This is a genomic window from Chryseolinea sp. T2 (assembly GCF_037203685.1).
Taxonomy (GTDB): Bacteria; Bacteroidota; Bacteroidia; order Cytophagales; family Cyclobacteriaceae; genus Chryseolinea.
The window spans coordinates 346,030-403,700 of record NZ_JBBCAU010000006.1 but is presented as its reverse complement, the minus strand read 5'-3'; the positions used below and the strand labels follow the sequence as shown (position 1 = coordinate 403,700).

At 46.7% G+C, this 57,671-nt stretch carries 44 protein-coding genes (2 of these 44 only partly in view); 23 read left to right on the top strand and 21 right to left on the bottom strand.

Going from position 1 to position 57,671, the window contains the following annotated elements; translation table 11 throughout:
• Positions 1-1,346 carry the 3' portion of an FtsX-like permease family protein gene (locus tag WBG78_RS20620; protein WP_337328374.1) on the top strand. The gene continues 1,240 nt to the left of window position 1, outside the view, so the window shows 1,346 of its 2,586 coding nt (coding positions 1,241-2,586); the start codon falls outside the window, past its left edge; its stop codon occupies positions 1,344-1,346.
• A gap of 102 nt (positions 1,347-1,448) precedes the next feature.
• Here WBG78_RS20620 and WBG78_RS20615 read toward each other — a convergent pair whose 3' ends face one another.
• Positions 1,449-2,345, bottom strand: coding sequence for a helix-turn-helix domain-containing protein (locus tag WBG78_RS20615; RefSeq protein ID WP_337328373.1), 897 nt, complete (start codon positions 2,343-2,345; stop codon positions 1,449-1,451).
• Between the two features lie 169 nt (positions 2,346-2,514).
• Between WBG78_RS20615 and WBG78_RS20610 the strand changes: the two genes are divergently transcribed.
• From WBG78_RS20610 to WBG78_RS20545, 14 genes are all read left to right on the top strand, one after another.
• The gene (locus tag WBG78_RS20610) at positions 2,515-3,498 is read left to right on the top strand and encodes an aldo/keto reductase (RefSeq protein WP_337328372.1); all 984 of its coding nucleotides are present in this window, start codon (positions 2,515-2,517) and stop codon (positions 3,496-3,498) included.
• 29 nt (positions 3,499-3,527) lie between these two features.
• Positions 3,528-4,601 (top strand): alpha/beta hydrolase, encoded by a 1,074-nt coding sequence (locus tag WBG78_RS20605; RefSeq protein WP_337328371.1) that lies wholly within the window; start codon positions 3,528-3,530, stop codon positions 4,599-4,601.
• A 3-nt stretch (positions 4,602-4,604) separates the two neighbouring features.
• The gene (locus tag WBG78_RS20600; protein WP_337328370.1) at positions 4,605-5,093 is read left to right on the top strand and encodes a cupin domain-containing protein; all 489 of its coding nucleotides are present in this window, start codon (positions 4,605-4,607) and stop codon (positions 5,091-5,093) included.
• A 46-nt stretch (positions 5,094-5,139) separates the two neighbouring features.
• Positions 5,140-6,207 (top strand): alpha/beta hydrolase, encoded by a 1,068-nt coding sequence (locus WBG78_RS20595; protein ID WP_337328369.1) that lies wholly within the window; start codon positions 5,140-5,142, stop codon positions 6,205-6,207.
• Positions 6,208-6,253: 46 nt separating this feature from the next.
• The gene (locus WBG78_RS20590) at positions 6,254-6,730 is read left to right on the top strand and encodes a nuclear transport factor 2 family protein (protein ID WP_337328368.1); all 477 of its coding nucleotides are present in this window, start codon (positions 6,254-6,256) and stop codon (positions 6,728-6,730) included.
• Positions 6,731-6,752: 22 nt separating this feature from the next.
• On the top strand, positions 6,753-8,906 hold the full coding sequence (locus WBG78_RS20585) for a pyrroloquinoline quinone-dependent dehydrogenase (RefSeq protein WP_337328367.1): 2,154 nt from the start codon (positions 6,753-6,755) through the stop codon (positions 8,904-8,906).
• Between the two features lie 38 nt (positions 8,907-8,944).
• Entirely contained in the window at positions 8,945-9,691 is a 747-nt protein-coding gene (locus WBG78_RS20580) for a carboxymuconolactone decarboxylase family protein (protein WP_337328366.1), read from the top strand.
• A 34-nt stretch (positions 9,692-9,725) separates the two neighbouring features.
• Positions 9,726-10,625, top strand: a complete 900-nt coding sequence (locus WBG78_RS20575; protein WP_337328365.1) for an aldo/keto reductase — start codon at positions 9,726-9,728, stop codon at positions 10,623-10,625.
• 42 nt (positions 10,626-10,667) lie between these two features.
• A complete protein-coding gene (locus WBG78_RS20570; protein ID WP_337328364.1) occupies positions 10,668-12,281 on the top strand; it encodes a carboxylesterase/lipase family protein in 1,614 nt (537 codons plus the stop codon).
• A 35-nt stretch (positions 12,282-12,316) separates the two neighbouring features.
• Positions 12,317-12,775 carry a (2Fe-2S)-binding protein gene (locus WBG78_RS20565; RefSeq protein ID WP_337328363.1) on the top strand — a complete coding sequence of 153 codons (459 nt, stop codon included), beginning with the start codon at positions 12,317-12,319 and terminating at the stop codon, positions 12,773-12,775.
• A 39-nt stretch (positions 12,776-12,814) separates the two neighbouring features.
• Positions 12,815-15,088, top strand: coding sequence for a xanthine dehydrogenase family protein molybdopterin-binding subunit (locus WBG78_RS20560; RefSeq protein WP_337328362.1), 2,274 nt, complete (start codon positions 12,815-12,817; stop codon positions 15,086-15,088).
• Between the two features lie 98 nt (positions 15,089-15,186).
• The gene (locus tag WBG78_RS20555; RefSeq protein WP_337328361.1) at positions 15,187-16,611 is read left to right on the top strand and encodes an MBOAT family O-acyltransferase; all 1,425 of its coding nucleotides are present in this window, start codon (positions 15,187-15,189) and stop codon (positions 16,609-16,611) included.
• 5 nt (positions 16,612-16,616) lie between these two features.
• On the top strand, positions 16,617-18,929 hold the full coding sequence (locus WBG78_RS20550) for an alginate O-acetyltransferase AlgX-related protein (protein ID WP_337328360.1): 2,313 nt from the start codon (positions 16,617-16,619) through the stop codon (positions 18,927-18,929).
• 195 nt (positions 18,930-19,124) lie between these two features.
• Complete coding sequence (locus WBG78_RS20545; protein WP_337328359.1) at positions 19,125-21,539, top strand: ABC transporter permease; 2,415 nt, start codon at positions 19,125-19,127, stop codon at positions 21,537-21,539.
• Between the two features lie 46 nt (positions 21,540-21,585).
• Here WBG78_RS20545 and WBG78_RS20540 read toward each other — a convergent pair whose 3' ends face one another.
• From WBG78_RS20540 to WBG78_RS20530, 3 genes are all read right to left on the bottom strand, one after another.
• Positions 21,586-22,899, bottom strand: coding sequence for a sensor histidine kinase (locus WBG78_RS20540; protein WP_337328358.1), 1,314 nt, complete (start codon positions 22,897-22,899; stop codon positions 21,586-21,588).
• Positions 22,900-22,976: 77 nt separating this feature from the next.
• Positions 22,977-23,405, bottom strand: coding sequence for a hypothetical protein (locus WBG78_RS20535; protein ID WP_337328357.1), 429 nt, complete (start codon positions 23,403-23,405; stop codon positions 22,977-22,979).
• A gap of 67 nt (positions 23,406-23,472) precedes the next feature.
• Positions 23,473-24,102, bottom strand: coding sequence for a hypothetical protein (locus WBG78_RS20530; RefSeq protein ID WP_337328356.1), 630 nt, complete (start codon positions 24,100-24,102; stop codon positions 23,473-23,475).
• A gap of 287 nt (positions 24,103-24,389) precedes the next feature.
• On the opposite strand from WBG78_RS20530, the gene WBG78_RS20525 reads away from it, so the two are divergent.
• The gene (locus WBG78_RS20525; protein ID WP_337328355.1) at positions 24,390-24,623 is read left to right on the top strand and encodes a hypothetical protein; all 234 of its coding nucleotides are present in this window, start codon (positions 24,390-24,392) and stop codon (positions 24,621-24,623) included.
• Positions 24,624-24,718: 95 nt separating this feature from the next.
• Here WBG78_RS20525 and WBG78_RS20520 read toward each other — a convergent pair whose 3' ends face one another.
• From WBG78_RS20520 to WBG78_RS20500, 5 genes are all read right to left on the bottom strand, one after another.
• Positions 24,719-25,108: a response regulator gene (locus WBG78_RS20520; RefSeq protein WP_337328354.1), complete on the bottom strand. Its 390-nt coding sequence runs from the start codon at positions 25,106-25,108 to the stop codon at positions 24,719-24,721.
• 223 nt (positions 25,109-25,331) lie between these two features.
• Positions 25,332-29,519, bottom strand: a complete 4,188-nt coding sequence (locus WBG78_RS20515; RefSeq protein WP_337328353.1) for an ATP-binding protein — start codon at positions 29,517-29,519, stop codon at positions 25,332-25,334.
• A 184-nt stretch (positions 29,520-29,703) separates the two neighbouring features.
• Positions 29,704-32,100: an ABC transporter permease gene (locus tag WBG78_RS20510; RefSeq protein WP_337328352.1), complete on the bottom strand. Its 2,397-nt coding sequence runs from the start codon at positions 32,098-32,100 to the stop codon at positions 29,704-29,706.
• A gap of 263 nt (positions 32,101-32,363) precedes the next feature.
• Positions 32,364-33,353: a hypothetical protein gene (locus WBG78_RS20505; protein WP_337328351.1), complete on the bottom strand. Its 990-nt coding sequence runs from the start codon at positions 33,351-33,353 to the stop codon at positions 32,364-32,366.
• A 315-nt stretch (positions 33,354-33,668) separates the two neighbouring features.
• Entirely contained in the window at positions 33,669-34,370 is a 702-nt protein-coding gene (locus WBG78_RS20500) for a VIT1/CCC1 transporter family protein (RefSeq protein ID WP_337328350.1), read from the bottom strand.
• 137 nt (positions 34,371-34,507) lie between these two features.
• Here WBG78_RS20500 and WBG78_RS20495 point away from each other — a divergent pair, with 137 nt between their 5' ends.
• The 4 genes from WBG78_RS20495 (at position 34,508) to WBG78_RS20480 (ending at position 39,885) form a co-directional block, all read left to right on the top strand.
• Positions 34,508-35,821: a serine hydrolase domain-containing protein gene (locus WBG78_RS20495; protein WP_337328349.1), complete on the top strand. Its 1,314-nt coding sequence runs from the start codon at positions 34,508-34,510 to the stop codon at positions 35,819-35,821.
• Positions 35,822-36,259: 438 nt separating this feature from the next.
• Positions 36,260-36,577, top strand: a complete 318-nt coding sequence (locus WBG78_RS20490; RefSeq protein ID WP_337328348.1) for a hypothetical protein — start codon at positions 36,260-36,262, stop codon at positions 36,575-36,577.
• Entirely contained in the window at positions 36,567-37,514 is a 948-nt protein-coding gene (locus tag WBG78_RS20485) for a BamA/TamA family outer membrane protein (RefSeq protein ID WP_337328347.1), read from the top strand. The genes WBG78_RS20490 and WBG78_RS20485 overlap by 11 nt, the downstream gene beginning before the upstream one ends.
• A gap of 4 nt (positions 37,515-37,518) precedes the next feature.
• Positions 37,519-39,885, top strand: coding sequence for an arylsulfatase (locus WBG78_RS20480; RefSeq protein ID WP_337328346.1), 2,367 nt, complete (start codon positions 37,519-37,521; stop codon positions 39,883-39,885).
• A 328-nt stretch (positions 39,886-40,213) separates the two neighbouring features.
• Here the strand turns inward: WBG78_RS20480 and WBG78_RS20475 are convergent, their stop codons facing one another.
• From WBG78_RS20475 to WBG78_RS20465, 3 genes are all read right to left on the bottom strand, one after another.
• Entirely contained in the window at positions 40,214-40,789 is a 576-nt protein-coding gene (locus WBG78_RS20475) for a DNA-3-methyladenine glycosylase I (RefSeq protein ID WP_337328345.1), read from the bottom strand.
• A 4-nt stretch (positions 40,790-40,793) separates the two neighbouring features.
• Positions 40,794-41,714 carry a helix-turn-helix domain-containing protein gene (locus tag WBG78_RS20470; RefSeq protein ID WP_337328344.1) on the bottom strand — a complete coding sequence of 307 codons (921 nt, stop codon included), beginning with the start codon at positions 41,712-41,714 and terminating at the stop codon, positions 40,794-40,796.
• Positions 41,715-41,822: 108 nt separating this feature from the next.
• Complete coding sequence (locus tag WBG78_RS20465; protein ID WP_337328343.1) at positions 41,823-42,284, bottom strand: VOC family protein; 462 nt, start codon at positions 42,282-42,284, stop codon at positions 41,823-41,825.
• A gap of 384 nt (positions 42,285-42,668) precedes the next feature.
• Between WBG78_RS20465 and WBG78_RS20460 the strand changes: the two genes are divergently transcribed.
• Positions 42,669-43,355 (top strand): hypothetical protein, encoded by a 687-nt coding sequence (locus WBG78_RS20460; protein WP_337328342.1) that lies wholly within the window; start codon positions 42,669-42,671, stop codon positions 43,353-43,355.
• A gap of 52 nt (positions 43,356-43,407) precedes the next feature.
• On the opposite strand, the gene WBG78_RS20455 is transcribed toward WBG78_RS20460, so the two are convergent.
• From WBG78_RS20455 to WBG78_RS20425, 7 genes are all read right to left on the bottom strand, one after another.
• On the bottom strand, positions 43,408-45,762 hold the full coding sequence (locus WBG78_RS20455) for an arylsulfatase (protein ID WP_337328341.1): 2,355 nt from the start codon (positions 45,760-45,762) through the stop codon (positions 43,408-43,410).
• A gap of 292 nt (positions 45,763-46,054) precedes the next feature.
• The gene (locus tag WBG78_RS20450; protein WP_337328340.1) at positions 46,055-46,693 is read right to left on the bottom strand and encodes a class I SAM-dependent methyltransferase; all 639 of its coding nucleotides are present in this window, start codon (positions 46,691-46,693) and stop codon (positions 46,055-46,057) included.
• Entirely contained in the window at positions 46,694-47,701 is a 1,008-nt protein-coding gene (locus WBG78_RS20445; RefSeq protein WP_337328339.1) for an NAD(P)-dependent alcohol dehydrogenase, read from the bottom strand.
• 123 nt (positions 47,702-47,824) lie between these two features.
• On the bottom strand, positions 47,825-48,301 hold the full coding sequence (locus tag WBG78_RS20440; protein ID WP_337328338.1) for a DUF4405 domain-containing protein: 477 nt from the start codon (positions 48,299-48,301) through the stop codon (positions 47,825-47,827).
• A gap of 79 nt (positions 48,302-48,380) precedes the next feature.
• The gene (locus WBG78_RS20435) at positions 48,381-48,920 is read right to left on the bottom strand and encodes a Crp/Fnr family transcriptional regulator (protein WP_337328337.1); all 540 of its coding nucleotides are present in this window, start codon (positions 48,918-48,920) and stop codon (positions 48,381-48,383) included.
• A gap of 3 nt (positions 48,921-48,923) precedes the next feature.
• On the bottom strand, positions 48,924-49,547 hold the full coding sequence (locus tag WBG78_RS20430) for a hypothetical protein (protein ID WP_337328336.1): 624 nt from the start codon (positions 49,545-49,547) through the stop codon (positions 48,924-48,926).
• An 18-nt stretch (positions 49,548-49,565) separates the two neighbouring features.
• Complete coding sequence (locus WBG78_RS20425) at positions 49,566-49,955, bottom strand: VOC family protein (RefSeq protein ID WP_337328335.1); 390 nt, start codon at positions 49,953-49,955, stop codon at positions 49,566-49,568.
• Positions 49,956-50,108: 153 nt separating this feature from the next.
• On the opposite strand from WBG78_RS20425, the gene WBG78_RS20420 reads away from it, so the two are divergent.
• A complete protein-coding gene (locus WBG78_RS20420) occupies positions 50,109-51,236 on the top strand; it encodes an acyl-CoA dehydrogenase (protein WP_337328334.1) in 1,128 nt (375 codons plus the stop codon).
• 3 nt (positions 51,237-51,239) lie between these two features.
• Here WBG78_RS20420 and WBG78_RS20415 read toward each other — a convergent pair whose 3' ends face one another.
• Positions 51,240-53,636, bottom strand: coding sequence for an ABC transporter permease (locus WBG78_RS20415; protein ID WP_337328333.1), 2,397 nt, complete (start codon positions 53,634-53,636; stop codon positions 51,240-51,242).
• Positions 53,637-53,964: 328 nt separating this feature from the next.
• Between WBG78_RS20415 and WBG78_RS20410 the strand changes: the two genes are divergently transcribed.
• Complete coding sequence (locus WBG78_RS20410) at positions 53,965-56,325, top strand: ABC transporter permease (RefSeq protein ID WP_337328332.1); 2,361 nt, start codon at positions 53,965-53,967, stop codon at positions 56,323-56,325.
• 97 nt (positions 56,326-56,422) lie between these two features.
• Here WBG78_RS20410 and WBG78_RS20405 read toward each other — a convergent pair whose 3' ends face one another.
• Positions 56,423-57,671, bottom strand: partial view of a M20/M25/M40 family metallo-hydrolase gene (locus tag WBG78_RS20405; protein ID WP_337328331.1) — the 3' portion only. It continues 347 nt past the right edge of the window; 1,249 of the gene's 1,596 nt are visible here — the last part of the coding sequence; its start codon lies beyond the right edge, outside the window; its stop codon occupies positions 56,423-56,425.

Sequence of the window (57,671 nt, the reverse complement as noted above, 5' to 3'; positions counted from 1 at the left end):
TTTCTTTTGCTGTTGGATTGATAATCGTTGTCAGTATTCTCCCTGTTTTCAATAGCATCACGCAAAAGTATATTCAAATTCCTGTAGGCCAACCGTATTTTTGGATATCCATTGTGACGACTGCCGTTCTCATTGGATGTATTTGCGGGAGTTATCCCGCTTTCTATCAGTCTGCGTTTAGTCCGATAAAGGCGCTTCGGGGAGTATTGAGATTCGGAAACAGCGCGCTATGGTTCAGAAGGGGACTTGTAGTCTTTCAATTTGTGCTGTCCATTATGCTTATTACAGGTACGATCGTTGTCTCCAAACAAGTCGGCTATGTACAGAATGTGAACCTCGGTTATGACCGTGAAAATCTAATTTATATACCGCTCGAAGGAGACTTGGGCGCCAAGTATGAAGTATTCAAAGATCTTAGTGAGGACATCAATGGTGTAAAGTCGATCAGTCGTGCAACGGAAAAGCCGACGCGTATAAACAACGGAACCGGAGGTGTCGAGTGGGAGGGGAAGGGACCGGGCTCATTCCTGGAGTTTACACAAGTAGCTGTCGGTTATGATTTCATTGAGACTATGGGGATGGAAATGGACCAAGGCCGGGACTTATCTCCCGAATTCAAGTCCGACAGTGTCGGCTATATTGTTAACCAGGAAGCTCTCAAGTTGATCAATTATGATGATCCTATTGGCAAGCCACTGACTTTATGGGGTACACACGGAAGCATCGTTGGAGTCGTTAAAGACTTTCATTTTAACTCCTTACATACTAACATCGGTCCACTCCTCCTTCGGCTTGGTGAAGAGGGTGCAGGGGGCTGGGCAATCATCAGAGTTGAAGCAGGCAAGACGAAGGAAACACTTGCCGGATTGGAAAAAATCAGCAAGGAACTAAATCCGAAATTTCCATTTACTTATCAATTCTCGGATGAGGAATATCAGAAGTTATATGCCAGTGAACAGGTGGTTAGTAAGCTTTCAAATGCATTTGCGTTCCTTGCCATTGTTATTTCTTGTCTGGGTTTATTGGGGCTAACCATGTTCACTACCGAAAAGCGAACCAAAGAAATCGGCATACGAAAGACTTTGGGTGCTCCTTTGGTTTCGCTGTTTAATTTACTATCGAAGGAGTTGTTTATCCTGATATTCATTGCCATTGTAATAGCCACTCCGTTGGCGTGGTACGTGATGAATGACTGGCTGCAAGCGTACGCCTATAAGATTGAAATCACCATTTGGATATTCATTTACGCGGGAATGCTTGCTGTTTTGATTGCGCTGGTAACCATTGGTTTTCAAACCATGAAGGCGTCGCTTATGAATCCTGTCAGGAGTTTACGATCTGAATGATGATCTGTCGGTCTGGTCTTACAAAATACAGAGTGAGTGTGAGAGCGGGAGCGAACCCGCTTACTCTGTTTTCTCTTCGCACCCGAACTCACCCTTATGGTTTTAGTTAAGTGAACTACGGAATTCGAGTGGCGTCACCCCTGTATGTTGCTTGAATAATCGCGTAAAGTGTTGTGGATATTTGAACCCGAGCTCATAGGCGATTTCACTTACGGACTTCTCGACATCAAAGATCTTCCCTTTGGCCACATCGATCAATTTCAAATGAATGTAGTCATTGGCCGACTTGCCGGTTTCCTTCTTGATCAGATCTCCAAAATAGTTTGCCGATAGGTTGAGTTCGCTTGCGCAGTAAGCCACTGATGGTAATCCAACGGTTTGTGCCTTATCAGATGCAAAGAAGTCATTAAGTAAAGTTTCAAAGCGTTCAAGAATGCCTCTGTTTGCGTTGTCGCGGGTTATGAACTGGCGATCGTAAAAGCGAACGCAGTAGTTGAGAAACAATTCAATGTTAGTGGCGATTAGTTTCTTGCTATGCTTATCTACTCCGTGCTCGAGTTCGTATTTGACCTTCGAGAAACAATCAAGAATGATTTGTCTTTCGCGTTCAGACAAGTGAAGGGCCTCATTTGTAGTATATGAAAAGAACGAGTAGTCGCTCATGTGGCGCCCAAGAGAGGTGCCATGAATAAAGTCGGAATGGAATACCAGTGCAAGGCCTTGTGGCTGATAAAATTCGTCGCCATAGGATCCAATCACCTGTCCTGGTGCAAGGAACACAAGTGTACCTTCTTCGTAATCGTAGTTACTGATGCCATATTTAAGATCGCCGCACCTGATCTCTTTCAGGAATACAACATAAAACCCATAGCTCATTCTCCTCAGTTGCCTGGGTGCTGCTTTCGACAGATCGACGACGCTAACCAGTGGATGTAGCGTCTCATTTCTGTTGAAAGCGTTGTACTGGCCGATCGTCTCAAACTTCAATATCTCGTCCATAGTGCCTTTCGATTTCTATTCAAAATTAGGGGATCCGGGCCTGATTTCGTCGTGCGAAGGCCCGAATCAGTGAAATTGGTAGATAAACCAGTAATCCGTATAAGCCCGTGGCCCTGGAATGGTAACACCTTTGCATAGTAATCAGACCGGAGATGTTCTCCACGATACTATGAAAAAGAGAAAACTGGGAAACAGCGGGTTGGAGGTATCAGCAATAGGGTTGGGTTGCATGGGCTTAAGCTTCGGATACGGTCCGGCGGCAGATAAGCAGGATGCAATCAATCTGATCCGTACTGCATTCGAACTTGGTGTAAACTTCTTTGACTCGGCGGAAGCATACGGGCCATTCCTGAACGAAGAACTTCTTGGCGAGGCGGTCGCTCCTTTCCGTGATGAGGTTGTTCTTGCAACCAAATTTGGTTTTGAAGGTGGCGTTACCAGCAGAGGACTTAATAGTACTCCGGTAAACATCAAAGCTGTGACTGATGCCGCGCTCAGGCGATTAAAAACTGACCGGATTGATCTGCTCTATCAGCATCGGGTTGATCCCAATGTTCCAATGGAAGACGTTGCCGGCACAGTGAAAGACCTTATTGCTCAAGGTAAGGTTAAACACTTTGGACTATCTGAAGCCGGAGTTGAAAGCATCAAAAGAGCACATGCTATACAGCCGGTAGCTGCCTTGCAAAGTGAGTATTCTATGTGGTGGCGCGAACCCGAAAAAGAAATTCTTCCACTGCTCGAAAAGCTTGGGATTGGATTCGTTCCCTTTAGTCCACTTGGAAAAGGATTTCTTACAGGCGCGATAAATGAAAACACAAAGTTTGATCAAACAGACTTTCGCAACATTGTACCCCGATTTAATGAAGAGAATCGAAGAGCGAATCAGGTTGTAGTTGACAAGATCTCAGCGTTCGCAAAGCAGACGGGTGTTACACCCGCGCAGGTTGCTCTTGCCTGGGTACTTGCACAGAAGCCGTGGATTGTTCCGATTCCAGGCACGACAAAAATCAATCGCCTGCAGGAGAATCTGAAAGCTGAGACGCTTACCCTTACTGATCAGGACCTCGCTGAAATTGAAAGTGCATTTTCGGCAATACAGATTCAGGGCGCACGATATCCTAAACATCTGCAGGAACGCGTAGGCCGATAATAAACCCGAATGATGTGAAAGCCGGAAACATGAAAAGAATAGGATTAATCATATCGATCACAATGACGGCAATAACTATTGTCAACGGGCAGGCAGTTCAAAAGGATCGCCCTCGAAATCCATACTCGCTGGTATATGATGGTGCAATTAATGAGAATGTGAAGGGAAAGGTCAACATTCATCCGGTGACCTATAAGCTGAATGGAATTGACATCGCCGCCAACATCTACACTCCGGCAGGTTATGATGTAGGGAAAAAATATCCGGCGGTTGTAGTAGCGCATCCTAATGGTGGTGTGAAAGAACAGACTGCCGGACTCTACGCGCAACGATTGGCGGAAGCAGGTTACGTTACCATCGCTGCCGATGCAGCCTATCAAGGAGCAAGCGGAGGCGAGCCCCGTCATACCGATAAACCAGCATACAGAATTGACGATATTCATGGCATGGCCGACTTCATTACCACCTATGCAGGAGTTGATGCAACCCGGCTCGGTGTATTAGGAATTTGTGGTGGAGGCGGCTACACGCTGAAAGCTGCACAGTCAGACAAAAGGTTTAAGGCCGTCTCAACTTTAAGCATGTTTAACTCAGGTGAGGTTAGACGTAATGGCTTTCAGAATTCCCAATTGACGACCATCCAGGAGCGTTTGCAAAAGGCATCTGATGCGCGTGCCCAGGAAGCTACAAGTGGTAAGATCATGTACGCAGGTGTGGCAAGCATAACGGATGAAGAAATAGCTAAAACAACAACCGATCTGTATCGTGAAGGATATCAGTATTACTATCGGACTCACGCGCATCCCAATTCAACCTTCCTGTATACGATGAGCAGCTTGCTCGACCTGATGACGTGGGATGCGGCAACGAACATGGATCTGATCAATCAACCTCTGTTGATGATAGTGGGGAGTAAGGCCGACACGAAGTATATGACTGATGAAGCTTTTCCCAAAGCAACCAATGCAAAAAGCAAGGAGATGTTTGTCCTCGATGGTGCTACTCATATTCAAAGCTACTGGAAGCCTGAGTATGTGAACAAGGCTGTGGGCAAACTGACAGACTTCTTCAACAAGAATCTCAATACTGAACAACCTGAATAGTATATGAAGAAGCCTCTAATAACGGTTCTGTCTTGTGTGATGATCCTTGTGTGTGTGATGATCAATTCATGCTATGCCCAGGATAAACGGGACAGCAAGCAATTAACAACCAATAGCGTTTTCCCGAAGGGATCAAAGATCAACAATGACAACTTCAAAGGCACCGCATACTTAAAAATGCTAATAGAGGCTGATAGCGTCAACCCAACTTCGATTGGCAACGTGACGTTTGAGCCCGGTGCGAGAACCAAATGGCACCAGCATCCCGGTGGACAAATCCTGTTGGCCATTGATGGAGTAGGTTATTACCAGGAGAAGGGACAGGCAAAGAGGATTCTAAAGCGAGGAGATGTCATTAAGTGTCCGCCCAATGTGCCTCACTGGCATGGCGCCAGTGTAGAGGCTCCTTTCGTCCAGGTTGCTGTTACCAATCGCCATCTGGGCGAAACGGTATGGCTAGGGGAGGTAACGGAGACAGAATATAAGAATTAAGAATTAAGAATTAAGAATTAAGAATGAATCTGAACCCACAGCATCAATGAGATATAAATGCAGCAGTTTTTTAGTCGCAACTTTTATTCTGTCAGTTTTTTGTGTTAATGCGCAAAAGAAGAAGCCACTTGTAATTGAGGATCAGGGGAGCTTTGCCATTGGTGGTTCCATGAAGACTAATCCAGGGACATTTGATCCGATTAAGCGCACTCCTGAGGGACAAACATTTCATGGTGATCATGCTTATGTGTTTTATCAGATTCCTGTAAATGCTAAAAAACTTCCGCTGGTGTTCTGGCATGGTATCGGACAGTTTTCCAAAACATGGGAGACGACGCCAGATGGACGAGAAGGTTACCAAAACATATTCTTAAGAAGAGGCTTTGGTGTTTATATTATTGATCAACCCCGGAGAGGAAGAGCAAGTCGCAGTATGGACTCCGTTAAGATTGTGCCTACTCCCGATGAACAGACATGGTTTGGAACATTTCGAATTGGTGTATGGCCCGACTACTTTCCGGGAGTACAGTTTGCAAAAGATCCTGAGACGCTCAATCAGTATTTCAGACAAATGGCGCCTAACATTGGAGGGTTTGATTATGATGTCAACTCAGATGCTGTCTCGAAGTTGTTTGATAAGATAGGAGAAGGCATACTAGTTACGCACTCACATGCTGGTGGCTTCGGTTGGCTCACAGCAGTCAAGAACAGTAAAATAAAAGCCATTGTTTCGTACGAGCCCGGAAGTGCGTTCATTTTTCCCGAGGGTGAAATGCCGCAACCCGTTGAAAGTTCAGCAGGTCCTGTGACGGCAGTGGGAAGGCCAATGGATGATTTTATGAAGCTGACTAAAATTCCCATCATCATTTACTATGGCGATAATATTCCATCCAAGCCGGATCCAAATCCAGGGACCGATGGATGGCGTGCGCGCCTGGAAATGGCGAGACGCTGGAGGGATGCCGTTAACAAACATGGGGGGGATGTCACCGTAGTGCATCTGCCAGAGGTGGGCTTGAAGGGGAACACTCACTTCCCGTTCTCCGATTTGAATAATATCGAAGTGGCTGATCTTATGTCGAAATGGTTGAAGGATAAGAAGCTGGATAAGTGAAACAAACAATTATAGGGTGATATAAAATTTAATATAACTGAACGCAATGAGAAAAGTTTTATCTGGAATCTGCCTGCTGGTCATGAGCATGCTCTCAGGCTATGCTCAAACTCAAACTCCGACACCTACAAGCTTTACAAAAGAAGAGCAGGAAGTCGTCAACCTATCAAAAGACAAATGGCAATGGATGGCTGATAAGAACGTAGACAAACTTGCAACGCTCTTTGACGACAAAGCGAAGTTTGTACACATGAGCGGCACGTGGAAAAAGGATGAAGAACTTGAGATTATTAAATCCGGAACCATCTGGTATAAGAAGGCCACGATCCATGATACGGCAATGGAAATGAGCGGCAAGACAGCGATCGTTTGGAATCGCATAACGCTTGAATCTGAAGTTCGTGGCAGTGACGCCAAAGTTGAATTTACGGTAACGGAGGTATATCAAAAGGAAGGCAAAAACTGGAAGATGCTGGCCTTAACATTTAGCAGTGTCCGCGACACGCATGTGATCAAACATTGATTTCAGTATTTGAAGAATCAGCATGCGCCAACAAATTTCAAATAGAGCTTTTTTTAACATTGTTGTCACAATTGTATTGACTTCCATTTTCGGATGTAAGCCAAGCGATAAACATGAAAATACTTGGGCCGACTACAAAGCTGACGCGCATAGTTCCAGTTATTCATCCCTTGATCAAATCAACATCTCCAATGTTAGTCAACTTAAGAGTGCATGGACATTTCAAATGCACGATTTGCCGCAGGATCAGGAGCCGGTATCGAGTCAGGGCAATCCTATTATAGTTGACGGGATCATGTATGTGAATTCTGGCAAGCAAACTATATACGCTATTGATGCGGCTACGGGAAAAGAAATTTGGTCATGCAAAACATTGGATGAAGGCCAGCCCAGTGCTGCGAGCAGAGGTGCGACCTACTGGCAAAATGGCGAAGACAAAAGGATACTATATTCTTCCGGTAATTATTTGATGGCTATTGATGCCAAGACCGGCAATATCATTCCTTCATTCGGAACCAATGGAAAGATCAACCTGAATGAAGGTGTGAGAGATGATCCACAAAAGATCTCAGTTTCTCTTTCAACGCCAGGAAGGGTATTCAAAGATCTGATCATTATAGGATTAAGAACTCCGGATTTTTATGGAGCTCCTCCCGGATACATCCGGGCCTACAATTGCAAGACAGGAAAATTAGAGTGGACGTTTCACACTATTCCGCATCCCGGCGAACCCGGTTATGAGACATGGCCGCCCGATGCATACAAATATGCCGGTGGTGTGAATTGTTGGGCGGGTCTGAGTATTGATGAAGCGAGAGGCATGGTGTTCCTGGCGCTTGGCTCGCCGGCATACGATTATTATGGCATCGGCAGAAAAGGAGAAAACCTCTACGGCAATTGTGTACTCGCATTGGATGCGGCGACTGGTCATTATAAATGGCATTTTCAAACAGTCCATCATGACCTTTGGGATTATGACTTACCTGCCCCGCCAAACTTAGTAACGATTAAAAGGGACGGAAAGGATGTTGACGCAGTGGCTCAGGTTACCAAACATGGTTTTGTGTTTGTACTTGATCGCGAAACCGGCAAACCATTGTATCCTATAGAGGAACGAAAAGTTCCTGCATCAAACATGCCGGGCGAAGAGGCCTGGCCTACCCAGCCTTTTCCTTTAAAACCAAAGGCCTTTGTAAAGCAATCCATGACCGAGGATGATCTTAATCATTATTCCGATGCAGACCACAAAGCCATTCTTGAAAAATTCAGATCAGTGAGATATGAAGGTTTATTCACTCCACCTGATTTAAAGGGATCATTATCTCTGCCCGCGACAAGAGGTGGAGCGAACTGGGGCGGTGCGGCCTATGACCCATCGACATCTTATCTGTATATCAGGGGCAACAACCTGCCGGAAATAGTCACGATCGTTGACCTTGATAAACATTTTGCTGCCCGTGATAATTCAGTTTTTGAAGCAGGTAGAGCCTTGTATCTGAAAAATTGTTCGGCATGTCATGGAGCTGAGAAGAAAGGCGTACCACCCACGTTCCCTTCACTATCAGATATCAAAAACAAAATGGGTGAAAAGGAAGCGCTTGAGAAAACGCGGATGGGTGGCGGTCAGATGCCCGCGTTCAAAGGTGTATTGACTGCAGATGAGGAGCAAGCCATTATTGCTTTTTTGTACGACAAGAAAGGTGGTCAGGTAGCAAAGACGGCCGATACACAAAAAGGTGAATCGAAATCTGTGCGATATGGTAACATCACTGGGTACCAAACATGGTCAGATCCAAGTGGAAATCCTGCAATGAAAGGACCGTGGAATACATTAACAGCCTTAAATCTTTTGACAGGAGAATACGAGTGGCAAATCCCAGTAGGGAATGATGAAAAGCTGCAGGAAAAGGGTGGTTCTATTACGGGCTTGCTGGCCAGGTCTGGTCCTATGGTAACGGCCGGTGGATTGGTGTTCATCAGTGGCGCCGCAGACAAAAAACTATGGGCGTTTGATAAGACCAATGGTAAGATCGTTTGGGAAACATCTCTACCCGCTGCCAACAATGCCAATGTCTGCTCCTTCTCTATCGGAGGCAAACAGTTTGTTGCGCTTGGAGTTGGAGGTACAAAAGAAAAGCCATCCGGCTCCATTATGACGTTCGCATTACCGGATTAGGGAGAGAAATGGCATTTGACTCTAAACAACAAACGAACATGAGTGAAGCAAATCGGTATAATGTAATTTTTCTCTCAATGATCATGGCAGTAGTGTTCAATCATGCAGCTGCTCAGAAAAGTACTGAATCGCCACAATTGCTTTCTGAAAAGCAAAAGTCGATCATCCTGATTTCTGCACTCACAGCGAAAGGTGATCTCGTCAAATTGAAGCCGACGCTTAATGCAGGTCTCGATGGTCATCTCACTATTAATGAAAGTAAAGAGGTACTGGTTCACTTGTATGCCTACTGCGGATTTCCCAGAAGCATTCAAGGTCTCAATACTTTGATCGCCGTTCTTGAAGAGAGAAAAGCCAACGGAATCAAGGACAATCCCGGCCGTGAGGCGACACCTGTGAATGATTCAAATAAGTATGAAACCGGCTGGAGAAATCTCGCAAAGCTTGGTGGGAGGCCCACAGATGGGCCCATTGAAAAACCAACAAGCGGTTATGGTGCGTTCAGTCCTGAGATCGACAGATTCCTGAAAGAGCATTTGTTCGCTGATCTCTTTTCAAGAGATGTACTGACGTTCGCCGAACGAGAGCTTACGACGATCTCTGTGCTTGTCAGCCTTGGTAGTGGCGTGGAGCCCATGCTTGCTTCTCACCTAGGGCTAACTATGAAACAAGGAATAACTAGGAGCCAAATTGAAGAGGCATTTACCCTGATTGAGAAATCAGTGAGCAAAGCAGATGCGGAGGCTGCACGTAAAGTATTTTCAGAAATGTTGTCCCGAAACTGAGGACACAAGTAAGTGAGTCCAAAATAAAATGAAGATGAGAACGAAAAGTGAGAGCGCTAATTCATTAGCCGATAGTATATCAACACCGACAGTAAAATTGAACAACGGAGTTGAGATGCCTGTTCTGGGGTTTGGAGTATTTCAGGTTCCTGATCCGAATGAATGTGAACGAAGTGTATTCGATGCGATCGAGACTGGTTATCGTCTGATTGATACAGCTGCGTCCTATATGAACGAAGCAGCAGTCGGCAAAGCAATAAAGCGAATTGGCGTACCACGGGAAGAGCTTTTCATCACGACAAAGATCTGGATTCAGGATGTCAGTTATGATAAAGCGAAACAGGCATTCGACAAGTCTTTGAAGAAACTTCAAGTGGAGTATCTCGATCTGTACCTGATCCATCAACCATTCAATGATGTGCACGGCGCGTGGAGAGCGATGGAAGAGTTGTACAAGGAAGGTCGTGTTCGCGCCATTGGCATCAGCAATTTTCAACCAGACAGGGTGGTTGATTTGATTGCCTTTAATGAAATAACTCCGGCAGTAAATCAGATTGAAACTCATCCCTTTCATCAACAAACAGAAACTCAAAAGTTCTTGCTGGAAAACAACATTCAGATCGAATCCTGGGGGCCGTTTGCTGAAGGGAAGAATGATTTATTTAAGAATGAATTGCTGGCCTCGATCGGAAGAAAGTATAACAAGTCCATTGCGCAAGTGGTGCTGAGATGGTTGACTCAACGTGGTGTGGTGGCCATTCCTAAGTCGGTTAGAAGGGAACGAATGGAGGAAAACTTCAACATCTTCGACTTCCAACTCAGCACAGAAGACATGCAAACTATTCAAACGCTTGATCAAAAGAGCAGTGCGTTCTTCGATCATCGCGACCCCGCGATGGTTAAATGGCTCACCAGCAGAAAGCTCGATTTATAACATATCACATAGAATAACCCAATCTCTAACTGAAATCCTTCAATGAAACGACTATCAATCGTGATTACGCTGCTTCTTCTGGTGACCGGAATTCACGCGCAACAACATAACGCTCCAGAAGTCAAAACATCATCCGGCATTGTTCGTGGAGCGACAGAGGGAGAGGTTTCTTATTTTAAAGGCATTCCCTACGCAGCACCTCCTGTAAGCGAATTTCGCTGGCGTCCGCCGCAGCCGGTAAAACCATGGAAGGATGTTCGTGATGCGAGTAAGTATTGCGCCGATTGTCCGCAACGGCAATGGCCAGGCGCCACTGCGAAAACATCTGAGGACTGTCTCTTTCTCAATTTATGGACACCGGCTTCTTCGGCTAGGAAATCAAAGTTGCCTGTTATGGTCTGGATCCACGGCGGTGCTTTCGTTGCGGGCAGTGGTTCTGATCCTGGTTCTGATGGAACTTCATTCGCTAAACAAAATGTAGTCCTTGTGACTTTCAATTACAGACTTGGCCGTCTCGGTCACTTCGCTTTTCCTGCATTAAGCAAGGAACGTCCGGACGAATACAAAGGAAGCTATGCTTACATGGATCAGATAGCAGCGCTCAAGTGGGTAAAGGAAAACATAGCGGCGTTTGGTGGAGATCCTGACAACGTAACTATTTTCGGGTTCTCTGCGGGTGGGGTTTCGATCCATTCGCTTTTAACTATACCTGCTGCGAAGGGACTGTTTCATAGGGCCATCGGTCATTCAAGTGGTGGCCGTGATGGTGTTCTTACCGGAAGACCGATCAATAAAGATAATGCTGATGCACTCTATCCAATATCAGCAGAAGCAATAGGAGTAAACTTTGCGCGAAAACACAAGATAGAAGGAACAGACACTGGTGCACTATCGAAGCTTCGTTCACTGAGTGTTGAGGAAATTTTAGATGGTGGTCAGGAAAATGACAGTTCAGGCGTTCGGATCTACTCCGGACCAATCCTCGATGGAAAGCTTGTTGTAGAAACAGCGGAAAGCGCATACAAGTCCGGTAGAGAGGCGAAGATTCCTCTTATCATCGGGAATTGCAGTGCTGAAGTTGGTGGAGCATTTGTTAGTGTCGCTACGTCCAAGGAAGCGCTCTTTGCGCAGTTTGGTGAATACGCAGATGAAGCTAAGGCAGCATTCGATCCTGATGGGAGTAAAGAGTTTGCAGAAGTACAAACGAAATTTAATACTGATTGGGTATGGGGTGAGCCCGCTCGTATGACGGCCAGGGCGTTTTTAGCTAAGCGTGAACGAGCTTATATCTTTCAATTCGGATACGTCTCCGTACCTGCGCGTGAACGCTCGCGTTACGGTGCAGGGCACGGAGCGGACATCTCATTTGTGTTCAATACGCTAAATGCGCGATGGGGCGCTCCGGTAGAAGCAACACCCGGGGAAAAGGAATTGGCGAGGATCATGAATACGTATTGGGCCAACTTTGCTAAGACAGGTAATCCAAATGGAAATGGTTTGCCCGTATGGCCGCTTTACGATGTTCAAAGGGAAGAAATACTTGATGTTGATCTGGATGGTAAAGTTGTATCCAGGCCAGATCCGCGAAAGGCAAGATTTAATGTAATTGAAAAAGCGTTTAAGAAACGTGATCAAATCCAGGCGCGTGGAATCTAATCTCCGTAACTTACTAATCCAAAAACCAGAAAGCGATGGCAACTATCAACCTAAACATCAACGGCAAACAGCAGACAGTCGATGTTGATCCGAAAACTCCGCTCCTTTGGGTACTTCGTGAGCATTTGAGCCTTGTCGGTACAAAATATGGATGTGGCATAGCGCAATGTGGCGCCTGCACCGTTCATCTCGAAGGAGCTGCGGTACGATCTTGTTCACTGCCAGTATCCACTGTTGCTAACAAAAAGATCACTACCATCGAGGGACTTTCAGAGAATGGAGAACATCCTGTGCAGAAAGCATGGCTCGAGCATGATGTTGCCCAGTGTGGGTATTGCCAGACGGGACAGATCATGTCGGCCGCAGCTTTATTGAAAGCAAATCCTCATCCTACAGATGCACAAATAGACACTGCTATGTCGGGTAACATTTGCCGGTGCGGCACCTACCTGCGGATAAGAGAGGCCATCAAGACTGCATCTGCACAAAAATAGGACTTACTGAATATCCATTACCCATTATAAAGCAATCAAATGGAAAAAGTTAATACATCACAAACGAGAAGGTCATTTCTGAAGTCGTCACTCCTTGCAGGCGGTGGACTGATGATCAGCTTTAGCGGATTGACACAATATCTTCGTGACAACAAAGCAGGAAGCGCCGAAGCTGCTGCTGAGTGGAATGAAATAACCGGTTATATCAAAATTACCCCGGACAATATCATCAAGATTCTCAATCCTAATCCTGAGTTTGGACAGAATGTAATGACATCACTACCGATGATCATTGCGGAAGAACTCGATGCTGATTGGAAAAAAGTTGTAGTTGAAATGGCGCCACACGACAACGTCAAACTAGGACCACAATTTACGGGAGGAAGTAACTCAGTCAGAATGTATTGGAAGCCTCTTCGGGAGGCTGGTGCAGCGGCACGACAGATGTTGCGCAATGCTGCAGCTCAATCATGGAGTGTACCTGTGGATGAAGTGACTACAAAGGCGGGAATGCTGTATCATGAGAAGAGTGGAAAGTCAGCAACGTATGGAGAGTTTGCATCAAAGGCTGCTGGCAATCCTATTCCAAAGGAAGTTAAGTTAAAGGATGTAAAAAGTTTCAGCGTTGCGCGAATCTCAAAGAAGAATGTAGAAGGCCTGAAGATTGTGACGGGCAAGCCACTTTTTTCTCTTGATCAATCATATGATGGCATGCTCATCGCCATGATGGAACATCCGCCGGCATTCGGTAAGAAGCTAAAGTCTTTTGACGCATCTGAAACGCTGAAGATGCCCGGCATCAAAGATGTGTTTAGTTTGAAGCTGTATGAAGATGGTTATGAACAGGCAGCTTTCGACACACGTACTTTCAATGAATTAGTTGTAATAGTTGGCAACACCACCTGGGAAGTAATGAATGCCCGCAAGAAACTTAAAGCAGTGTGGGAACCCATAGGTGAAACTAAAGAAGTCATTTCAAATTTCCGTGGTGGTAAAACTGAAGTAGTCATTCCTGCCGCGCCGGAAAGTACCAGCTCTCAGCTGGCACAAATGGCAGAGTATTCAAAAAAACCTGCCCAACAACTAAGAAGAGACGGAGATCCCGAAACAGCGTTCGCTAATGCAGCTCATATCCTGGAGCGTACTTATACCGCGCCGTTCCTTGCGCACAACTGCATGGAGCCGATGAATTTCTTTGCTCACGTTACAGATGAGAAAGCATTGATGATTGGTCCTCATCAGGCACCAGGTTGGATAGACCCTACGTTATCGAAAGTCTTAAATCTGCCGCCCGAGAAAATTGAAATCCAAATGACACGTATGGGAGGGGGCTTCGGGCTTAGAGCGTACGGACATTATCTTGTAGAAGCAGCGCTTATCTCGCGAAAAGTAAAGGCTCCTGTGAAGCTTGTTTATAGTCGCGAAGATGATATGACGTATGGGATTTACAGGCCGATGTATACTGCGACTTATCGTGCAGCATTGGATGCTAATAAAAATTTAATCGCATTCCATGTTAAAGGTGGAGGAATACCTGAGCATCCTATTCATCCAAACAGGTTTCCGGCTGGCGCCGTTGATAACTACCTCTCTGAAGGCTGGACGATACCGTCAAACATCACCATTGGTGCATTCAGAGCGCCGCGATCTAATTTCAATGCAGCCGCAGAGCAATCGTTCTTAGATGAACTAGCGGAGCTCATGGGAAAGGATCCAATTGATTTTAGACTGGAATTGTTAAAGCGCGCAAAGGAAAATCCCGTTGGCACGAACAACGAGTATGATGTTGATCGTTATGCGGGCGTTTTGAAATTGGTGAAAGAAAAATCTGGATGGGCTAATGCTGACAGCAAGAAATACCGTCGTGGAGTGGCTGCATACTTCTGTCATAACTCTTACGCAGCACATGTTGTTGATATGGTTATGAGAGATGGTCAACCATATGTTGAAAGGGTATTTAGTGCTGTTGATTGTGGTGTAGTGATTAATCCGGACGCTGCGGTTAACATGGTACAAGGTGCTGTAGTGGATGGAATAGGAAATGCCTTTTATGGAGGTTTAATCCATAAGGATGGCGTTTCGGAGCAGAACAATTTCAATAAGTATCGGATGATCCGCCATCGCGAGGCTCCTAAAAAGATCGAAGTCAGTTTTGTGGAAAACGATATTGATCCAACGGGGCTGGGTGAGCCGCCGTTTCCGCCGGTCTTTGCAGCGGTTGCAAATGCTCTGTATAAATCGACAGGGAAGCGTTACTACGATCAACCTTTTGGCAGGCAAATTCCTGTCACGCAGACGCGAACGCAGATGTAATAGAAAGCGGGTGCAGAAGCGACGCGGGCAGACGTTTTACTTGTGCCAATATGTGTATATTGGCGCGGTTTCGTCTAACTCAAACCGTTAACATCTGCATGCTTTTCAGCTCACTCGTTTTCCTCACGCTCTTTTTGCCCATTGTACTGTTCATCTATTTTCTCCTGGGGCAGCGCTATCGCAACCTTTTTCTTTTCCTGGCCAGTATATTTTTTTATGCATGGGGTGAGCCAAGTCTTACCATTATCATGCTTATCTCGATCATGATCAACTTTGTTGCCGGCCGTGCCGTCGTGCGGGCACGCAAACAATATTCACCTGTCATCACCAAGCTGATACTGGCTGTTGCCGTCACCGTAAACCTGGGCCTGCTGATCTATTACAAGTATTTCAATTTTCTACTGGGCAACCTGCATGAGTTGAGTTTTTTTACTTCGATCGACAATGATTCAGTTTTGCTGCCGGTGGGTATTTCCTTCTATACATTTCATAGCATCTCTTATCTTATGGACTTGTATTGGGGTAATGCAGAAGAATTGAAGAACCCCGTGGACCTTGGCTTATACATTGCCTTGTTTCCCCAACTGATTGCGGGACCCATTGTACGCTATCATGACATTGATCAGCAGATACGTAGCCGTTCCGTTACTTCGCAGTTGTTCGTCGAGGGAATTCACCGGTTCATTCAGGGGCTTGGAAAAAAAGTGCTCATCGCCAACACGATGGCGCTCGTGGCAGACAATACGTTCAGTGTTTCTCCGGAGCAGCTTCCCGTGCTGGTGGCGTGGACAGGTATTATTTGCTATACGTTACAGATCTATTTCGACTTCAGCGGCTATTCCGATATGGCCGTAGGGCTTGGAAAGATGTTCGGTTTTACATTACCTGAAAACTTTAATTTCCCATATATCGCTCAAAGCATTCAGGAGTTCTGGCGACGCTGGCATCTTTCATTGTCCTCCTGGTTTCGCGACTATCTGTACATTCCAATGGGAGGAAGTCGTGGCGGCACCGTATCTACCTACCGGAATCTGATCATCGTGTTCTTTGTTACCGGCTTGTGGCATGGAGCCAGCTGGAACTTCGTTATCTGGGGACTTTATCACGGATTCTTTCTCATACTGGAGCGCATAGGTCTCGGTAAGTTTCTGTTGAGGATCCCTGCCTTCTTCCGCACAACTTATTGTATCCTCATCGTCATGATCGGCTGGGTGTTTTTCAGATCCGACGATCTCACCTATAGCATCGGTTTCCTGCAAACTCTGTTCACCGGTTCCGCCGGAACCGAGCTCGCACCGATGCTCTATTACAATAACTACTTCTGGTTTATGCTTGCGCTGGGAATCGTCTTCTCAACGCCTGTGATGGATTTTATTCAAAAACGCCTGACATTCCTTCAAGGCGTAAGATGGGAAAGGACGATCGATGTCCTGAAACCGGTAGGCTATATCCTGGTTCTCGTATTTTGCTTTATGGAGCTCGCGCAAAACAGCTACAACCCGTTTATTTACTTTAGATTCTAAGCGGTATGAATTTTCGTAAGCATTCTTTCCTTTGGTTAATACTACCCGCCTTTGCCGGAATTTATGCTTTGCTGGGTAAAGTGGACCTGTACAAAAGCAGGCAGCAGACAGAAGTTGTTTTTCGGGCGGAGGTTCTGAAAGACGACGAATTCCGTTTGTACTTTACTCCAAAGGGTGTAATGGATTTTTCAGGACATAACCAGCGGATTAATCGTGTGAAGGGTCAACCCGGTATGCAGGATATTGTATTTGAACTGCCACCGGACAAGGATATTTCTCAACTGCGCATAGACATCGGCTTCAACAACGATCCACGTCAATCGAAAATCACTTTAGAAAAAATCTTATTTCGCAAGGGAGCGCTGACAAAGGAAGTGCCTTTATCGGAATTACAGCCCAACGTTTGGTGCCGGGTAGAAGGAAATGATATCCTGTTATTTTCTGTCAACAATACGTTTGATCCATTCCTGGTATTCGATGAGAATGCAATGAAAAAGTTCGGGAAAGTGTACGACTCAGTTGCCTATCGCTTCTGGTTTGCACTTCTGTTCACAGCCATGTTCGCAGGAGTAATGCTGGTATCTGATAACAAGACGCAGGCTGCGTTATGTGCATCAATCGCTTTCTGTGTTTTTTTGCTGACCTTTTTACTAAGCCAGTATATTCCTTTACGACACGAGACGGTCGTGACGGTCGATCTTCAAATGAAGCACAAAGACGAAATCTATCTTTTCTATGTACCGCACGGTGCTCCGGGATTTACGGGGACTTATATGGAGAAACAGGAGATTACAGGATCCGACAACCTCCAGCGCGTTCGGTTCGCTTTCCCCGACTCACTTGACTTTAATATCCTTCGTGTGGATTTCGGTGACAACAAAGAAAACGATGATGCGCGCCTTACAAAACTCCAGATCACCGGCAAACGCTCGTTGACATTGAATGAACGCGAGATCACGCAGGTGTTCGATCGTTATCAGACCACTTACGATTCTGCCGCAGGTATCTATCATCTTACCGGCGACGATCCCTTTCTGGCTACTACGGATGTATGGGTTCTGGGATCTTCTTATCGCGATAGTTCCTACACCCTTTTGCGCCTTGCCTTTGCGTTGTTTTTTGCTATTTCGATCTATGGCCTCCTGCTGAAGGCGACGCGTCGCCGGGAAGAACAGCACTTTTATTATTACAGGGCGCAAATAGCAGTCTTTGTTGTCGTGCTCATACTTCCCGTCCTTGACACCATTTTTGATTTCAAACTGATCACGGATTCGACAGAAAACAGGATCGTCTCCAAAAAACCGGAGTTGAAATCCAACAACATCATTGAGTATCCGAAGCTCTATGAGAGTTATTACAATGAAAACTTCGGATTACGAAACCTGCTTATCCGATGGGGGGGACATCTGAAGACCAGCCTCTTCACAACCTCCGCCAATCCGGATGAAGTGATGATCGGAAAGAAGAAGTGGATGTACTTCCGTGGAGAAGGCGATAACAATGTAAAAGACATTCGTCGCGAAAACCTGCTGACTCAGCCACAACTGGAAGAGCTGGCTGTTCGCTGGCATCAGCGCAGACTCGACTTGGAAGCAAGAGGAATGAATTATTACCTGGCTTACTGGCCTGAAAAACATAGCATCTATCCGCAATATCTTCCTGACGGTGCTGAAGTTAAAGATCCTTCCGTACCTGCGCGTTTTGAACAGATAACCCGTTACTGCCTGGAACATGAACCCTCTGTCCGTATCGTCGACTCCAGAAAGAAACTCCGGGATGCCAGTGAACATGTTCAGGTATACCTGAAAAATGACACGCATTGGAATGAATATGGTGCATTTCTCTCCTACCAGACCCTGATGCAACGTATAGGTGAAGATGTACCAGACGTTCTTCCTGTATTGGAAGAAAAGGATTTTGATATCCAATGGACCGATAAACCAATAGGAGACCTGTTGGGTATGATGGGGATGCGTAAGAACAGAAGTTTCTACGAGAGCATACCTGAATTCAATCTGAAGAACGGACCCGACTCGATCGAGGTGGTAGATGCACTGGAGTATGGTCACGATGCTATTCGTCATCGTAATTTATCGTGCAAGAATAATCTCAAGGCAGTTGTGTTCCGTGACTCGTATTCACGGGCGATGATCAAGTTCATTGATCATAACTTTTCAGAAGTGCTCTACCTTTGGACAATTTTCGATCAGGGGAATGTCGACAAATTTGGGCCCAACGTAGTGGTAGAGGCTTACGTGGAACGATCGCACTTTTTCGGAATGCCAGAACGTAAGCGGATATTCCCGAAACCAGAATAGCTGATGGCTGACTGTGTATGGATGAAATTCGAGTTCACGGTCTGGATGAAGCAAACGGTGGCAAGGTCAAGTATTTTTGGCACATGTTGATATTTCAGGGAATGTAGCTGCATTCGTTGTGCTGAACTTTAGAAATCTTTTGTAACCTTTCCGCAGGTTCCCGGTAGTCAATAGACATCACAAACAGCTACCGCCATGTTCCGCAACCACTTCAAAGTCGCCCTGAGAAATCTGCTCAGGCACAAAATGTACAGCCTCATCAACATTGGCGGGCTTGCCGTGGGGATGTCGGTGGCGATCATGATCGGTCTGTGGGTGTATGACGAGGTGAGCTACAATCACAGTTACAAGAACTACGATCACATCGCGATGTTTTATCGCACCAATGTAGATCCCGTAGATCACACTAAGGCAAGCTGGTTTGGGACGGCGCAGCCGGTGGCAAAGATCCTGACGGAAAAATACGGTCATCTGTTTAAAAACGTCGCGATCATGTGGTGGGAGACAGACTATGCGCTTCGCGTGGGTGATCGTAATTACAGCAAGACGGGACAATACATCGATAAGTCGGCGATTGATCTGTTTTCTATGAATATGGCCCGCGGTAACGTAAACAGCCTCGACGATCCGAACGCGATCATCATGTCGAAGTCCGCGGCGGAATCCATCTTCGGCAACGAGGACCCTATTGGCCAGACGGTAAGGATCAATGCGTCGCGCGATGCTATCATCACCGGCGTGTATGACAACATGGCGGCCAATTCTTATTTCAGTCACATCCAGTTCTTTGGAAACTTCGAGGGACTGAAGAACAATACGCCGGTGATGAAGGCAAATGAAACCAACTGGGGAAATAATGCGTCGCGCATCATTGTTCAGACGGCCGATAATGTTTCCATCGAACAGGCGAACGCTGTTCTGGCAGATCTTTATCTGAAAGATACGCCCGAAGGAGTGGCGAAATATTCGCGGGAGCATCAGACACAAGTGTGGCTCAATCCAATCAAAAACTGGTATCTGTATTCGGAGTTTAAAGACGGATACCCCAATGGTGGACGGATCACTTTCGTATGGCTGTTTGGAATCGTCGGGGCATTTGTATTGCTGCTCGCCTGCATCAACTTTATGAATCTGAGTACTGCACGAAGTGAAAAACGTGCGCGCGAGGTTGGTGTACGTAAGGCGATCGGATCGATGAGGTCTCAGCTCGTCAATCAGTTTCTCAGTGAGTCGTTTATGATCGTCTTCATTTCCTTTATGGTCTCCATGCTGATCGTGTTGTTGATGCTTCCTGCTTTTAATCAGTTGGCAGACAAGAAGATCTCGATGCCGTTTGCCAACATCTATTTCTGGATGGCGAGTCTTGGGTTCCTTATCATCACTGCCTTCCTCGCAGGACTGTATCCAGCGTTTTATCTGTCGTCGTTTCAACCCGTAAAAGTTCTAAAGGGAACATTCCGCGTGGGCAAGTTTGCTTCCATGCCACGCAAGTTTCTCGTGGTGATCCAGGTCGGTGTGTCGGCAATGCTGATCATCGGAACGATCATCGTATATCAACAAATACAATTCACACAGGCAAGGCCCGTTGGTTATGACCGGCAGAATCTCATCCGGATTGCCATTCACGATGCAGAATTTAACAAGAGTAAACTGGTGATGAAAGATCAGTTACTCTCGAGTGGCATTGCAACAGATTTAGCGTTTGCGAGTAGTCCTGTCACGGCCATTTGGGACAACTGGAGTGGATTTAACTGGCGTGGAAAGAATCCCGACACCGATCCGAATTTTACCGTGACGTGGATTGATGAAGAGTACGGCAAGACGATTCAATGGAAGATTTTGAAGGGCCGGGATTTCTCCCGTGAACATTCGACGGATGTCGATGCCGTTGTGATCAATAGGGCAGCGGCAGATTACATCGGTTTTGAAAATCCTATTGGAGAAACAATCAACGCAGCTGGAAAGGATCGCGAGATTATCGGTGTGGTGGAGGACGTGATCGCCCATAGTCCTTATGAAGCAGTTGGGCCAGGCTTTTACTGGCTTGATAAGGGCACAGAGAACAATAGCCTTGGTCAGATGATTATCCGGCTCGATCCGTCGAAGAGTACTGCTGAATCAATGGCCGGCGTTGAGCAAATCCACGGCAAGCTCGTGACCTCGAGCACGCTCGACTATAATTTTGTGGACGATGAGTATGGAGTAAAATTTCAGGCAGAGCAACGCATCGGCAACCTTGCGTCGGTATTCGCGGTGCTGGCCATCTTTATTTCGTGCCTTGGATTGTTCGGACTTTCGTCATTCATGGCGGAACAGAAAACAAAAGAGATTGGTGTGAGAAAGGTGATCGGTGCTTCGCTTGTCAATATCTGGGTGTTGTTGTCGAAGGAGTTTGTTGTACTCGTGTCGATCTCGCTGCTGGGAGCCATGCCGATAGCGTGGTATTATCTGCAGCAGTGGTTGCTGACCTATCATTACCACACGCAGATCAACTGGTGGGTGTTTGTTATAGCCGGTTCAAGTGTGCTATTAATTACTCTGGTCACGGTGAGCTTTCATGGAGTGAGAGCAGCAGTAGCGAATCCCGTGAAGAGTTTACGAAGCGAATAGGAAAAACAGAGTGAGAGTGGAGTGTGAGAGCGATGAGAAGGACTGGCTATGATCCGACAATAGCAGGAGTGATGGGAATGGAAACAGCAAAAGAAGTACCTTCGCCTTCAATTGAGTCGACGGTAATGGTGCCACCCATTTTCTCCACCACTTCTTTAACAATGTACAGGCCGAGTCCTGAGCCTTGTGATCGGTCGGTTGCCCGGTAGAACATTTCAAACACTTTTGCTTTCCGTTCCTGATGGATACCCTGGCCGTTGTCCGCGACTACGATACAGAGTATATTATTGGCTACGCTTATAACAGTTTTTATCCATTTAGCCTCTCCATCAGCGCGATGGTACTTGATCGCATTCGAAATAAGGTTGTTGAGCACAATCAGGATTCTGCTTCGGTCAAGGACAACCTCGCGGGGATTAATTTCCTGTTGAAAGTCTATGCTTGAAGCCCCTTCCAGGAATTGGAAATTCTGTTGAACCTCGGTCACGAGTTCTTTTAAGTCGACCATTTCCCTATTGCCTTCGGTGCGTGCATTTTTGGAATAATCAATGATATCGCGTATGAAACTGTCCAACCGGTCAGTGCGCTCACCGATCATGGTGAGATACTTTCCGGTCTGTTCGCATTCGTTTTTATCCTGTGTGATTTTTACAAGGCCTTTGATCGACAACAAGGGCGAACGTAAGTCATGTGACGCGCTGTATAGCAGGCGGTCCAGTTCCGAGTTGGTTTTTTCGAGGTTACTGTTTTCTGTTTTGGTCTCGTCCACAATGGCAATGAGATCCTTTTCCGATTCACCGTAAATGCGTTCCATGAAAAGCATACATATCGCCAGGAACAGTGTGCAGGAGAATATATTGATTGCAAAAAAGGTTGTTGCATTCGGCGTTTCAAAATGCCTGATATCAACAAGTCTGAAATCGGAAAGAAACAGCAGTAAGAGAAGAGCGGCAGATAGTGTTGAGAATAACAGGCGAAGCAATGATTGGTGATTTCCAAAAAGAGCCATGGAAATGACTACCAGCGGAACAAAATAAAAATATACCCCGACAGATTTTGGCATCGCACAAGCCAGCATGGTAATAATCAGGTTTAGAAAAGAAAGTGCGAGTACGCGGGCCGTTGTGTGGTAGCCCTGTTGGTGCATCTTGTAACAACCAAATATGAAAATGGCAATAATCAGGTCTATTACAGGGGTCTTTGTTGCGTGGTTGATCACATGTAAAATAAAATGCAACACCACAACGCCAATGGCAAACACCGCTAACCGCTCAAATAGCTTAATTCTTTTGATTTCTAAAGCCGAAACGGCTTGAAAAGGCACAGAAAGCTTCACCTGGTTGACGACTTCTTTACTCAAAGATGGATGCGGGACGCCAATAATTCCATTTCGAGTAATCCCTAAACTACTCCATGTAAGTTTTTGGTGAGATGTGTTTATCTTATGAAAAGAGGTACGTCACGATAGATATTTTCCAGGTACAGCTTTAAGGAACACGGCGGGTAAATCTCCACGAAATCAACATCGCTGGTAGTTGTGGAAACAGTGAAACCATGTTTTGCAAAGATCCTCTGATTGGATGTTTTTCCGGCCCGGGAACGCACGACGTCTTCCGGATTGTTGCCGACGGTCGCCAGGAATTCCTTCCAAATTCTGTTCGCAACACCTTCGTTTGAAGTATAGATGAGTTTTAACTTGCCTTCCTTGAAGAAGAAGAATTGACTGTTGTCGAGCTCAACGCGAACCACACCGGTTAGTTTTTCGTAAGATAAATTTTCCTTGATTTGAGCGTCCCGCACGCTATTCTCCAGTATGAATTGATCAAAGCTTAATTCGAAGCATTTTCGGTAGTCGTTGAGATTCATTGATGAAATATTGGATGTTCTGCGTTAGTGTTACAAAAGAATATTTAGCTGAAGCTTGTGTGCAGTATCAACGTCTTACAAACTCCGTAACCGGTATCGCCTGCAACCCTTCGCTGTACAGTTCCAGTCCGCCAAGGTAGTCTGCTACAAGCCGGTGCATTACAGATGAACCGCGCAGACCTTCCACTGTCATTTCAACTTCTTCGGATGACCTGTCGGCCTGCAGGTCTTCAAGATCGCCAGGGGAGATGACGTCATCGACGCTGAGTTCACGCTCTATTGGAAGCAAGTCGCCGAAGTCGGTTAAAGTACCGTCCTGCGAACCATTTTTGACCCGCATTTTCTTTCCATTCCGGATAACGGCGTAGCTATATGATGTTGACGTGCTGGCATAGGAAAGACTTACAATATCCGACTGCGGAAAAGCTTTTACGAATGCATATTCAGTCGCAGAGCTGTCAATGCGTACAAATTCACGAGCTAACAGGCCGTTCACCATGATAAGCACCTGGTTATAATGCCCGATCCACAGTCTGTCAGTAAAATAGTCATAGGTAATATTCATCAGATTAACATCCTTACGGGCAGGCTCAGTATGAGGGCTGACATACACATCCAGCTGCACCTCCTTCAGCAATAGCTCATAGTTTTGTTCGTGAACGTTGGTGATCAGCACAAGGGCGGGATTGTGGCTCATATATCAAACAATTGCTCCTTAAGGAATGTCAAAATAGTAAGCTTTTGTGATAACGCGTTAAAGTGCCAGTTGAATTCCGATTTTAGCATAGCGATAGCGTTAGACAGGTGTCATGGGCGCCAGAATGTCGGAATGAGAATGCTTTCTGCGGCATGTGTGAGAATTTCAACAATGTGGATGTCTGAGTGTGGAATTTGCTGCTCATATCCCAGAGGCTGCACGCGCACTCTTGCAGCCCGCACACATTATACCCAGGCACAAGACTTGTTCATTAGACACTTTTAATTATGGATCTGGAGGTTGGCCGCTCATATCTTGTCGAGATTGATGGTGATGATCACCCAAGCATTGCTGTCTTCTTAGGAGATGGGAAGTGGAAGGTGTCGTCCGTCCGGGTGGCCTATCAAACACCAGTTTCCAGGGTGGTTCGTGAGATCAGCGATTCCAATAAGCAACGTGACGTGAGTGAATTGGTTCCTGATTATCCTGATGCCTTGCAGATCGAAGTTAAACCAAAGTGATCGTGCACGACATCATCTAGTATGATATTAGCCGGATTCGTTTATTAACTACGGTGAACTGTACACCATAGCTTGAATTATCGGCCACTATTGGTTCAGATATTAGCGAGGATAGGTGTAAGCATTTCCAAATATCCATTGAATGAAGACGGCTTTTGCAGCGTGTACTGAGCTCCCATGCTTGTCAGTTTCGCTGAGTATTCAGCATTCATTGACGTCGATAACATAGCAATTTGCAAATTCTCTACATTGTATTTGCTGCGAAGGTCCTTCAATAGTTCGAATCCATTATACACAGGCATATTGATATCAATAAAAACAATAGCCGGGATGATATTAAGTTGAATCAGCTGTCCGGCCATCTTGCCATCAGCGCACTGAATACACTTGAAAGAATCGTCGATCTTGAGAATTGCCTCCCTGAAAAATTCAAGGTCATCCGGATCGTCGTCGACGACAAAAATTATTCTCTGCGGTGTTGTCATGCCCAGGACGTAGTTGTCTTGCTTCGCGATTACTAAAGGCAGGCCAAACAGATTTTTTTGGAAAATTAGAGGAATTGTAAAGCATCGGCTGAATTAAATGCTGCAAAATTGGACAATAGGAGGAAAGCACACCACGAAGAAACAGAGTGAGAGTGAAGTGTGAGAGTGGAGGACAGGGTGAGAGTGAAGTGTGAGAGTGGAGTGTGGGAGCGGAGAAATGCAATTATAGGCTGATCACAAATTTTGTACCCTGGCCCTGCTCGGTTTCTATTTTGATTTCACCCTGGTGCGACTTTATGATATCATAAGATAAGCTCAGGCCCAATCCCGTGCCCTGACCGGTTGGCTTGGTAGTGAAAAATGGCTGAAAGACCTTGTCCATTATTTTAGCTGGGATACCATCGCCGTTGTCGGATATGTGAAGCTCGACTCCTGTATCAGAGATCTTCTTTGTTACGATTTTCACCATAGGGGAATAGTCGCCCTGCTGCATTTTCTTCTTTTCTGCTACTGCATAAAATGCATTGTTGATCAGATTCAGAATAACCCTGCCGATGTCTTGTGGAACGAGATTAACCTTGGGGAGTGATGGATCAAAATCTGTTTCGAAGTTTGCATTAAAGGACTTATCCTTCGCTCTCATGCCATGATACGCAAGGCGAAGATATTCATCGCTCAGTGAGTTGAGGTCGGTTAATTCCTTTTGACCGCTGCTGGTCCTTGAATGCTGCAGCATACCCTTCACGATTCCTTCGGCACGCTTGCCATGGTAATTGATCTTCTCCTGGTTTTCACCAATCGACCTGGCAAGATCCCTGACGTCATTAAAGTTGCCCTTCCCAATCTCGTCCACCATTTCATTTATGAGCTCATTGTTCAGCTCAGAAAAGTTGTTGACAAAATTCAATGGGTTCTGTATTTCATGGGCGATACCTGCGGTGAGTTCGCCCAGCGATGCCATCTTTTCTGATTGTACGAGCTGTTGCTGTGCCTGTTTCAATTCTGATAACGTATTCTCAACCTGAACTTTTGCCAGCTGTAGTTTTTTGAAGTCTTCATAACGGGCATATGCCGTTGAAAAAGCTGAAGCAATTGATTGAATGAGGCTGATGTGTTCATCACCGAGTTTGTCAGTATTTCCAACATATAACATTCCCTGTAAGAAAGGCAGGAAATGCAACCAGAATCCCCCAGCGGGCAGACTGTTAAGGTATTGTTCCCTGTTGTCAATTGTTCCCTGCTTTATGAGGATATCCGCCAGGGTGTTAAAGTCATCCTGGCTCCATCTTCCAGCATATGGCGTTTGCATCTCCCAATGGCGAAGCGCTTCACCGATGTTGCCGGGAACGTCGAAGGGAATGTGAAACGCAGTAATTGCTTTTCCCTCCGGCGTGGAGAGAAACGTGTGAACCTGTTTCTCTTTCTGATCCATTATAAAGACACCACAACGAATGAACGGTACACCAAGCGTTGTGAGCTCGTTCCAGATGAGGGGCGTGATCCTGTCGAGGTCTGCAACGTTACGCATAGATGCAATATCGGCGCGAATTCTGTCGAGTGCCGCCTGCTTAATCGCCTCTCGTGCACTGGCTTCGGACTTTTGCAGTTCCGAATATCGCCTGAAAGTGAGGTCAACAATTGCCGCGAATCTTTTCAGGATCTTAACGTCGCTTTCCTGATAAGGAGTTCCTGACCATGCGTATAAGCAGCCGACCGAGAAGGGAATGAAATGTCCGTGCTGATGCTCGTCAGGGCCAAACTGTGGAACCGGTACAGGAAGGCCTTCGAGAAGTTTCTCATAGTATGAAACCAACTCGTTACCACTTAAGTCCGGAAAGAAATCCGTCTTGTCTCTCCAGTGTTCGAAAATCTCGGTGAGTACTGGATGGCTGGATAACAGAACCGATCCAACTACTGATAGGGTGTCATTACCAGCAGACGAAGTTGCCGCGTACAGCAGGGCCCGAAGCATGCTTTGATCAATTAATCCGATGCCACAGCGGATCGGATTAATTCCGAGCTTCCTCAATTCACCAAACACCAGGCCGGCCGTTGTGGCGAGGTCACTGCTGTTGTGCATGGCCATCGCCTTTCCTCTAACACGTTCTAATGCGGCTTCTATCTGTGCTTCCTTAGCCTGGCCTTCCGCCATCTTCAAGTCCAGGAACCTTCTATACGTAAGGTTGAACACCAGAGCAAAGCGCTCCAGCGTTCTCATTGTTTCATCGGTACAGGGTTCATGAGTGCTTACCATCAACCATCCGTGAGTAAAGTATGCGAACTGATGGACACGCCTGTTCTTAATAAATTTACGATCAACCTGAATGCCTACTTCGACGATAACAAACTCAAGCCAGGCATCCAGTTCAGCGCCCTGCAGATCAACGATCAGAGATGGCTTTCCGGCTTTCCATGCCGTGAATGCTTTCGAGATGGTGGTAGGTTCATCCAGACGTGACTTGAAGTTCCTCTTGATCTCAAGACCGGATTGATCCGTAATCCAGAAAGTGATGGCACGTTCATCATCATCGACAATACAAATGGAGATTCGGTCGGGTATTCCGCCCAGTGCAACCAGCTGCTGAAACAATACATGAGCTGCTTCGGCCAGTTCTCCACTCTTATGCATGGCCATCGTACGGGCACGAACACGTTCGAGTGCTGCTTCTATTTTTGCTTCGTGCGCCTGTGATTCCGCCTGCCTTAGATCTGCGAATCTTCTATAGGCAAGTCCAAAGACGTTCGCAAATCTGCGAAGCAGGGATCTTGATGCATCAGGCGGTGGCTCGAGTGTAGCCATGAGTAAAGATCCTCCGTCAAAATCGCTAAATGACCAATATCCACGAAGGTCCATCGGCAATGAATTGTCGCGCGATTCCATGATCCGGTCGATCGTTGCTGATGAGGCCTGTTCTATAAAACGCATCCACTCCGAGGCTTTTTTTCCATCATGCACCAGCATATAATCACCTCGTTTCGCATCGTATTGATCCAATGCCTCTTCAATAATTTCAAGGCCACGCTTGGGAACAAGAATGTCGACTTCAAGTATCTCCCCGTCGCTTGTGGCTGGTCTCACGGCCGCCCATGCGTGAATGTGATCAGGGGATTCATCGTGAAGATGAATGACAAAAGTTTCGAGATCACGTTGGCCAAGGGTATTCAATTGTTTTCTCAGCTCGCGCACAACGTCTTTTAAGTCTGACGATGTGTGCATCGCCATCGCTTTACCGCGCACCCGCTCCAACGCAGATTCAATCAAAGCTTCGCGTGCCTGCGCTTCTGCTTTTTGAAGATCAAGGAAGCGAACGTAGGCCTGCTCGAATACACCAGCAAACCTCTTGAGTATTTCAACATCAGCAGCGGGTGTTATGCGACCCGTCCAGCTGTCGAAACCCAATAAACAGTTTTTTTCTGCTGCAAAGGTTCCAGTCCAGCTTCCGGCATTTTGTTGAAGCTCACCCACGGATGCCGGAATCTTTGACTGGTTATGCTTGCAGACGTACTGGAAGTAATCATTCTTTGCAGCACCGGAATAAGATCTGTTGATGATATGCTCACCGTCGTTAATCGCCTTCCAGAGATCCACCATAATTTCATTGTTTATGATGACCTCGTCGAAGGGCAGATCGATGAGTGTTGCTTCCGCTAATTGAGTTGTGGCAATCCAGAGGTCAATGTTTTTTCGTTCGCGATCAAAAAGAAAAATGAGCGCACCATCGAAGGACAATCCTAATTCCATCAATTTATCGAACAAGACTCCAGCTACCTTTCCCAGGTCGCTTGAGCTGTGCATGGCTAGTGATGCAGAGCGGACTTTCTCCAACGCGGCCTCTACCTCAAGCGCGCGATTCTTATGCGAGAGGTCGTGCGTTTTTTCTTCTACCTGACGCTCGAGCTCCGCTGTTTTATTTTCCCATTCTCCGATGTGCCAGGTGTCGGCGCCGCCTGATTCGTACTCGGGTTTTGATCCGTGCCAATGAATTAGCTTCCACTTATCGTCGACAAACTCATAGATAGTGGTCAGTCTCACGTGCAGATTGTGATGCTCTCCTGCTATCAGAAGATCGATGTCGATTTCTTCAACGATGACTGCTGAATCCGTAGCAGCACTTACTCTGCGGAAGACCGGATGCTGTGTGATCTTCATCTCGATGTCCGCGCCCTGCTCACGTTGCCGTCGTACCAACTCCAGGTAGCCGCCGATGCCAAACATTTTTTCGTCCAGCGTTGTGCCGTATCCCATCACGTCGTCGGCGACCGTCTCATTGACTTTGTCAAGCGACCTTTCTGCGAACATCATTTCCATTGACCGGGTATGGGCCTTCGTCAATAGCGTGTCTTTCGCTTTGGGCGTGAGTTTCTTTTTCTGTTGGGTTTTCCCCTTTGCTGGTGCTTTTGGTTTGGTCATAAGGGGAGGCGCAGTAAAGGCCGAAGGAGCCGCTATACTAAAATAGGGATTTTTTAGTGATCGCGGTCAAGCGGACTGAGGGAAACAGAGTGAGAGTGGAGTGTGAGAGCGAAGAAATACAGAGTGAGAGTGAAGTGTGAGAGCGAACTGTGTTCTTCACTCTCACACTATACTCTCACCCTGATTACTCGTCGCGGAGTGACTTGACGGGATTAGCCGCGGCTGCTCTCAGCACATGGTACCCCACCGTGAGCAACGTGATCGCGAAGGCGATAACTGCTGACATGACGAACGTAAGCCACTCGCCACCCAATTGAATGCGATACGCGAAGTTCTGCAGCCAGCTGTCTGTAAAATACCAGGCAGCGGGAAATGCAAGCACCATGCCGATACCTACCAGCAGGAAGAACTCGCGGGACACCAACACTATGAGACTTGACATTGAAGCACCGATCACTTTTCTGACGCCGATTTCCTTTGTGCGTTGCTGAGTAGTGAATGCTGACAAGCCAAGCAACCCCAGGCAGGCGATCAGTACCGTGAGGCCGGAGAATGCCGTGAAGATCTGGCTTCTCTTCTCGTCGGCTTTGTATTGTGAATTGAAATCCTGGTCCAGGAAGTCGTATTCAAATGCGTTGTTTGGAAATATTTCCTTCCACGCCGTCTCCAAACCAGCCATTGACTTTTTGATATCGCCTGTAGCTGTGCGAACAAATACGTAATTGTAATTTTTACCGAGTATGATCATTAATGGTTCGATGGCGTCATAGAGAGAATTCTGATGATAGTCTTTTATCACGCCGACTACGCGTTTCTCAAATGGTTTGTTAGGATCACCTCCAGGAGCAATGAACTTTTTGCCAATAGGATTCTTCCAGGCCATCCTTTTGACCATCGCTTCATTAACCAATACCCCATACGTTGTGTCTGAAGGAACGTCCCTGGAAAAGTCGCGTCCCTGAACAATCGTCATGCCCATTGCCTGCACGAAATCAAAGTTCGCTCCAAAAAGGTCTATACCGCGGTCTTCCATCGTTCCCTCTTCACTCTCAACCTTAAAGAGATTTTTACCGATACCCTGTCCAGGCGAGGAGTTAGCTGTACCCACGCCGGCGACATCGGGGAGCTGTTTAAATCGTTCAACGATCACATTCTCTTTAGCCCGCACATCCTGTTCCGCCAGCTCGATGCGGACGATTCGTGATTTGTCGAAACCAAGATCTTTATTCCGGATGTATTGCAGCTGATCGTACACGATCAATGTAGAGATCAGCATAAAGATTGATATCGCGAACTGTGTAACGACAAGACCCTTCCTAAAGATAACGGTACCGCCACGCGCCGCCAGCTTACCTTTCAAAACGCTCACAGGGTTGAAGCCCGACAGATAAAATGCGGGGTAACTTCCTCCAATCACACCAACAAATACAACGATGCCGATGAGGCTGAAGAGGACGGTGGGTTGCAAAATATAGCTGAAGGGAAGTTCCTTATTTGCCAACGTGTTAAATCCAGGAAGCAACGCGTAGATGAGTATCATGCTTACGATCAATGCCAGGACCGCGATGACCAGCGACTCCGTGATAAACTGCAGCATAAGCTGAGGCCGGAGCGATCCCATTACCTTACGTATTCCGACTTCCTTAGACCGGTTCGCGGAACGCGCGGTGGCAAGGTTCATATAGTTGATGCAGGCGATGATGAGCATGAAAGCCGCTACTGCACCGAAGATATAGATGTATGAAATGTCACCGCCGCCTTCGGCTTCATCCTGAATTTTCGAATGAAGATGTATGTCGACGATTGGCTGAAGTTCATAACGGATCTTAATGTTGTACTGGTCAAAAATAGGGTTTACCTTTTCTTTGATAACCTTATCGAGACTCTCCTGCATCTTGTTCAGGTTATAGCCTGGAGGCAGCTGGAGATAAGTAAAAACACCAAAGTTTCCCCATGATCCGTTGTAGCCTGGCTGCGAGCGTCTCGAGATCAACCCTTCAAATCTGAAGTGTGAATTCAGGGGCACGTCTTTCATTACGCCTGTGATCTTGTGCTCTTCCTTTTGAATATTCTGCAGCGACTGTCCGAGTGCAGCTTCTGCACTGCCAAAATATTTGATGGCTGTCTTTTCCGTCAGTACCATTGAAAAGGGATTGTCCAACGCTGTGGATGGATCACCGGCAATGAATGGATAGGTGAACATGTCGAACACCGTGGAGTCGGCGAGATAGAAATCCGTTTCGTAAAACTGTTTGTCACCATTCTTATACAGAGTTCTTCCCGTTCCGAAGAAACGCACGGCATTTTCCACTTCAGGATAGTTGTCTCTTATTTCATCGGCCAATGGTATTTGCGCTACCGCCCAGGTGAATGCATTGTCAGGCTCTTTGATGTTTGAGATGACGCGATAGATATTCGCTGCATTTTTGTGATAGCGGTCGTAGCTTATCTCATCGAGTATATACATCAGCAGGAAGAGGCTGCAGGTGATGCCGATCGTTAATCCGAAAATATTGATAGCACTATAAGTGCGATCTTTGATGATATTGCGAAAGGCGATCTTCAGAAGGTTTTTAAGCATAAAGAGAGCGTTGAGGTCAGACGTGTGAAGCTGGAAATGACGTCAGTTGAAGACAACTTACGAACAAAAAACCGGGTCATTCAGTTAATTATTGTTAAAGGACTAAAAACGTTCGCGTGCGGACGGTTTGCCTTGGCTTCGCTCCTTCAGAAGACATGACTCGTCCAGGCGTTGGCTTGACAGTTTGCTTCTGCGATCACGTGGGACGGGGGATGGGAAGCAGAGTGAGAGTGAAGTGTGAGAGTGAAGCACTGAGCGGAAGTTTACTCCTCTTCACTCAGATTCTTGTACTCTGCCGCATCGAGGTTAATTCTCACTTCCTGCAGAATCTCGTCCAGTTCTGTTGAAGACTCTTCCAGAAGGCGATGAATCTCCTTCACGCTTTCGTTTAACTGAGGCATCTCGTGGCCGAGTAAGTTCACAAGCCCCTGAATGCGGGCAAGCGGGCTTCTCACTTTATGTGCGTTGATGTAGGCATGGTGCACGAGCTTTTTGTTCTGATCAATGATCGCCAGTGTTCTTTCCTTAACCAACCCGTTCAGGTTCTCGTTGATCAGTGTGAGTTCCTCCTGTGAAGCACGCAGCTCTTCTTCAGAGGTTCTGAGCTCTTCGTTTGCTTTTTGAAGATCTTTCTGCAACAACGTCTGCGTTTTCAGATTGACGGCGTCCTGAATGGTACGTTTGTATATAGCGTAACTCCAATACGCCGACACAGCACAAACGCAGGCCGCCAGCACACCATGGAAGAAGAATGCTGTCAGATCCATGTAGTCAAGCTGCGTGAAGTATATGCCGTCGTATCCGGAATACTGCAGGTAGGCGAACAAGCCGTGATGAATGATAACAATTACGATCAGTGGCAGCTGTAGTTTCCAGTTCTGGTAGATGATCAGAATCGTTGAGCTGATGAACACCCAAAAGTGCATCTCCGCCATGCCGTGCATCTGGTAAATAAACTGTGCTGCGAAGATGGCCGAAACCCCACTCAGCACATATTGATAGAGATCGGACTCTGGTATCAGCTTTTTGGTTGTATAGTATGAGGCCAGACACAAGCCTCCAACCACAGTTGCGATCAACCAGGTATCATAAAAAAAGGAGATAAACATGCCGAACAAAAACATGACATCAAGCATTCGCTCGTTAACCGTATTGGCGAATGAGAAAATGCCGTGCGTAGTTTCTTTTAGTTCAGACTCAGTGAGTTTTTCATTGCCCAGTACATGTCCCGAATAAAGTCTTGACAAGCTCATAAGTTCATATACATTTCAAATGCACGAAGTGCGCCACACACGTTTGTCGTAAAGACGGGAGGTTTGTGATGGGAAGGGCAACCGTGTATCTATACGTCGCTACGTGCAGATTCCATTAATGGACCTGCAAACGTGCACAAAAAATGGGGCGTTCTACTGCTGATGGTAAATATAACGTATGCCTCCAATATTCAGAAGGGAGGCCCCTTCGCATGTACCATAATCGATGAATCTGCTATTTGCGCGTACTTGCCACATCAGTTAGTTGTCCAGCCAACGGTCAGGGTAACTGCCAGTGTGTTCCTTAATCTGGGTTCAAAGATCAACACCAAAAATGTAACCGACGAATGCTGATAAGCCCATAGCAATTGTACCCCAGATCACAATTCGCACAATGGCTTTGGCAATACCCGATCCGCCTGTCTTTGCAGATATGGCTCCCAGAATCACCAATGAAACTATAGTAAAGCCATAAAGGAAATATTCCATATTGCTGACGGGTGCAAACAGGGTTACGAGGAGGGGCAATAATCCGCCAGCGGTAAAGGCGGCTCCGGAGGCAAAAGCGGCTTGTGTTGGGTTCGCCTGGCTCACTTCATTAATTCCCAATTCATCCCGTATGTGTGTTCCGAGCGCGTCTGCTGCAGTCAATTCTTTAGCGACTATCATAGCAGTTTCTTTTTTCAGGCCCCGTTTTACATAAATCTCAGCCAGTATATTCAACTCAATATCCGGCATCGTGGCCAGTTCATGTTTCTCTCTTTCGATGTCTGCTTGTTCAATGTCAGTTTGGGAACTTACTGAAACGTATTCACCGGCAGCCATTGACAACGCACCAGCGACGAGTCCGGCAATTGTTGCAAGCAGTATGGGGTCCCTGGTGGTGCTTGCAGTCGCTATTCCAATGGCCAGACTTGAAACCGAAATGATTCCGTCGTTAGCGCCTAATACAGCCGCGCGCAACCAGTTACTTCGGTGTATGTAGTGGCTGTCTAAGTAATTATCGATAGTTAACATTTTTTTTACAGTTTAATCGTTATCAGAAGCGCCAATGCTGATCCGGTTGGGAATGGAAGATGGTGAAAAATAGGGAGGAGGAAAAGCTGCTGTGTCTGACAACTACTACTTTTTAAAGTTATCTTGAAGAACCACCGATGAAAAGACTGCTCCCATTACTATTCGTACTTTTTGCGTTCAGTTCTTCTCCTTTATCAACGGCCCGTCTCCCCGGAAAACAATGGCTTCAATATCAAACTCCAGAAGACGCGGGATTCTCATCACAAAAACTTGAGAAAGCGCACAAGCTTGCCAATGAGTACCATTCAGCGAATGTGCTTATCGTTTACAAGGGAGCGATCGTGCAGTCATGGGGTGATGCGAGCCGGCGATTTCGGATGCATTCAGCAAGGAAAGCAACGCAGTCGGCACTGATCGGGATCTATGCTTCAAAAGGGATGATCGATATCAATAAATCTATCGGTGAATACGGTATCGACGAGGTAACGCCACTTACCGACGTCGAGAAGAAAGCCACCGTGAAACAACTGATGACCGGCTACTCTGGCATCTATCTTCCCTCTGTCGCCAGCGGCGGCAACGGGGGACCTAAGCGCGGAGCTTATCAGCCCGGTGAACACTGGTACTACAACAACTGGAACTACAATGCCTTGAATACGGTGTTCGAGCAACAAACGCATGTGAAGCTCACCGATGCATTTGGTGAGCACATCGCCTTGCCCACGGGAATGGAGGATTTTGTTCCGCATGATGCGTGGTACAACTATGAGAAGATATCGCTGCATCCGGTATATCACATGAATATGTCGTCGCGCGACATGGCGCGATTCGGACTGATGTATATGAATGGTGGGCGATGGGGGGATCAGCAAATCGTGCCCGAACAATGGGTTATGGAAAGTCTTACCCGATGCAGCCCAAAGTCGGTCAGCTATGGTATGGGTTACGCGTGGTCAATGCCTCCCGAAAAAGCATTCAACCAAAGGTGCTACACAGCGGAGGGAATGGGCGGGCACATGTTGTTATTGTTGCCCGACAGCGACATGATCATCGTCCATCGCGCAAACACGTATGTTGAACCCTGGGTCGCTGTCGACTGGACAGCGATCAAAAGGATTGTGAAAGAGATTCTCGCTGCGAGAACAGAAGTAAAAACAACCATTGACGAATCCAAACTGATCGCGTACGTACCCGATCGTAAACACTGGCCCGCATTGATTGCCGACGATCCATCGAAAACAAAACGCTTCGAAAAACATTACGATAATGACGGTGATCCGGTAACGATCCTCAGGGAAGAGGATGGACAACTTGTTGTGAAAATCCCGTACCTGGGAGGCTTCAATCTGTATTCAACCAGCGACAGTACTTTTTTCGTTGAAGGGAAAGAGGAGAAAATCTATTTCGAGTATAACAATAAGAGGGAGCCGGTGAAAGCAATATTCCCGTGATCAAACCACCTCACTGCAGAGCCGCTGAGTTGTGAACAAAACATAATTACCGCTGTTCCATGGCGTCAATACTATCGTTGATTCGCTGTGTTTGTAAAAGTGAGTGAAAGGTTGTCCATCATTACGAAATACCCCGTCGGTCGCGATCCAGATATTGTCGTCGTTATCCTGACGATTTGAATACTACTTAAGTCCCGCGTACCACGCACTTCTTAACGGTGTTTCACCGTGAAGTATGTTTTTAATGACGTCTTACTGCACCTTTAGCAGAGTAAAACCAAAGCCTATTTGATCACCAATTTTTCTATAACATCCAATGATATTGTGCATCGTGAGGCCTACTGTACTATCTTCACAACATAATCATTAAAGCCATACTTTGGTCGTAAAGGATTTGGTAAGTTCGGCATCTTAGATCTGTTAAAATTTTCCGCAGCCATGTTGAGGTTGACAAGTATTCTCTTGCTATATCTGGCAGGTATGGCGGTCGTCCAGGCGCAGGACACAGCACGGAATAAGAAGGAGCGTAAAAAGTCAAAAAAAGAGGCACCGGAAAAAGGGACGATCTACTTTTCGCCTGTTCCTGTGATCGGAGCCAACCCAGCTTTTGGCTTCATCTACGGCGCGGGGGCGTCTGTCAGTTGGTTTATGGGTGAACCGGCGACCACGAAAATTTCCAACGGATTGCTCGGTGTGGCCTTTACGACTAAAAGTCAAACGATCATCACCGCCAAATCTACAGTCTATGGGTGCTGACAACGACTACATACTGTTGGGTGACTGGCGGTATTTAAATTCCAGTCAGCCCACGTGGGGGCTAGGCACAGGGCCACAATCAGCACGGCTGGCTGACAATAATTTTGGTTTTGACGATGGTAGCATTGATGGCAACTCTGAAGCGGATATGCTGGAGTTTCAGTTTTTTAGGTTTTATGAAACCTATTTGAGAAAGGTTGGGAATAAGGGATTTTACGCGGGAGTGGGTTTGCATATTGACCTGTTCAACAACTTTAACGACCAGTTGCTAGATCTGGACGCTGATCCTCCGGTGATTACACCCTTCTATGCTTATAATGAAAAATATGGTTTTGATCAGAACAAAAGCACGCTGGTAGGCCTATCGTTGAATGGAGTTCTCGACACCCGAGATAATGTCAACAACCCATACACTGGCCGCTACGCCATGGCCAATTTTAAAATCAATCCAGAGTTCTTGGGGAGCGAGAAGAGTTCTACACAACTATGGCTGGAGTATCGTGATTATTTCAACTTTACGCCTGATCACAGGAACATTCTCGCACTGTGGACCTATGCGAACCTGACTGTAAGTGGAGATCTGCCTTACATGAACGTTCCGGCCATTGGCTGGGATCAATATTCGAAGTCGGGAGAGCCTTACGCACAAGGAAGATTCAGAGGGCAGAACCTGATTTTTGGCGGTGTCGAGTTTCGCAAGCATCTCCTGGCGACTAAAAAGAATCCCAGCTTTTTTGGGGCAGTGGTGTTTGCAAATGCCACGACCGCGAGTGGCAAAGGGAACGGCATTGATCTTTTTGAGTATATAGAGCCAGGCTACGGTCTGGGATTAAGGGTGAACATCAGTCAAAAGGCGCGCACCAACATTGGCATTGACTACGGTTGGGGCAACTATCAGACTACCGGTTTCTTCCTTAGATTAAACGAAAACTTTTAGCCTAATGATTCAATCAATCAGAATTCTCTTCATTGTTACCTGCATGATCTTTGGCCTGTTCAGTTGCAATAAACCTGAAAGGAAAAGTGAGAGTGTTCAGGCTACAGCAGTTGATAAACTACCGTACGATGATGCACCATTTGGAGGAAAGATCGAACGATCCTATAAGGAATCGGAAATGGAATGGCCCCGGTTGCCTTCACCCCCTGCAGGCGCCCCAAATGTGATTGTCATTTTGCTGGATGATGTAGGGTTCGGTATGACCGGAACGTTCGGAGGTTCTGTACCAACGCCTCGTCTCGATGGTCTCGCCCAACAGGGAATTTCATATAACCGTTTTCACACCACTGCAATATGTGGTCCATCACGAGCGGCATTGCTTACCGGACGAAATCATCATGTCTCGGGAAACGGTTTCCTTGCGGAGTGGGCGACGGGATTTCCCAGCTACAATACGATGATGAAGAAGAGCACCGCCACCATAGGCGCAGTATTAAAAGACAATGGTGTGAATACGTCGTGGTTTGGAAAGAATCATAATACACCCGACTGGGAGACATCGCCGGTCGGACCCTTTGATCGTTGGCCAACCGGGATGGGTTTCAATTATTTCTATGGTTTCAATGCTGGTGAGACCAATCAATATTATCCCATATTGTTCGAGAACACGAGACCTGTTGAACCTGCGAAAACGCCAGAGGAAGGTTATCACTTCATGACCGATATGACAGACAGGGCAATCAGCTATTTGGAATTGCAAAAATCTATTGCACCTGATAAACCTGTGTTTATGTATTTTGCTCCAGGAGCTGCGCATGCCCCGCATCAACCCCCAAAGGAATGGAGGGATAAGTTTAAAGGTAAGTTTGATCACGGCTGGGATAAGGAGCGTGAGATTGTTTTTGAGCGGCAGAAGAAGATGGGGATTATTCCAGCGGAAGCGGTATTACCAGCCCGCAATCCAAACGTTCCGCTTTGGGATACGTGCAGCGTGGAGTCTAAAAAGTTTTATGCGTTGCTGTACGAGAACTTTGCCGGGTACCTGGCATTTGCTGATCATGAAGTCGGCCGTCTGCTGGACGCTATAAAGGAACTTCCTGACGCTGATAATACATTAGTGCTGTATATAGTTGGCGACAATGGGGCAAGTTCAGAGGGTGGGCTTGATGGTACCGTGAATGAAATTAAATCGTTGAGTGGAATTCCAAGTACAATGAAGGAGAATTTGGCGCGTGCCAGTGAGATCGGTGGTCCGAAGAGCGAACCACATTTTCCGATCGGTTGGGCATTTGCCGCCAACACGCCGTTCCCCTGGGTAAAACAAGTGGCGTCTCATTTTGGGGGGTCGAGAAATCCGATGGTGGTATCGTGGCCAAAGGTCATTAAACATGATGGTGTTATGCGATCACAATTCCTGCATCTTATTGATGTGGTGCCTACCATTCTTGATGTGATGCAGATCAAGATGCCAGAGTACGTTGATGGTGTAAAGCAGATTCCGTTGCAAGGCAAATCATTCCGTGCCACGTTCACGGATCCAAAGGCCCCCGAAATACGAACCACTCAATACTTTGAAGTATTTGCCAATCGTGCGATATACAACAATGGTTGGGTTGCTGCCCATCAGCACACTCTGCCCTGGCGTCAGGACGTGGCACCGGGTTTTGAAAATGAAAAATGGGAGCTGTACAACATAGATAAAGATTTTTGTGAGGCGACCGATGTCGCCGCACAAAATCCTGAAAAGCTGAAAGAGTTGCAGGCTCTGTGGGAGGAAGAAGCAAAGAAGTACGATGTGTTTCCTCTCGACGACCGTGGTGCGGCTCGCCTCGTTGTTCCCAAGCCGTCGCCGCTGGGTGACAGAACGAAGTTTTCATTTTACGAGGGGGCTACACGCATCCCTGAGACAGCTGCACCCAATACAAAAAATCGTTCGTGGAGTATGGAAGCAATTGTGACCACTGACAAAAAGCACAAAGATGGGGTGATCAATGCGATGGGTGGAATTAGTGCCGGTTATGTATTGTATGTCAGGAACGGCATCCCAACATTTGTGTACAATTACTTTGAAACAGAGGTTACGACTATTAAATCAAGAAAACCTTTACCCGACAAGCAGGCCTCAGTAAAATTAGATTTCAAATACGATGGTGGAGGAGTAGGTAAGGGCGGCACATTTACTTTGTATATCAACAACGAAAAGGTGGGAGAGGGTAAAGTTAGTAAAACGGTCGCGGGCAGGTTTGGCCTTGATACGTTCGGTGTTGGTGAAGATGATGGATCTCCGGTGACGCATAGCTATCGAACGCCGTTTAAGTTCCAGGGATCAATCGAAGAATTGAATATAGAATTGGGATCTATTGGGAAATAGTTTATAGCGAGTTGAGGATGAGCGATTGATGTTTTTGCTATTATCTGTATCTGGGGCAGGCGTTTGCTTACTCCTTCAACATGTTTAGTTTTAGAGAAGTGAACCTGACTGATATTCAGATGCATTGTGCTCTACTCGAATGGCATTGCGATAGAAGCCTGCCGTGAAAAAAATATCCTCACGGTGCTAATCGCAAGTTGTTCAAAGAATCACGCAGCATGTCGGGCATCGTGAAAGCGTTCTACAAAGGGCAGCCCGCGGCTGATATTGTTGTTACTGTTTCAGGTCCCTCAGGCTGGAACAAGAGCTTCAAGACCGACCTACACAACTAACCGCCATTTCTACTCTTGCCCTCACTCTGCTTCCTCCACATGGGTTTCTGTTTGAGAATCGTCTTATGCACGGCGCAGCTTTCGGAGTGAGCGCCGCGCAGGTAGCCAATGCTCATTAAAAACTCATTGACGATTTCTCCTCCGGTAAATCGAAGCGTCTTCTTAAACAACCTGACCCACTCGTCTTTGGTTTTCGGATGATGATGCTCCAGCCATTTTTCGAATGAACCATACTCCTTCTGCAGACGGAGAATTGTTCCTGCATTTTCGATGGCCGCATTTATCTTCAGGCGGTTTCGAATTATGCCCGGGTTTCCAAGAAGCCTTTCACGGTCTGATTCTGTGTACGCAGCAACTTTCTTAATGTTGAAGTTGCTGTAGGCTTTCCTGAATGAGGCTTCTTTCTTCAGGATGGTTTCCCAGCTTAGACCGGCCTGGTTGATCTCCATAATCAAGCGACCGAACAGCTCATTGTCGTCGTGAATTGGGAAACCGTAGTGATTATCATGGTAATTTTTATGAAGGGCCTGACGTTCACCAGACATGCTTTCAATAGCGGAACAATAACTCATAGGACTAATTCAGGGATTGTTTGTACTCGACAGGGGTGAGCTTTGTTTTCTTTTTAAAGAGCTTGTTGAATGACTGTGAATGTTCGAAGCCCAGCTGATAGGCAATTTCAGAAACCGACAACGGTGTGGCCGCCAGATACTCTTTTGCCTTCTCAATAAGTTTCTCATGGATATGCTGTTGAGCATTCTGCCCTGTGAGTGAACGAAGCATATCACTTAGGTAGCGGGGAGAGACGCTGAGTTCGCCAGCAAGGTACTCCACAGTAGGCAGGCCGTTGTTAAGGCTTTCCTGTTTGTCGAAATAGCTATTCAGCAGGTTCTCCATCCTGATCAACAGATCATGGTTCACAGTTTTTCGGGTGATGAATTGTCGTTTGTAATAACGGCTGCTGTAATTGAGTAATACCTCGATATGTGATACTACGACATCATGGCTGAACTCATCAATCGGTGTATTTAATTCATCCCGGATATTTTCAAATACCGATGTGAGCGTTTGTCGTTCCTTGTCTGATATGAACAGTCCTTCGTTTGCAGAATACAAGAAGAAACCATAATTTTTTATTTTCGATGCAAGCCCTGCCTGGCGAATAAAGTCGGGATGAAAGAGCAGCGTATAGCCCGAGTAATCGATTCCGTCTTCAGCGCTGGAGATGATCTGATGGGGCGAGTAGAAACACAATCCGCCCTCACTGAAGTCATAATATCCCTGACCATAGCGGATCTTCCCCGTAAAGTTGAACTTGTAGGATATTTTGTAAAAGTTCAGCAACAACAACTTTGGTATTTCATCATCAGGAAGTTTTATATCGGCATAGTTTATCAGGCTCACCAGCGGATGCAAAGGTCTGGGTAAGCCCAATGCCTTGTGCAGCTCGGAGATGGAATCAAATTTCAGCGGTGTGGTGCGGTTAGTGATTTTCATCTAAAGTGACTTTCCGATGTTACAAATTTATCAAAATGACCGTGCATTAATCTTCAGAAGCCTGTTTTCTAGAACGTCTCCCAATTGTCAGGATCGGTCATGAACTGACTAGTCTTTCAGTGTCTCTGCCAGTTCTATAAGATTTCCATCCAGGTCGGCAAAGAAGGCAAGCCTTTTGCCGATTGCTGGTAAATCGAACGGCTCTCCTACAACCGTTACGTTTCGTTTTTTTAGTTCCGTGAGTGTTTCAACTACGCTGCCTACGTTCAGGCAGAAGTGATGATAGCCCTCGGGATGCAGGCTTTCATTCAGATCGGTAAATTTTGGTCTAGGGGTAGGGTTGTCTCCTGCCAGGAGCTCGATCCAGAAATTGTCGTCATTGGGCGGTGCCAGGTAGGCAAGTTTCAGATCTCCAAAGGGCCACTCGTGTACCACCCTGAAATCGAGCTTTTCTACATACCATTTTTTGCTTGCATCAAAATTGGGAACGCGTAATGCTACGTGCGCCCCTTTGATGCTGTTGAATGTGCTCGAAGTGTTCCTTGGAGGAATGTTGATGATTGTGCTCATATACTTGATGTTTTGATAACACAAAGTTGAGCAGGCAATCAGCGTTGGGTGTGTCTATATTGAGTTAGGTTGTAGCCAAAACGACAGTGATCCTATCGTCGAGATGCTCTTTGGTCTCGACTTCTGCAGGCAAATTCCTTGGTTATCCTATTGGCACTCACTTTCGTATGGCACAAGTATAACCGCGTTTGCTGTTGTATTCGACGCTAAGATAGTCCCGGGTGCTAATCAGGCAGGTAAATTCTTTTTACATTTCATTAACATGCTTTTACGAGTCTTTAAAAAAAAACGCGCCGTCGAACTGTAGTTTGGCTGGTGATTTTCAGAATTGAAATGCTGTTCATCAAGTAAGAAAGTGTATTCATCAAACAAAGAGGTACCAGGATGAAATGCGCAAGTGTGATAGCGCTGACGATGTTGGGTTTAAGCACAAGCTGCGATGGTCAAAATAAAACAGGACTGGCAAAAGCTGACAAACCGGACGCCTACAACATGAACTGGAAGATTGGCGAATACCGACCGCCTAACGTGCACACGGAAACTTCGGCCGGAGGAATTACCATTCAAAACAGCTATCCGAAAGGCGATGCCTACGAGGATTCAAATGGAAAGAAGTATGGAGTTGCCGTGTTTTGGAGCCGTGTAATCAATGAAACTTCCCGCCCTTTGGAATTTAAGATTAATTTTTCTGCTGATACCGTTGGCAATTTATCTTCACCTGATGTCTTTATAAAACTGTTCCTTCCAGCGGATACTATGAGCCTTGATAAAACTTCATTGTATGGCTATGGTATCGATGATCTGAGAACTTTCTTAGATCATGATCTTAATAAGCCAACCGGATTCGAAAGGATTATTGAACCTGGAGGAGAGTGTCCTTTCTACGTGCTGGCAATCCGTGAACAGATTCCTAATGTAGGATCAGAAGGGCGCCGGCCCGGACTTCACCCGCCAAATGGGGGTGTTACCCGGACAGCACTGGTGTTAGAAGGAAAGGATCTCTTTTACAAAGTCAGCATTGGTCCCAACACCGCTCTGATTCCATGCGGACAGATTAATATCAGGAACTAGGTAGGAATCGGGTCTGTCTTGATAATTCCGGACATCTATCAGCTGGAGTTTATTATTTCAGTTCGACCACGACATTTTCAATTTTGCCTGGATATGCGAAAGGCAGTTTGTAAGTGAAGTCAACAGGTGAACCAATATCCATTCCGATATCGAGGCCTTCGCCCAGACTCATCTGGGCGGGGATAGTCTTTTCTAGTCTGCCACCGCCAATTTTCTTTCCGTTGTCCGTGATAGATACGGTACCGCCCTTACCCATTCCGTTGCCATCGTAAACAAAATCAACAACGAGAACATGTTTACCTTTTGCAAGCGCTGTAGTTGAAGCGAACGAAGGACGCTGGACACCAAGGAAGTTATATACGAAATTCACCTTGCTATCGCGGAGGTAAAGGCCGTATCCACCTTCCAGTCCTCCCTGCGTAACGATCATTCCACTTGCTTTGCCGTCGGGGACCTCGATGTGGGCCGTGATCGTCCATGACTTATTGAGCATAGGAGGAGAAGCCTGATCGGGAAGCCCAATCGTGCCGGGATAATACGTCAATGTTTTTCGGCCGCGTGTAAGGCTCGGCCGTCCCATAGCCTCTGAGTTAAATCGCTCAGTGCCTCTCCAATCCAGCGGTAGCACGTTGTATTTGGCAGCTTCGACCCACCAAAGATCCTCCAACTGACGAAGTTTCTCTGGATTTTGCGCAGCCAGGTCTACCGCCTGGGAGAAGTCATCATCAATCTTATATAACTCCCATTTTTGTTTATCGGGATCAAAGCTTGGACGAACAGGATTCCAGGGTTCGAAAGATGGCGCAGAGGCCATCCAGCCGTGGTCATATATGCCGCGGTTGACACCAAGCTCAAAGTACTGTACTTCGTGACGGCCTTTTGCATTGGTGCTGTCTTTCGAAAATGTATACGCAAAGCTTGTTCCTTCGATAGGCTTCTGTTGTACACCATTGAGTGAAACAGGTGGTGTTATTCCGCACACTTCGTAAAGCGTCGGTACGATGTCGATGACATGCATAAACTGACTTCTCAATCCACCCTTGTCTTTTATTTTTGCCGGCCACTCTATGAACATCGGGTTGCGGGTACCCCCGAAGTGACTCGCCACCTGTTTTGTCCATTGAAACGGAGTATTCATGGCATGCGCCCACGCACTAGGAAAGTGATTAAAATGTTTGGGACCACCCAGCTCGTTGATCGCTTTTATGTTGTCCTGCCATTTTTCGGGATAGCCATTGAAGAACATGTTCTCGCTCAATGATCCTTCGAGCCCACCTTCAGCGCTCGACCCATTGTCACCAACGATGTAAATGATCATCGTGTTGTCGGCATCGGGAAGTTGTTTAACGGCATCGATGATGCGGCCCATCTCGTAGTCGCAATGTGCTCCATAAGCGGCAAAGACTTCCATCATATGAGCATACAATCTTTTCTGGTCAGCATTTAAATCATCCCATGCGGGCAAACCTTTGGATCGTACTGTCAATTTTGTATCAGCAGGAACAACTCCCAGTTTCTTCTGGCGCTCTAATGTTTCTTCGCGGTATTTATCCCATCCCTGATCAAATTTTCCTTTGAACTTGTTGATCCATGAAACAGGCGCGTGATGAGGAGCGTGCGTCGCACCGGGTGCTACGTACAGGAAGTATGGTTTATCCGGGGCAATACTTTTTGCTTGTCTCACCCAGGCGATAGCATGGTCGGCAATGTCAGTAGTGAGGTGATAGTTTGGATCTTTCGATGCAGGAACAAGGTCGCGATTCTCAAATAAGATCGGGTTCCAGTGGTTCATGTCTCCCGCATTGAAACCATAGAAATAATCGAATCCCAGTCCATTAGCCCACCGGTCAAAAGGACCGACTTTGCTTGTCTCCCAGGGTGGCGTGTTATGGTTCTTTCCAATCCAGGCAGTGGAGTACCCATTTTGACGGAGCACTTCGCCTACGGTCCCACAGCTTCGGGGTAAAATACAGGTGTATCCTTCGTAGCCAGTTGCTATCTCAGTAATACCGGCAAACGCAGCTGAGTGATGGTTTCGTCCGGTGATTAATGCTGCGCGTGTGGGTGAACACAGCGCGGTGGTGTGAAAGCGATTGAAGCGAAGTCCATTTGCTGCGAGCTTGTCAAGTGTCGGAGAGGGGATCCCGCCTCCGTAGGTGCTGAACTGACCGAAGCCGGCATCATCAATCAGGATGAGTACGATATTGGGTGCTCCCTTGGGAGCCTGCACCATTTGAGGAAATTGTGCCGGATCAGATTCAAGATAGGTCCTTCCAACATTCCCGGGAAAGTGAAAATCGGCGCGGGGTAAGACTTCGGGTGTTCCCTTTTGCTGCGCAGCGAGCCATGTGGTTTGAAGCTGTGCGAATACAATAAATAATAACAAGTGAGAGAGTTGTTTTTTCATAATGAAGCGTTGATAGCTTGTTAATGTTCGCGATGCTCAGGTGTTAATACAAAAGCGCAATCATAGTCTCCACAGTCACATGATTAAGCTGGATCAACTATGATTAAGATCGATTTACAAGGTGGCAATAATTTCAGTAACGTCACAATGTTTAACAGTGATTACCGGTGAAGTCATATCACATCGTCCGCTCCAACTGTGATTGATTAACGGCGTTAGTAACCCTAAACACGAAGTACTAGTAAGTGTACACTAACCACTCGTAACATAGCGTTGCGAAGGGCGAAGACCTTTACCTGCGGCGTGCTGAAATATATCCGCGTTTGCTGTTGTACTCGACAGGTACATATGGCAGTCGCTCTAAAGCGGTGATCACCTCAAACCCACTATTGGCAAGCAACTCAACCATGGTATCCAACTTCCAGAAGTACATGTCGACATCTACGTCGATGTCGCGGGCTTTATCGAAATGAACTACGCCTTCTCCGACATGAAAGGATAATAATAGTTCAGCCCCGCTTTTCAAGACACGACGAACTTCTTTGAGAGCTGTCGTTAGCTGATCGTGATCGAAGTTGACAATCGCATAAAATGCAATCGCCGACGAGAAGCATTCATCCTGGTGGGATAGTTCCAAAAGGTTTCCTGTTTCGAATGCTATGTCTGGGAAATACTTTTTCGCTGTATTAACCATTTCCGGAGAGATGTCGATGCCCACAATGTCAGTCATGCCATTGTCGTGCAGGAATTTGGTAGCGTGCCCGGGACCACATCCAAAGTCAGCGCATTTCCCTTTGCCAAGATTAATAGAAGCAAATTCACGCAAGAGAATGCGATCCAGAGGTTTCGCCGAAAGTTCATCAATCCTCGTGGCGGCATAACTTTCTGCCGTGGCGTTGTATGTCCTGATAATGTGCTCCTGATCTTTCATCTAGTCATCATTTTTCAGCACGAGTCTCATCGGTATCTTCCCAGACTTCAATCTTTCGAAAGCTGTTTCCATTTCCGAGAAAGACAATACTTCCACGATGGCACCAACGGCATGCTTAGCCGAAAAGGAAAGCATGCTGACCATATCCTTTCTGCTCCCGGTATAGTTACCGTAGACGGTGCGTTGTGCGTAGTCATATAACAAGCCGGCATTCAATGAAACGCCCGCCGGTGGCTGTGCAACAAAACAAAACTTTCCCTGAGGCTTGAGCAAGGGGAGGTATCGATTTAAATCGAGATTTGCGTTAATGGTTGATAGTATTAAGTCGAACTTCTTGTTCATAGAGGAAAAGAGGGTCTGGTTGGAGCTATCCAAGAATTTGCCCCCGAGGCTTTCAATCATCTCCCGCTTGCCGGCATTGTGAGAAAACGCCGATACCTCATGTCCCATCTTGTGAAGAAATTGTACGGCAAGATGCCCGAGTCCGCCGATGCCCAACACAGCGGTGGATGAATTCGCTGGAAGATCAGCGCGGACAATTGCTGAATAAACTGTGAGGCCGGAAGAAAGCAACGGCGCTGACAGTGCGGAGTCGAGCCTGGCCGGAAGCTTAAATGCAAAACGATGATCGACGATCATATGGTCCGCGAGACCACCATATTCATCTACTCCGACGACTTTCTGCTGAGGACAAAACTGTTCGTTTCCTCTTTTGCAGTATTCACATTCAAAGCACGCCTTGAGCTGATATCCGATGCCAATACGATCTCCGGCTTTTAGCCCCGATACATTTGCGCCAGCTCGTTCTACATGTCCTATTATCTCATGACCCGGAACCAGCGGATATTTGGAATCACCCCAGGCATTGTTCATCATTTGAACATCTCCCGTTGCAATAGCGCAGTGCGATATTTTGACCAGTACGTCGTTCCTGCCGGGACGTTTTTCATATGTGAATGGCTGCGGACTTTCACCGGGCCCTTTAACAGAATAAGCTTTGATCTTCATGAATGCAGATGGCTGTTATCGATACCAAATTACACTCAACCGTTTTATAATGACAGGTGTAACTGCGCCAATGTCAGGGATGATTGCGACTTTCAGACAGGAGGCAACTTCATAACGAGGGGCCTACTTCATGATTGCATCTATTACATCTTCCGGAGATACATGATTATTTACCCAGATGTCTTCCAGTGTTCTGGCATTGCCGATACGAATCCCTTTCTTTTGTAATGTTGATGTGGCTTCAGAATAGTCGACGCCCAGAACATTGAAAGAGTCCTTAATCGGGGCCTTAATTAGCTTTTCCATGATCACGATATCGATCGGAACATTAACTCGTTCCAGTGTAACGATCGAGATCGAAAGCCCGAGGACAATTATCAGCGCGGGAAAGAACACATTCTTTCCAAAGTGCGTCTTCAAAGCTGGCCAGTTCACCATAACATGGAAACCTGCGCAAGCCACAAATGAAATTCCAAGAAGCTCATGCACTACTTCTGTGTAGCCATCAAAGAAATGAAAGAACATTAAGATTCCCGTGGTGGCAACCACAACAAAGATCAGTGCGATGAGCGGGGTGATATACTTCCTGTTGAGTTTCATATTGTAAATCTTTAGGTTTAACAATACAAAGGTGAACCTCATCAGGATGGTTAACGATAACAATTGTTAAGAAATGAAACTACCGTCTGCTCCTTATTCTGCTTAAAGAAACGGCTGTAATTCCCAAGTAGGAAGCAATGTAGTGTTGTGGAACACGCTGAATGATCTCGGGATGTTGTTTGAGCAGATCTTCGTATCGCTTTTGAGGATTGTCTTTGAGATGCGAGAGAAGTGATTGCTGACATTGAATCAATCGTCTGAAGATATGACCATGAAGCTCCTGTTGCATTTCGGGGGAGCGTTCAACAAGCGATAGAAACTCCTTTTGAGAAACGCTTTGAATGACGCATGGTTCAATGCTTTCGATGGTCAACGGACTTGGTGTCTTTGTCATGAAGCTTTCAATTGAAGACACACCGTCGCCTTCGAAGAAGAACTGTGTGGTGATGTCTCTTCCGTTGTTGCTGACCCATGTTCTCAGGCAGCCCTTTTCGATGATGAAGAGATTCTTTGCCATTTTCCCTTCTTCAAGGAGAATGGTTCTTGCCGGAATGTCCCGTCGTTTAAAGAGATGACGGAGTTTTGTCCAGTCGGTTGATCTATTCCTGGTTCGACTCATTTGTTAACACCAGAATGCCTGTATTAAATAGCCGTTAGCAGCACACTTTTCGAAAAAGGATTGAAAGGACTTGAAGTCATCTTCAAGTGTTTCGTATAATGTTTCATAGGTAAGTTCAAACTCCACAGGCTCTTCGACCTGCTGATCGTCAGCTTCTTTTACAATGGCTATCGTCCTGATGGGTTCCTTCCTGTTCTTTTGTAAGACGTAGTCACAGTATCCGGCAAAGGCCCCATTTATGCTGAGAGGGTTACGAAACGGTTCACCGGTTTTCTTGTCTCTGATTAATATACGCGTATACAGTGGCGACTTGAATATGGTTGCGTAGTTCGCAAATGCTTTAGCGACAGTTGATGCCGGAAAGAAATAGGGGCGAGGTGTCCCTGTATAACACTCGTCATTCACATGTATTAGAAAGTCAAGGTCCTCTTTTGTGACACCCACATCTTTTATTTGATTAAGAAACTCATCAAAGTCATCGGGTTCCCCCAGGTTAACAGCGCGCTCCCAAAGGCCCGAAGGGATGCTTAATGCATCGTTAGTGATTTCTTTGCCGTAATCGATCAGTTCATCTACGTGTTCACTGTTTTTATTTTCGAAGGCCCGAAATCCAAATAGTACACTCATGCCAATGTGTTGTTAAGATCACTTTGTCTTTTCTGCTGTTCCAAAATCATAGAAGACTCTAAAGAGATTTCGGTCCGGATCAGCGATTGTAAACTCATAAAGCCCCCACTGCTTTGACTCCGGAGCTGAAATGATATTGGCCTGCTTTGCCTTCCAGCTACTGTACAATTCATTGACTTCTTCTTTGCTGTCAAGATTTAGCCAGACGAGCACCGGGTTTCCATTTTTATATTGCTGACGAAAGGGGCCATCGGTGAGAAATATTCTGCAATTTCCTTTGGAGATGCCGGCAATGCCACCCTCACTGCCACCCCAGTCGACGTTAAAGCCGAGGACATTCTTGTAATATGTGATGGCTCTTGTGATATCACTTACGGGTATTTCGGGGACGGCGGCAGGGAATTCCATATGGTCATTAGATGTCGACAAAAGATACAAAATCTGTACGTCCGAAGTTCTGCTATATTGAATGGATTGATGCAACTTTACGTCGTGATCTTATGTGTGTGTAATTTTTGATTGTGCCCGCACATCCTGATTGAGCATTAACAAACTCTGACTATGCCTGATTGGATTAACAAAGTCCTTGATAACGACGTCGCCGGGCGACTGACGGCCTTTGCCCATGCAGCAGAGATGAGAGGGGATTTGCATCCGCGGCAACTGGAACTCCTGCATGAACATCGCTGGTTCCGGATGTTTATTCCAAAGTCATTCGGCGGAATTGGCCTGACGCTTCCGGAAGTTGTCCGTTTGGAAGAAGCACTGGCATGGGCTGATGGAAGCACGGCCTGGGTAGCCACTTTATGCGGTGGCGCGGGATGGTTCATTGGATTCGTAGAGACAGCGATAGTAAAAGAATTCTTTACCGGTGATCGCGTTTGCATTGCCGGAAGCGGAAGCGCGACGGGTACCGCGGAGGTTGTAGCAGGCGGATACAGGATCAGCGGCTCGTGGCCGTTTGCATCGGGAGCGCTACACGCTACGGCATTCACTGCGAATTGTAAAGTTCACGAGAATGGGCATCCAAAGTTGGGCGCTGACGGCCGCGAAATAGTGCTGCCGTTTATATTCAAACCAGATGAAGTTGAGGTGAAGAGGACGTGGGGTGCGACCGGGATGATCGCCACGGCAAGTCATTCATTTTCGATTTCCGATATTACGGTACCGGTGGAGCGATGCTTCGAAATATCACCAGCTACGGCAAAGCTAAGCGACCCCGTTTACCAGTATCCGTTCCTTCAGCTTGCCGAGGCAACACTGGCCGCGAACATCAGTGGAATGACCGTAAGATTTCTCGAACTGATAGCTGATAATACATCGTATCCGAAGAACAGCCGTACCTGCAACGAGCTGAGTTCGGCGCATCAATCAACGGTGAATAAACTACGCGTGTTTTTCAGCGCTTCGGTTGATCAAACCTGGAAGCAGTTAATTGATTCCGGCAAGGTCGAGGAGGTCGCGCTTCGGCAGGTGAGTCAATATAGCTACGAACTGGTGCGTGCCTGTCGCGTATCGATCGATGTCCTTTATGCCCTGTGTAGTTTGGATTCCGGTTCACGTGAGGGAGAACTTAATCGTGTGTGGCGAAATATAGATACGGCGCTTAGCCACGCGCTGTTCAGGAAGCGGCTTGTTGCAGAGATGCCTTCACTATCGCTGGCTACGTCGCCGACGCCCAGGGCGTAAAGATCATTCATATCGTATCGCGCGCACCGGATTCGTCATCGCGGCGCGGGCAGTTCTCATCAGCACAATCAGCAGAGTCAACAACAGGACACCCACTACAGGTGCTGCAAACATCCAGGCCTGCAAAGTTATATGGTATGAGAATGCGTCCAGCCATCGGGTGATGAACCAGATGCTCAACGGCATCGCCACTGCACAGGAAAGCAGAAGCACAACAACGTAGTCTTTTGCAATGAGCGTGAGTATGTGAGTTGCACTTCCCCCAAGTACTTTACGGATGCCGATCTCCTTCGTTCGGCGTGCAACGGTCAATGCCACCAATCCGAATACACCGGTCATCACGATGACGATCATCAACGCTGAAGCGAGCGCTGCACCCCTGCGGAGTTTTAGCTCTGTCTTGTATTGTTGCTCTACCCGTTCGTCGGCGAAGATGGCCAGGAATGCATCGTCGGGGAATGCCTCTCTCCAGGTCTTCTCTATCTCCTGAACAGCTGTTGTCAGATTGCCTGGCCGAAGTTTCAATGAAAAGTAACGGAACACCTGGGCGTCGCGAACGTGAAGCAGCACCACGGGCTTCACGGGCTCGTGCAAAGATTCGAAGTTGAAGTCCTTCACAATTCCGACAACTGTAAACTCCTGATCACCGGCCTGGCTGAGTTTTATTTTGTCGCCAACCTTAACCGATAACGCGCGTTGTGTCGACTCGTTGATAACTGCTGATGAGGGAACGTGAGAACCTCCTGATTTATTGAAGTACGAGCCCTCGATTAATGTTAGTCCGTATACACCTGCGTAGTCTTCATCTGTAAAGGAAATGTAGGCATTTACGCCGTCTTCTTTCGCGTGGCCTGAGGCATAGGTGTTGTCTGAACCCATGTTAAACTGGATAGAGGGCGATCCCAATGACAGTGAGGCCGACTCTACCAAAGAATTATGTTTCAGAACTTCCTTTCCAACCAGTACCTTGTTCAATCCTTCTTCGTTCCACATTCGGGGCACGGATGAGATGAGCAGCACCTGAGATCGGTCATATCCAAGATCCTTTGACAAGAAATAATTGAATTGCAACGTCATCACTACTGCGCACGCAAGGATGAACAGCGAGATGACGAACTGTAAACCAATGAGAATTCGGGAAAGACTCACGGTACCCGAAACGGTTTTGAATTTTCCCTTTAGCGAGTCTACTACGTTGGTAGTTGCGAGATGGAACGCCGGGAATATTCCGGCGACAGTACCAACGGTGATTGAAAGTCCGATGATGATCAGCCAGTATGCCGAGGTGAAGTCGCGCACAGAGGGCACGTTGGTTTCCATCATCACACCGAATTCCTTATGCAGCAGTTCATAAAGAAATAGCCCGAGCACCGTGGATAAGAATGAATAGGTGAGAGACTCAGTCATGAACTGCGCAATAACCTGCTTCCGGATTCCGCCGATGGCCTTCCGGACTCCTACTTCCTTGATGCGTCCCAGTGATCCGCCCACAGTTATGTTGGTGAAGTTGGCAATCGCGAGTATGAGGATCAGGACGACTGCCCACGACAGAGAACTTAACAGCTTTTGTACCGAGCCATGGTTCGTGATGAGATAATAATCAGAGAGAGGTTTTAAAGCAATCTTACCCGACTCGTAAACTACGGGAGCACTTTCTTTCAGAATCGCATTCAGTTTTTCATTCACGTCATCGGCCGTCGCACCTTCACGAAGCTTAACATAGGTGATGATGGAAACTTGCCAGTTGGTATCGTCGGCGGCCAGGGAAAAGTCAGAACCGTTCGCTCTTGAAAGGAACACCTGCGCATTCATGTTCATGAGGTCTGTAACGGTGTTTTTCTTCTGCTGATCGGCTATCACTGCTGTGACCTGGTAGTTTTTCAGTCCCTGTCCTTCGCTGGCGATGAGAAGCGTTTCGCCAATAGCGTTGTCGTTGCCAAAGAACTGGGTGGCCACCTGCTGAGTTATGACGATGGAGTTTGGCTGGCTCAGTGGATTTTTGTCATTGCCGGAAATCACCTCCAGGCCAAATGTGCTGATGAGCGTAGAATCACCAACCATGCTTTGAATGCGGAAATGTTTGTCGTCGCGGGATATTGTGATGTTTCGATCCCAGAATCGATAGTAACCTTCGATCAGCTGAGGGTATTGATCGATTGCTTTGGGCATGAGTGGTATAGGCATGAAGAAATCGGGACCATCGTTATCCTGTGCGAGTTCCAGCAGGTAAAGGCGATCGACCGACTTCAGTGTTTGATTCACTTGCATCTCCGACCATGTGAAGCCGCCAATCAGGAGGGCGAACGTAATGCCCGCTGTCAGTCCAATGATGTTGATACTGGCGAAAAGTTTGTGCTTTCGCAGGTTGCGGAACATGAGGGTCAGGTAGTTCAGGAGCATAGAATAATTTGCAATTGATAATTTACAATTGATAATTGGTGGACGGCCCGTGGGGGCCGTCATAAACACTCTTGCTATTTCATAGAGGTTTTCGGTTCGTTGAGAACTCTAAGGAAAGTTACAATTCAGAGTTGAGAACTGAACTACCTGCTGATGCCTTTAACATTCCGTTAACCTGAAATAGAAAAGGGCATCCGGCGTTTTCGGGTGCGTTCAGAACTTACCCAAAGGCCGACGGTTAGAAAACGCGGCCAAATTTTTAAGGATTACTGTAACCAAACGCGAAATTGTGAGTTGCCCTCTGAAATCTATTCAACCGTTTACCGTTATGCTACGACACAACCTGCTGTTCATTCTTCGAAGCTTCAGACGCGACAAAAGCACGTTCATCATCAATCTCATCGGGCTTTCGACTGGTATTGCCTGCGCGTTCCTCATCTACCTTTGGGTGGATGACGAGCTAAGTATGGATAAGTTTCATGCGCGGGATCAGGAGTTGTTTCAGGTGATGGTCAATCGTCAGAATGCGGGCGAAATAATAACTCAGCCGCATGGTCCCGGTATGCTCGCGCAAGCACTGAAGGAAGAACTACCTGAGGTAGAATATGCGCTGTCTTCCACGCAGGCGTTCCGCAAGGAGAAAGACATCCTTTCATTCGACGATACGCACGTCAAGGTAATCGGTGATTACGTTGGCAGCGACTTCTTCAGAATGTTCTCCTTCAATCTTATAGAGGGAAACAAGGACCAGGTGCTATCCGATAACAGCTCGATCGCAATATCGAGGAGTACGGCTATCAAATTATTCGGCACACCCGATCACGTTTTAGGAAGGCAACTTCAATTGAATCACAACAAGGTGTTCCAGGTATCAGGTTTGTTCGAAGATGTCTCTGACAGGTCGACTTATAGATTCGATTACCTGTTGCCTTATGATGCGTTCGCAGCGGAGAATCAATGGATGCTTTCCTGGAACAATAATGCTCCCGGCAATTATGTAGTGCTGCGGAAAGGTACCGACCTGCAGGTCTTCAACGATAAGATCAGGAACTTTGTAAAGGGTAAACAGCGCGATTCGAACGTTACCCTCTTTGCCCGTCCTTTTTCTGATGGTTATTTGTATGACAAGTATCAAAACGGAGTATTGATAGGAGGAAGAATTGAATATATACGGCTCCTTTCTGCGGTAGCAATATTCGTTCTCCTGATTGCTTGTGTGAATTTCATGAACCTCTCGACGGCGAAAGTATCGAAAAGGGTTAAGGAGCTGGGAGTAAAGAAGATCATCGGTGCAGATCGCCTGACTATCGTCTTCCAATCCATCAGCGAGTCCGTTGTGATGGCAACGCTTGCTCTGGGCGCGGCGCTTATCCTGGTAGCGGGCTTGTTACCTCAGTTCAATATAATCACCGGGAAGAACCTTGTATTGAGTTTTAATCTGCGAAGCGCGTTATCTCTTTTAAGTCTTACATTATTCACCGGATTAATTTCCGGAAGTTATCCAGCCTGGTATTTATCCAGGTTTAATAGCGCGGCCGTAGTTAAGGGCAGCAAGTTCAGTAATACCAATGGACTTTGGATCAGAAAGGGATTGGTGGTTTTTCAGTTCTTTGCCTCTGTGATACTCATCGTTTCTGTAATCGTCGTGTATCAGCAGATCTCGTTCATACAGACTAAACATCTGGGCTACGAAAAGGATAATGTTATTACTTTTCAGAGAGAAGGAAGGTCCGTGGCAAATCTTGAGGAATTTCTCTCAGAGCTGAAAGTGGTGCCGGGTGTTATCAATGCGTCAAGTATGATGGAGAATTTCGTGGACGGTAAGACCAGCACCTACGAGGTCGACTGGGCGGGTAAAGACCCGAATGAAAAGATCGATTTTCAGTTCAGAGTTGTTGGCTTCGACCTTATCGAAACATTGAAAATCGATTTGTCGGAAGGGCGTACCTTTTCGAGCACGTTCAATGAGGATTCAACAGTGATTGTAAATGAAACTGCTGTCAAACTGATGGGGATGAAGGATCCGCTGCATCAGTCGGTGAGGTTGTTTGGCAAACAGCGCACGATCATTGGCGTGACAAAAGACTTTCAATTTGCATCGCTATACGAGGAAGTCAAGCCATTGTTCTTCATCGTCGATCGCGGGGCCACGTCTACGATCATGGCCAGGATACAGAGCGGAACTGAAGAACAAACTATTCGTAAGCTGAACGATTTTTATTCCACGGCTAACCCGGGCTATGCGTTCGATTTCAAATTTCTCGATGAAGACTATCAGGCTTTGTATCAGTCGGAGAAGCGAGTTACAATGCTGTCAAGATATTTTGCCGGCCTGGCTATGCTGATATCCTGTCTGGGATTGTCGGGACTGGTAGCGTTCACTGCCGATCAAAGGTTAAGGGAGATCGGTATCAGGAAGATCCTTGGTTCAAGTATTGTAGGTATAATCAAACTGCTTTCCGTAGATTTTACCAGGACGGTGATGGTGGCTATCATCCTTGCACTTCCTGTGAGCTATTTCATATCACGGCATTGGCTGAATGAGTTCAGGTACAGGATATCGCTGGAGTGGTGGTTCTTTGCAGGAACGGGTATGTTCTGTCTGCTTATCACCTGGATGATCATTGCAGTTCAAATGATAAAGGTTGCCAGAGTCAACCCTCTGAAATGTGTAAACACCGAACAGTAAGAGGGTCTAAAATTCATTAACCCGCTCGTTCATCATTGGCGTAAAAAAAGCCCCGCCAAAAAGCGGGGCTTAAAAATTATCAATTATCAATTGTCAATTAATCAAGTCCACCCTTCCTCGTCGCCTTCCTCAATTCCGGCCACTTGCCTGGCTGATTGGTGCGCGTGTTGAAAGGAAGAACGCTTCTCTCCGTTGATGTTTTGTTCGGATCTTCGCATGCCTGGTAAACCAGGATGGCCGCGAGTATTGCGTTGTTACGCACATCATCGAAGACGATCTTATCGTAAGTGTCGAGGTTCGTGTGCCAGGTGTACGTTCCGTATGCCCAGCTCAGTGAACTCAACGAGAAGCCAGGAGCGCCGGCAGCGACGAAGGAGGCAAAGTCGGAGCCACCGCCGCCTGGAGTGCCGGGGAATGTGGTAACGAGATCGGTCTTGTATTCATCGGGAACCTTAGACAGCCAGCGTGTGATGTAATCGTAGGCGTGAAGGTAGCCCTGGCCGGTGATGGTTGTTACCCTACCTGTACCGTTGTCCTGGTTGAAGAGGGCCTGAAGATTTGAAACGATCTCTGGATGGTCTTCAACGAACGCACGCGATCCGTTCAAGCCCTGTTCTTCGCTTCCCCAGTGACCAACGAGGATGGTTCTCTTTGGATTCGGATAGACGAGCTTGAGAATGCGCATCGCTTCCAGCATCACCAGTGTACCCGTACCGTTGTCTGTTGCGCCGGTTCCTCCATCCCATGAATCGAAGTGAGCCGACAGCATTACATATTCATTGGGCTTTACCGTGGATTTGATTTCAGCAAGCGTATTGTAGGTAGGTTGAATGCCCGTCTCCTTGCTATTGGCGGTTACACTGATCTTCGTAGGCTTTCCGGATTCAGTAAGGCGATAAAGCAAACCATAGTCTTCCATCTGTACGTCGATGGTAGGGATCTTCTTCGTTCTGGCACCAAAGATCTTGTCGGCACCAAAGGCTCGCGACCAATAGCTTGTTACGATACCGGCAGCGCCTGCTTTTTCCAACGCTAAGGGTAGGGTCTGAATCGTCTTGCCTGTTTTCTTAATGCGTGCGTTCCATGCTTCCGTTAGCTTATCGCGCTCGGATTTCATTTTGTCTACCGATTCCTTCTTGCCAAACTCTTCCCAGTTGTGATCGGGACGGCCTGTTGGCTGAAGCATGGAGATCATCACGAACTTGCCTTTAACCTGCGGCAGCCATTGTTGAAACGCGACTGAATCGGCAAGGTCAGGAAGAACGACTACATCACCTGTTACCGCTTTACCTTTTGTCGATGGACTCCACGCAAGTTGAGTACCGGCCAGCGACTTCACCCAGGGC

Excerpts from the sequence above, each read along its gene's own strand:
- WBG78_RS20615 (WP_337328373.1), bottom strand. The coding sequence starts at position 2,345 with ATGGACGAGATATTGAAGTTTGAGACGATCGGCCAGTACAACGCTTTC.
- WBG78_RS20610 (WP_337328372.1), top strand. The coding sequence starts at position 2,515 with ATGAAAAAGAGAAAACTGGGAAACAGCGGGTTGGAGGTATCAGCAATA.
- WBG78_RS20605 (WP_337328371.1), top strand. The coding sequence starts at position 3,528 with ATGAAAAGAATAGGATTAATCATATCGATCACAATGACGGCAATAACT.
- WBG78_RS20600 (WP_337328370.1), top strand. The coding sequence starts at position 4,605 with ATGAAGAAGCCTCTAATAACGGTTCTGTCTTGTGTGATGATCCTTGTG.
- WBG78_RS20595 (WP_337328369.1), top strand. The coding sequence starts at position 5,140 with ATGAGATATAAATGCAGCAGTTTTTTAGTCGCAACTTTTATTCTGTCA.
- WBG78_RS20590 (WP_337328368.1), top strand. The coding sequence starts at position 6,254 with ATGAGAAAAGTTTTATCTGGAATCTGCCTGCTGGTCATGAGCATGCTC.
- WBG78_RS20585 (WP_337328367.1), top strand. The coding sequence starts at position 6,753 with ATGCGCCAACAAATTTCAAATAGAGCTTTTTTTAACATTGTTGTCACA.
- WBG78_RS20580 (WP_337328366.1), top strand. The coding sequence starts at position 8,945 with ATGAGTGAAGCAAATCGGTATAATGTAATTTTTCTCTCAATGATCATG.
- WBG78_RS20575 (WP_337328365.1), top strand. The coding sequence starts at position 9,726 with ATGAGAACGAAAAGTGAGAGCGCTAATTCATTAGCCGATAGTATATCA.
- WBG78_RS20570 (WP_337328364.1), top strand. The coding sequence starts at position 10,668 with ATGAAACGACTATCAATCGTGATTACGCTGCTTCTTCTGGTGACCGGA.
- WBG78_RS20565 (WP_337328363.1), top strand. The coding sequence starts at position 12,317 with ATGGCAACTATCAACCTAAACATCAACGGCAAACAGCAGACAGTCGAT.
- WBG78_RS20560 (WP_337328362.1), top strand. The coding sequence starts at position 12,815 with ATGGAAAAAGTTAATACATCACAAACGAGAAGGTCATTTCTGAAGTCG.
- WBG78_RS20555 (WP_337328361.1), top strand. The coding sequence starts at position 15,187 with ATGCTTTTCAGCTCACTCGTTTTCCTCACGCTCTTTTTGCCCATTGTA.
- WBG78_RS20550 (WP_337328360.1), top strand. The coding sequence starts at position 16,617 with ATGAATTTTCGTAAGCATTCTTTCCTTTGGTTAATACTACCCGCCTTT.
- WBG78_RS20545 (WP_337328359.1), top strand. The coding sequence starts at position 19,125 with ATGTTCCGCAACCACTTCAAAGTCGCCCTGAGAAATCTGCTCAGGCAC.
- WBG78_RS20535 (WP_337328357.1), bottom strand. The coding sequence starts at position 23,405 with ATGAATCTCAACGACTACCGAAAATGCTTCGAATTAAGCTTTGATCAA.
- WBG78_RS20530 (WP_337328356.1), bottom strand. The coding sequence starts at position 24,102 with ATGAGCCACAATCCCGCCCTTGTGCTGATCACCAACGTTCACGAACAA.
- WBG78_RS20525 (WP_337328355.1), top strand. The coding sequence starts at position 24,390 with ATGGATCTGGAGGTTGGCCGCTCATATCTTGTCGAGATTGATGGTGAT.
- WBG78_RS20520 (WP_337328354.1), bottom strand. The coding sequence starts at position 25,108 with ATGACAACACCGCAGAGAATAATTTTTGTCGTCGACGACGATCCGGAT.
- WBG78_RS20515 (WP_337328353.1), bottom strand. The coding sequence starts at position 29,519 with ATGACCAAACCAAAAGCACCAGCAAAGGGGAAAACCCAACAGAAAAAG.
- WBG78_RS20510 (WP_337328352.1), bottom strand. The coding sequence starts at position 32,100 with ATGCTTAAAAACCTTCTGAAGATCGCCTTTCGCAATATCATCAAAGAT.
- WBG78_RS20505 (WP_337328351.1), bottom strand. The coding sequence starts at position 33,353 with ATGAGCTTGTCAAGACTTTATTCGGGACATGTACTGGGCAATGAAAAA.
- WBG78_RS20500 (WP_337328350.1), bottom strand. The coding sequence starts at position 34,370 with ATGTTAACTATCGATAATTACTTAGACAGCCACTACATACACCGAAGT.
- WBG78_RS20495 (WP_337328349.1), top strand. The coding sequence starts at position 34,508 with ATGAAAAGACTGCTCCCATTACTATTCGTACTTTTTGCGTTCAGTTCT.
- WBG78_RS20490 (WP_337328348.1), top strand. The coding sequence starts at position 36,260 with ATGTTGAGGTTGACAAGTATTCTCTTGCTATATCTGGCAGGTATGGCG.
- WBG78_RS20485 (WP_337328347.1), top strand. The coding sequence starts at position 36,567 with ATGGGTGCTGACAACGACTACATACTGTTGGGTGACTGGCGGTATTTA.
- WBG78_RS20480 (WP_337328346.1), top strand. The coding sequence starts at position 37,519 with ATGATTCAATCAATCAGAATTCTCTTCATTGTTACCTGCATGATCTTT.
- WBG78_RS20475 (WP_337328345.1), bottom strand. The coding sequence starts at position 40,789 with ATGAGTTATTGTTCCGCTATTGAAAGCATGTCTGGTGAACGTCAGGCC.
- WBG78_RS20470 (WP_337328344.1), bottom strand. The coding sequence starts at position 41,714 with ATGAAAATCACTAACCGCACCACACCGCTGAAATTTGATTCCATCTCC.
- WBG78_RS20465 (WP_337328343.1), bottom strand. The coding sequence starts at position 42,284 with ATGAGCACAATCATCAACATTCCTCCAAGGAACACTTCGAGCACATTC.
- WBG78_RS20460 (WP_337328342.1), top strand. The coding sequence starts at position 42,669 with ATGAAATGCGCAAGTGTGATAGCGCTGACGATGTTGGGTTTAAGCACA.
- WBG78_RS20455 (WP_337328341.1), bottom strand. The coding sequence starts at position 45,762 with ATGAAAAAACAACTCTCTCACTTGTTATTATTTATTGTATTCGCACAG.
- WBG78_RS20450 (WP_337328340.1), bottom strand. The coding sequence starts at position 46,693 with ATGAAAGATCAGGAGCACATTATCAGGACATACAACGCCACGGCAGAA.
- WBG78_RS20445 (WP_337328339.1), bottom strand. The coding sequence starts at position 47,701 with ATGAAGATCAAAGCTTATTCTGTTAAAGGGCCCGGTGAAAGTCCGCAG.
- WBG78_RS20440 (WP_337328338.1), bottom strand. The coding sequence starts at position 48,301 with ATGAAACTCAACAGGAAGTATATCACCCCGCTCATCGCACTGATCTTT.
- WBG78_RS20435 (WP_337328337.1), bottom strand. The coding sequence starts at position 48,920 with ATGAGTCGAACCAGGAATAGATCAACCGACTGGACAAAACTCCGTCAT.
- WBG78_RS20430 (WP_337328336.1), bottom strand. The coding sequence starts at position 49,547 with ATGAGTGTACTATTTGGATTTCGGGCCTTCGAAAATAAAAACAGTGAA.
- WBG78_RS20425 (WP_337328335.1), bottom strand. The coding sequence starts at position 49,955 with ATGGAATTCCCTGCCGCCGTCCCCGAAATACCCGTAAGTGATATCACA.
- WBG78_RS20420 (WP_337328334.1), top strand. The coding sequence starts at position 50,109 with ATGCCTGATTGGATTAACAAAGTCCTTGATAACGACGTCGCCGGGCGA.
- WBG78_RS20415 (WP_337328333.1), bottom strand. The coding sequence starts at position 53,636 with ATGCTCCTGAACTACCTGACCCTCATGTTCCGCAACCTGCGAAAGCAC.
- WBG78_RS20410 (WP_337328332.1), top strand. The coding sequence starts at position 53,965 with ATGCTACGACACAACCTGCTGTTCATTCTTCGAAGCTTCAGACGCGAC.